52 protein-coding genes, 1 tRNA gene, 1 pseudogene, 1 riboswitch and 1 other annotated feature (1 of these 56 only partly in view) are annotated in these 57671 nt (G+C 32.5%); of the genes and pseudogenes, 20 read left to right on the top strand and 34 right to left on the bottom strand.

The window, feature by feature from the left end; translation table 11 throughout:
* The 4 genes from treP to gltB form a co-directional block, all read right to left on the bottom strand.
* Nucleotides 1–161: the beginning of a PTS system trehalose-specific EIIBC component gene (gene treP, locus HMPREF2881_RS00500; RefSeq protein ID WP_002488110.1), read on the bottom strand. Its footprint begins 1282 nt before the window's first position; the window shows 161 of its 1443 coding nt (coding positions 1–161); the start codon lies at nt 159–161; the stop codon falls past the left edge of the window.
* Between the two features lie 176 nt (nt 162–337).
* Nucleotides 338–430: transfer RNA gene (locus HMPREF2881_RS00495), tRNA-Ser, on the bottom strand.
* A 58-nt stretch (nt 431–488) separates the two neighbouring features.
* Nucleotides 489–1952, bottom strand: a complete 1464-nt coding sequence (locus HMPREF2881_RS00490) for a glutamate synthase subunit beta (protein WP_002488119.1) — start codon at nt 1950–1952, stop codon at nt 489–491.
* An 18-nt stretch (nt 1953–1970) separates the two neighbouring features.
* Nucleotides 1971–6479: a glutamate synthase large subunit gene (gltB, locus tag HMPREF2881_RS00485; protein WP_002488101.1), complete on the bottom strand. Its 4509-nt coding sequence runs from the start codon at nt 6477–6479 to the stop codon at nt 1971–1973.
* 151 nt (nt 6480–6630) lie between these two features.
* Between gltB and gltC the strand changes: the two genes are divergently transcribed.
* The 3 genes from gltC (at nt 6631) to HMPREF2881_RS00470 (ending at nt 9569) form a co-directional block, all read left to right on the top strand.
* Nucleotides 6631–7527: a glutamate biosynthesis transcriptional regulator GltC gene (gene gltC / locus HMPREF2881_RS00480; RefSeq protein ID WP_002454511.1), complete on the top strand. Its 897-nt coding sequence runs from the start codon at nt 6631–6633 to the stop codon at nt 7525–7527.
* Nucleotides 7528–7644: 117 nt separating this feature from the next.
* The gene (locus tag HMPREF2881_RS00475; RefSeq protein ID WP_002454512.1) at nt 7645–8766 is read left to right on the top strand and encodes a YibE/F family protein; all 1122 of its coding nucleotides are present in this window, start codon (nt 7645–7647) and stop codon (nt 8764–8766) included.
* On the top strand, nt 8763–9569 hold the full coding sequence (locus tag HMPREF2881_RS00470; RefSeq protein WP_002488096.1) for a YibE/F family protein: 807 nt from the start codon (nt 8763–8765) through the stop codon (nt 9567–9569). The genes HMPREF2881_RS00475 and HMPREF2881_RS00470 overlap by 4 nt, the downstream gene beginning before the upstream one ends.
* Before the next feature lie 66 nt (nt 9570–9635).
* Here HMPREF2881_RS00470 and HMPREF2881_RS00465 read toward each other — a convergent pair whose 3' ends face one another.
* Nucleotides 9636–10019 carry an NUDIX hydrolase gene (locus HMPREF2881_RS00465; RefSeq protein WP_002448000.1) on the bottom strand — a complete coding sequence of 128 codons (384 nt, stop codon included), beginning with the start codon at nt 10017–10019 and terminating at the stop codon, nt 9636–9638.
* A 150-nt stretch (nt 10020–10169) separates the two neighbouring features.
* Here HMPREF2881_RS00465 and HMPREF2881_RS00460 point away from each other — a divergent pair, with 150 nt between their 5' ends.
* Nucleotides 10170–10448 carry a hypothetical protein gene (locus tag HMPREF2881_RS00460; RefSeq protein WP_002454515.1) on the top strand — a complete coding sequence of 93 codons (279 nt, stop codon included), beginning with the start codon at nt 10170–10172 and terminating at the stop codon, nt 10446–10448.
* 229 nt (nt 10449–10677) lie between these two features.
* On the opposite strand, the gene HMPREF2881_RS00455 is transcribed toward HMPREF2881_RS00460, so the two are convergent.
* The 6 genes from HMPREF2881_RS00455 to HMPREF2881_RS00430 form a co-directional block, all read right to left on the bottom strand.
* On the bottom strand, nt 10678–11667 hold the full coding sequence (locus HMPREF2881_RS00455; RefSeq protein WP_002488100.1) for a LysM peptidoglycan-binding domain-containing protein: 990 nt from the start codon (nt 11665–11667) through the stop codon (nt 10678–10680).
* Nucleotides 11668–12144: 477 nt separating this feature from the next.
* Nucleotides 12145–12987 carry a dipeptide ABC transporter glycylmethionine-binding lipoprotein gene (gene gmpC / locus HMPREF2881_RS00450; protein WP_002448016.1) on the bottom strand — a complete coding sequence of 281 codons (843 nt, stop codon included), beginning with the start codon at nt 12985–12987 and terminating at the stop codon, nt 12145–12147.
* A gap of 41 nt (nt 12988–13028) precedes the next feature.
* Nucleotides 13029–13688 (bottom strand): methionine ABC transporter permease, encoded by a 660-nt coding sequence (locus tag HMPREF2881_RS00445; protein WP_002488095.1) that lies wholly within the window; start codon nt 13686–13688, stop codon nt 13029–13031.
* Nucleotides 13689–14711, bottom strand: coding sequence for a methionine ABC transporter ATP-binding protein (locus HMPREF2881_RS00440; RefSeq protein ID WP_002447973.1), 1023 nt, complete (start codon nt 14709–14711; stop codon nt 13689–13691).
* Nucleotides 14712–14930: 219 nt separating this feature from the next.
* The gene (locus HMPREF2881_RS00435) at nt 14931–16079 is read right to left on the bottom strand and encodes a bifunctional cystathionine gamma-lyase/homocysteine desulfhydrase (protein WP_002454517.1); all 1149 of its coding nucleotides are present in this window, start codon (nt 16077–16079) and stop codon (nt 14931–14933) included.
* 2 nt (nt 16080–16081) lie between these two features.
* Nucleotides 16082–16978 carry a PLP-dependent cysteine synthase family protein gene (locus tag HMPREF2881_RS00430; protein ID WP_002447971.1) on the bottom strand — a complete coding sequence of 299 codons (897 nt, stop codon included), beginning with the start codon at nt 16976–16978 and terminating at the stop codon, nt 16082–16084.
* Nucleotides 16979–17233: 255 nt separating this feature from the next.
* Here HMPREF2881_RS00430 and HMPREF2881_RS00425 point away from each other — a divergent pair, with 255 nt between their 5' ends.
* A complete protein-coding gene (locus HMPREF2881_RS00425; RefSeq protein ID WP_002454518.1) occupies nt 17234–17764 on the top strand; it encodes a pentapeptide repeat-containing protein in 531 nt (176 codons plus the stop codon).
* Nucleotides 17765–17837: 73 nt separating this feature from the next.
* On the opposite strand, the gene HMPREF2881_RS00420 is transcribed toward HMPREF2881_RS00425, so the two are convergent.
* The 7 genes from HMPREF2881_RS00420 to HMPREF2881_RS00390 all read right to left on the bottom strand — a co-directional run bounded on the left by HMPREF2881_RS00420 (nt 17838) and on the right by HMPREF2881_RS00390 (nt 26033).
* A complete protein-coding gene (locus HMPREF2881_RS00420; RefSeq protein ID WP_002454519.1) occupies nt 17838–19166 on the bottom strand; it encodes a sodium-dependent transporter in 1329 nt (442 codons plus the stop codon).
* 164 nt (nt 19167–19330) lie between these two features.
* Entirely contained in the window at nt 19331–19579 is a 249-nt protein-coding gene (locus HMPREF2881_RS00415; protein ID WP_002447988.1) for a hypothetical protein, read from the bottom strand.
* A gap of 12 nt (nt 19580–19591) precedes the next feature.
* The gene (locus tag HMPREF2881_RS00410) at nt 19592–20323 is read right to left on the bottom strand and encodes an alpha/beta hydrolase (RefSeq protein WP_002454520.1); all 732 of its coding nucleotides are present in this window, start codon (nt 20321–20323) and stop codon (nt 19592–19594) included.
* Nucleotides 20324–20368: 45 nt separating this feature from the next.
* The gene (locus HMPREF2881_RS00405) at nt 20369–21040 is read right to left on the bottom strand and encodes a phosphatase PAP2 family protein (RefSeq protein WP_002454521.1); all 672 of its coding nucleotides are present in this window, start codon (nt 21038–21040) and stop codon (nt 20369–20371) included.
* A 485-nt stretch (nt 21041–21525) separates the two neighbouring features.
* A complete protein-coding gene (locus HMPREF2881_RS00400) occupies nt 21526–21888 on the bottom strand; it encodes a Na-translocating system protein MpsC family protein (RefSeq protein ID WP_002447992.1) in 363 nt (120 codons plus the stop codon).
* A gap of 68 nt (nt 21889–21956) precedes the next feature.
* Nucleotides 21957–24518 (bottom strand): DUF2309 domain-containing protein, encoded by a 2562-nt coding sequence (locus HMPREF2881_RS00395; RefSeq protein WP_002488118.1) that lies wholly within the window; start codon nt 24516–24518, stop codon nt 21957–21959.
* 15 nt (nt 24519–24533) lie between these two features.
* The gene (locus HMPREF2881_RS00390) at nt 24534–26033 is read right to left on the bottom strand and encodes an NADH dehydrogenase subunit 5 (RefSeq protein WP_002454523.1); all 1500 of its coding nucleotides are present in this window, start codon (nt 26031–26033) and stop codon (nt 24534–24536) included.
* Between the two features lie 890 nt (nt 26034–26923).
* On the opposite strand from HMPREF2881_RS00390, the gene HMPREF2881_RS00385 reads away from it, so the two are divergent.
* Nucleotides 26924–27475: a phosphatase PAP2 family protein gene (locus tag HMPREF2881_RS00385; protein ID WP_227945056.1), complete on the top strand. Its 552-nt coding sequence runs from the start codon at nt 26924–26926 to the stop codon at nt 27473–27475.
* A gap of 76 nt (nt 27476–27551) precedes the next feature.
* On the opposite strand, the gene guaA is transcribed toward HMPREF2881_RS00385, so the two are convergent.
* From guaA to xpt, 4 genes are all read right to left on the bottom strand, one after another.
* On the bottom strand, nt 27552–29093 hold the full coding sequence (gene guaA, locus HMPREF2881_RS00380) for a glutamine-hydrolyzing GMP synthase (RefSeq protein ID WP_002447954.1): 1542 nt from the start codon (nt 29091–29093) through the stop codon (nt 27552–27554).
* Between the two features lie 147 nt (nt 29094–29240).
* A complete protein-coding gene (guaB, locus tag HMPREF2881_RS00375; RefSeq protein ID WP_002488108.1) occupies nt 29241–30707 on the bottom strand; it encodes an IMP dehydrogenase in 1467 nt (488 codons plus the stop codon).
* A 38-nt stretch (nt 30708–30745) separates the two neighbouring features.
* The gene (gene pbuX, locus HMPREF2881_RS00370) at nt 30746–32014 is read right to left on the bottom strand and encodes a xanthine permease PbuX (protein ID WP_002447962.1); all 1269 of its coding nucleotides are present in this window, start codon (nt 32012–32014) and stop codon (nt 30746–30748) included.
* The gene (xpt, locus tag HMPREF2881_RS00365) at nt 32011–32592 is read right to left on the bottom strand and encodes a xanthine phosphoribosyltransferase (protein WP_002454526.1); all 582 of its coding nucleotides are present in this window, start codon (nt 32590–32592) and stop codon (nt 32011–32013) included. The genes pbuX and xpt overlap by 4 nt, the downstream gene beginning before the upstream one ends.
* Nucleotides 32593–32799: 207 nt before the next feature.
* A riboswitch (purine riboswitch) is annotated at nt 32800–32902 on the bottom strand.
* A gap of 214 nt (nt 32903–33116) precedes the next feature.
* Between xpt and HMPREF2881_RS00360 the strand changes: the two genes are divergently transcribed.
* From HMPREF2881_RS00360 to HMPREF2881_RS00345, 4 genes and pseudogenes are all read left to right on the top strand, one after another.
* Complete coding sequence (locus HMPREF2881_RS00360) at nt 33117–33524, top strand: general stress protein (RefSeq protein ID WP_002447977.1); 408 nt, start codon at nt 33117–33119, stop codon at nt 33522–33524.
* Nucleotides 33525–33739: 215 nt separating this feature from the next.
* Complete coding sequence (locus HMPREF2881_RS00355; protein WP_002447990.1) at nt 33740–34402, top strand: hypothetical protein; 663 nt, start codon at nt 33740–33742, stop codon at nt 34400–34402.
* A gap of 126 nt (nt 34403–34528) precedes the next feature.
* Nucleotides 34529–34999: pseudogene (locus tag HMPREF2881_RS00350) on the top strand (DNA-binding protein); the annotation flags it as partial.
* A gap of 362 nt (nt 35000–35361) precedes the next feature.
* Entirely contained in the window at nt 35362–36753 is a 1392-nt protein-coding gene (locus HMPREF2881_RS00345) for an L-cystine transporter (protein WP_002488104.1), read from the top strand.
* A 57-nt stretch (nt 36754–36810) separates the two neighbouring features.
* On the opposite strand, the gene HMPREF2881_RS00340 is transcribed toward HMPREF2881_RS00345, so the two are convergent.
* Nucleotides 36811–37566: an NADPH-dependent oxidoreductase gene (locus tag HMPREF2881_RS00340; RefSeq protein WP_002454528.1), complete on the bottom strand. Its 756-nt coding sequence runs from the start codon at nt 37564–37566 to the stop codon at nt 36811–36813.
* Nucleotides 37567–37721: 155 nt separating this feature from the next.
* On the opposite strand from HMPREF2881_RS00340, the gene HMPREF2881_RS00335 reads away from it, so the two are divergent.
* The 4 genes from HMPREF2881_RS00335 (at nt 37722) to HMPREF2881_RS00320 (ending at nt 41890) form a co-directional block, all read left to right on the top strand.
* A complete protein-coding gene (locus tag HMPREF2881_RS00335; RefSeq protein ID WP_002448003.1) occupies nt 37722–38501 on the top strand; it encodes a 2-keto-4-pentenoate hydratase in 780 nt (259 codons plus the stop codon).
* A 403-nt stretch (nt 38502–38904) separates the two neighbouring features.
* Nucleotides 38905–39474: an alkyl hydroperoxide reductase subunit C gene (gene ahpC, locus HMPREF2881_RS00330; RefSeq protein WP_002447989.1), complete on the top strand. Its 570-nt coding sequence runs from the start codon at nt 38905–38907 to the stop codon at nt 39472–39474.
* A gap of 14 nt (nt 39475–39488) precedes the next feature.
* Nucleotides 39489–41012 (top strand): alkyl hydroperoxide reductase subunit F, encoded by a 1524-nt coding sequence (gene ahpF / locus HMPREF2881_RS00325; protein WP_002488111.1) that lies wholly within the window; start codon nt 39489–39491, stop codon nt 41010–41012.
* A 248-nt stretch (nt 41013–41260) separates the two neighbouring features.
* Nucleotides 41261–41890 carry an NDxxF motif lipoprotein gene (locus HMPREF2881_RS00320; protein ID WP_002488102.1) on the top strand — a complete coding sequence of 210 codons (630 nt, stop codon included), beginning with the start codon at nt 41261–41263 and terminating at the stop codon, nt 41888–41890.
* A 97-nt stretch (nt 41891–41987) separates the two neighbouring features.
* Here HMPREF2881_RS00320 and HMPREF2881_RS00315 read toward each other — a convergent pair whose 3' ends face one another.
* The 6 genes from HMPREF2881_RS00315 to rpsF form a co-directional block, all read right to left on the bottom strand.
* On the bottom strand, nt 41988–42566 hold the full coding sequence (locus HMPREF2881_RS00315) for a histidine phosphatase family protein (RefSeq protein WP_002488113.1): 579 nt from the start codon (nt 42564–42566) through the stop codon (nt 41988–41990).
* Nucleotides 42567–42844: 278 nt separating this feature from the next.
* Nucleotides 42845–43093: a GlsB/YeaQ/YmgE family stress response membrane protein gene (locus tag HMPREF2881_RS00310; protein WP_002447983.1), complete on the bottom strand. Its 249-nt coding sequence runs from the start codon at nt 43091–43093 to the stop codon at nt 42845–42847.
* Nucleotides 43094–43374: 281 nt separating this feature from the next.
* Nucleotides 43375–44319, bottom strand: coding sequence for a hypothetical protein (locus HMPREF2881_RS00305; RefSeq protein WP_002488109.1), 945 nt, complete (start codon nt 44317–44319; stop codon nt 43375–43377).
* Between the two features lie 183 nt (nt 44320–44502).
* Nucleotides 44503–44745 (bottom strand): 30S ribosomal protein S18, encoded by a 243-nt coding sequence (gene rpsR, locus HMPREF2881_RS00300; protein ID WP_002447994.1) that lies wholly within the window; start codon nt 44743–44745, stop codon nt 44503–44505.
* 41 nt (nt 44746–44786) lie between these two features.
* Nucleotides 44787–45302: a single-stranded DNA-binding protein gene (ssb, locus tag HMPREF2881_RS00295; protein ID WP_002447969.1), complete on the bottom strand. Its 516-nt coding sequence runs from the start codon at nt 45300–45302 to the stop codon at nt 44787–44789.
* Nucleotides 45303–45323: 21 nt separating this feature from the next.
* Nucleotides 45324–45620 (bottom strand): 30S ribosomal protein S6, encoded by a 297-nt coding sequence (gene rpsF / locus HMPREF2881_RS00290; protein ID WP_002447961.1) that lies wholly within the window; start codon nt 45618–45620, stop codon nt 45324–45326.
* A gap of 248 nt (nt 45621–45868) precedes the next feature.
* Between rpsF and HMPREF2881_RS00285 the strand changes: the two genes are divergently transcribed.
* Complete coding sequence (locus HMPREF2881_RS00285) at nt 45869–46060, top strand: hypothetical protein (RefSeq protein ID WP_002447995.1); 192 nt, start codon at nt 45869–45871, stop codon at nt 46058–46060.
* Between the two features lie 68 nt (nt 46061–46128).
* On the opposite strand, the gene ychF is transcribed toward HMPREF2881_RS00285, so the two are convergent.
* The 4 genes from ychF to HMPREF2881_RS00265 form a co-directional block, all read right to left on the bottom strand.
* Nucleotides 46129–47226, bottom strand: coding sequence for a redox-regulated ATPase YchF (gene ychF, locus HMPREF2881_RS00280; protein ID WP_002447976.1), 1098 nt, complete (start codon nt 47224–47226; stop codon nt 46129–46131).
* Nucleotides 47227–47237: 11 nt separating this feature from the next.
* Nucleotides 47238–47441: a DUF951 domain-containing protein gene (locus HMPREF2881_RS00275; RefSeq protein WP_070653586.1), complete on the bottom strand. Its 204-nt coding sequence runs from the start codon at nt 47439–47441 to the stop codon at nt 47238–47240.
* Nucleotides 47442–47461: 20 nt separating this feature from the next.
* Nucleotides 47462–48340, bottom strand: a complete 879-nt coding sequence (locus tag HMPREF2881_RS00270) for a mechanosensitive ion channel family protein (protein WP_002448012.1) — start codon at nt 48338–48340, stop codon at nt 47462–47464.
* Between the two features lie 130 nt (nt 48341–48470).
* Nucleotides 48471–49295, bottom strand: coding sequence for a ParB/RepB/Spo0J family partition protein (locus tag HMPREF2881_RS00265; protein WP_002488097.1), 825 nt, complete (start codon nt 49293–49295; stop codon nt 48471–48473).
* A gap of 226 nt (nt 49296–49521) precedes the next feature.
* Nucleotides 49522–49911, top strand: a binding site (T-box leader).
* Between the two features lie 67 nt (nt 49912–49978).
* On the opposite strand from HMPREF2881_RS00265, the gene HMPREF2881_RS00260 reads away from it, so the two are divergent.
* The 5 genes from HMPREF2881_RS00260 to HMPREF2881_RS00240 all read left to right on the top strand — a co-directional run bounded on the left by HMPREF2881_RS00260 (nt 49979) and on the right by HMPREF2881_RS00240 (nt 57114).
* On the top strand, nt 49979–51082 hold the full coding sequence (locus HMPREF2881_RS00260) for a PLP-dependent transferase (RefSeq protein WP_002488121.1): 1104 nt from the start codon (nt 49979–49981) through the stop codon (nt 51080–51082).
* Nucleotides 51079–52254: a cystathionine beta-lyase MetC gene (gene metC / locus HMPREF2881_RS00255; RefSeq protein ID WP_002488123.1), complete on the top strand. Its 1176-nt coding sequence runs from the start codon at nt 51079–51081 to the stop codon at nt 52252–52254. Before HMPREF2881_RS00260 ends, metC begins: the two co-directional genes overlap by 4 nt.
* Nucleotides 52208–54046, top strand: a complete 1839-nt coding sequence (locus HMPREF2881_RS00250) for a bifunctional homocysteine S-methyltransferase/methylenetetrahydrofolate reductase (protein ID WP_002488116.1) — start codon at nt 52208–52210, stop codon at nt 54044–54046. The genes metC and HMPREF2881_RS00250 overlap by 47 nt, the downstream gene beginning before the upstream one ends.
* Nucleotides 54043–56289, top strand: a complete 2247-nt coding sequence (gene metE, locus HMPREF2881_RS00245; protein ID WP_002454539.1) for a 5-methyltetrahydropteroyltriglutamate--homocysteine S-methyltransferase — start codon at nt 54043–54045, stop codon at nt 56287–56289. Before HMPREF2881_RS00250 ends, metE begins: the two co-directional genes overlap by 4 nt.
* 78 nt (nt 56290–56367) lie before the next feature.
* On the top strand, nt 56368–57114 hold the full coding sequence (locus HMPREF2881_RS00240) for a cyclase family protein (protein WP_070653585.1): 747 nt from the start codon (nt 56368–56370) through the stop codon (nt 57112–57114).
* 109 nt (nt 57115–57223) lie between these two features.
* Here the strand turns inward: HMPREF2881_RS00240 and HMPREF2881_RS00235 are convergent.
* Nucleotides 57224–57671: GNAT family N-acetyltransferase (locus HMPREF2881_RS00235; RefSeq protein ID WP_070653588.1), on the bottom strand; the 448-nt coding region annotated here is incomplete at its 5' end.

Genomic DNA, 57671 nt, shown 5'->3' with positions numbered 1-57671 from the left:
CCTTTAACAAGCGTATTATTAGATAAAGCTTCCTTATCTACTTTATTATCATCTTTCAAAACTAATCGTAATCGCGTTACACAATGAGTAGCAGTATCTACGTTTTCTTTTCCACCTATTGCTTGAACAATATCTTGTACATCTTTTCTTTTTACACTCACGATGTCCACTCCTTTGTTTCTAACTTAAACAAAGTATAACTTGTCTAGACAAGTTGTGTAAAGGCTTTCATTAAATAATTTAATTTTTTAAAAATTTAGTACATAAAAATAAGCACTCAGTAAGTTACTGAGTGCTTATCTTCTTTATATTGATTAGTCTTGGATTTTAATGATAATGGCGGAGGAAGAGGGATTCGAACCCCCGCGGCCCGTTAAGGCCCTGTCGGTTTTCAAGACCGATCCCTTCAGCCGGACTTGGGTATTCCTCCAATGAACACAATAATCATCATATAATATTATTCATTGGAAGTCAATCTTTTTATATTATTATGCTAAAACTTTTTGTTTGAGATATTGATCTACTGATTTAGCTACAGCTCGGCCTTCTTTAATTGCCCACACAACTAAACTTTGTCCACGACGTGCATCTCCTGCAGCAAATACCTTTTCTTGATTTGTACGGTAATCCTGCTCATTTGCTACAATTTTATTTTGTTTGGTTTTAATATCAAATGATCGTGGTACTGTTGTTTCAGTTCCTTCAAATCCAATTGATAATAATACTAAATCTGCTGGCCAGTGTCTTTCTGTACCATCAACCACTACCATACCTTCAGGTGTTTCTTCTAAAATTTGGGTATAAACGCCGCGAATATTACCCATTGTATCTACATCATATCGCATAGTTTGAACACCATATGCACGAGGTTCTCTTCCAAATCGTGCTTCATATTCTTTATGAGCATAATCCATTTTAAATACAGGTAACGCTAAAGGCCAAGACGTGTTACTTTCAAATGTAATCTCTTCTGGTGCTTTTGTATACTTGTTAAACTGTACAATAGATTTACAATTTTCGCGTAAAGCAGTTGCTACGCAGTCTGCTCCAGTATCCCCTGCTCCTATAACAATTACATTTTTATCTTTAGCCGTAATTGAAGCTTCTTCAATCTCACCATTTAAAACTTGCATTTGCTCAGTAAGGTAATCCATAGCAAAATGAATACCTTGTCCCATTCTACCTTCTAAAGGTAAGTCGCGTGCTTTTTGAGCACCAGTACATAATATAATCGCATCAAATTGTTCTTCTAATTCATCACGTGTTATATCTACACCGATATTAGTATTTGTCTTAAAAGTAATACCTGCCTCACGCATGATTTCAATTCTACGTCGAACCACAGTTTTGTCTAACTTCATATTTGGAATACCATACATTAATAAACCACCTGGTTCAGCTGCTCTTTCAAAGACAGTAACTTGATAGCCTACATGATTTAATTCTTCCGCCGCTGCTAATCCTGCAGGACCGCTTCCAACAATTGCCACGCTCTGGTCTTTGTGTTCTTTTGGATATTTTGGTTTTACCCATCCATTGTCATAAGCTTCATCAATAATCGTGCGTTCGATGCCTTTAATTGCTACAGAATCACGATTAATTTTCATAACACATGATTGCTCGCATGGTGCAGGACAAATACGTCCTGTAAATTCAGGAAAATTATTTGTCTCACTTAGACGTTCGTATGCTTCTTTAAAGTCTTGATGATAAACTAAATCATTCCATTCAGGTATATAATTTCCTATTGGACAACCAATTGTTTCTCGTCCGAAAGGAAGTCCAGTTTGACAAAATGGCGTTCCACAATCCATACATCTTGCCCCTTGAACAGAGGCTTCTTCTCTAGAAAATCGTTGTTGGAATGCTTCGTGTCCTTCTAAACGTTCAATGAGTGACAATTCTGCTAATGATTGTTTCTCATATTTCATAAACCCTTTAAACTCACCCATAACTTTTCCTTCCTTTCTTTAATAAATCACAGCTGGTTGCAAGTCTTTTTCAATCGATGTGCGATGATCATAAAATGCAGCTAATTTTGCTTCGTTATCTTCTGATAAATGACGACGTTGTAACTCAATTTTTTGCATCATTAATTCATAATCTTTTGGAATTACTTTTATGACATGTTCAGTGACATTTTCAAATTGATTTAAGATATCTTTAGCTTTTGTACTTTCTGTATAACGATAATGTTCTTCTAACATTGATTTAAGTAAGTGCTTTTCTTCATCATGTTGCACACGTTTAAATGCTAATGTTGAAAGTTGATTCGCTTTTTTAAATGCTTCGATATCACTTGGGAAGATGTAACTTACTCCACCACTCATACCTTGGCCAAAGTTTTTGCCAACATCACCAAGTATAACCACGTGTCCACCTGTCATATATTCCAAACCATGATCTCCAATTCCTTCAACAACTACATCAACACCACTATTACGAATACAGAAACGTTCTCCAGCACTGCCATTAATATAGGCTTTACCACTAGAGGCTCCATAGAAGCATACATTACCTGCAATAATTTCATTTTCACGAGCATGCTTTGGTGCTTTCACAACGACTGTTCCACCAGATAATCCTTTCCCTACATAGTCATTGGCATCTCCAGTATGATGTATTAATAGTCCTTTAGGAGCAAATGCACCTAAACTTTGCCCAGCATGGCCCATCGTTTCCGCAATAATCGTTTCTTCAGGTAAACCTTTACTACCATGTTGCTTCGTAATATAACTACCCGTAATTACACCAACATTTCGTTGAGTGTTATTAATTGTATATTGTCCTTTAAATGTTTCCCCATTTTCAATACTTTGTTTTGCCTCTTTATATAAATAATTTAAATCGAATCCAATATCTAAATGATGATTTTGAGCTATTTCTTTTGTGTTCGGTCCATCAACTGCATGAAGTAATTTCTCAATATCAAGTGATGCAGCTTTAGATTTAGGATTAATATGACGAGAACGTTGTAATAAGTCCGTACGTCCTACTAGTTCTTCGACTGTTTTCAAGCCAAGTTCTGCGAGAACTTCTCTTAATTCTTCAGCGATGAAATGCATAAAATTGACAACGTGATCCGCTTTACCTCTATAAAGCGCACGTAAATCTTTATTTTGTGTTGCTATTCCTACTGGACAAGTATCATTATGACACACTCTCATCATAATACACCCGAGAACAACAAGAGGTGCAGTTGCAAAACCAAATTCTTCTGCTCCTAATGCACACGCTAATGCTACATCTCTACCTGTTAATAACTTACCGTCTGTTTCTAAACGTACACGACTACGTAAATCATTTAACTTTAATGTTTGATGTGTTTCTGCTAAACCAAGTTCCCATGGTAATCCGGCATGTTGAATACTTGTTTTAGGAGATGCACCCGTACCACCGTCATAACCACTGACTACAATTTTATCTGCAAATGCTTTAGCTACCCCTGAAGCAATCGTTCCTATACCTGTTTTAGATACGAGTTTAACAGCAATATCAGCATCCTTATTTGCATTTTTCAAATCGTGAATCAATTGCGCTAAATCTTCAATTGAATAAATATCATGGTGTGGTGGTGGAGAAATAAGCCCAATACCTGGTGTAGATCCACGTGTTTCAGCAATCCAAGGATATACTTTAGTGCCAGGAAGTTGTCCACCTTCACCAGGTTTTGCACCTTGAGCTACTTTAATTTGTAATTCTTTAGCGTGTTGTAAATACTCACTAGTTACACCAAATCGTCCTGATGCAACTTGTTTAATCGCACTTGATAAATAACTGCCATCTTCTTGAATGACATATCGTTTAGGATTTTCTCCTCCTTCACCGCTATTACTTTTTCCTCCTAATTTATTCATCGCTTTTGCTAAAGTTTGATGTGCTTCCTCAGAAATAGAACCATAACTCATAGCACCTGTGTTAAAGCGTCTTACAATTGATTCTACAGATTCTACTTGCTCAATAGGAATTGATGATTGAGATTTAAATTCTAGTAAATCACGTAAATGGTCGTGTCTATTGTCATGCACAGCATTAGTAAATGTTTTAAATTGCTCGTAATCATTTTCACGACAGGCATGTTGTAATAAATGAATCGTTGTTGGATTAAATACATGATGTTGCCCTTGTTGACGCCATTGGAAATTACTACCAGAAGCTAGATATTCTTCTTCATTACTTTGACGTTTTCTATTTTCTTCATCAATTTGTTCAATACTTAATCCTGATAATTTAGATTGCGTCCCTGTAAAGTAAGTATCAATAACATTTTGAGATAAGCCTACTGCTTCAAATATTTGTGCGCCTTGATAACTTTGAACGGTAGAAATACCCATTTTAGCCATAACTTTAATAACGCCTTCTGATAAAACATTTGTATATGTTTCAACATTTTCAGAAATTGAACCTTCAAGATGGTGACTATCAGTTAAATGAGCAATCGTTTGTTGTGCTAAGTATGGAATGACTGCATTAGCACCATATCCAAGTAAACAAGCAACATGATGCACTTCACGTGTTTCACCTGATAAAGCAACAATACTTGTACTCATACGTAAGTCTTCTTTAATAAGTAATTGATGAATATGACTTACAGCTAATAACATTGGCATAGCATAATGTAACGACTGAGTTGTATTGATTAGTGCACTATCATCTAACACTAAAATTGTATAACCTTCTTTTGTAGCTTGAACCGCTTCTTCTCCTATATGATTTAGAGCTTCTTCGAGTGAAATATCTTGATACAGGGTCGATAAATGTTTCACGTTAAACTTACTTTGTTCAATTTTATCTAATTGATTTAATGTAAGAACTGGTTTAGTAAGTTGTATACGATCTAAGACATTCGGTGCTGGATGAAGTAAATTTCCTTCACTACCTAGATAAGATAACTCACTTGTTACAATCTTTTCACGATAAGCATCGATAGGTGGATTCGTTACTTGAGCAAACAGTTGTTTAAAATAGTTAAATAATGATTCTGGTCTTTCATTGAGTACTGCGAGCGGTGCATCATACCCCATTGCACCAATAGGATCTTTTTTTCCTACCACCAAATCTGTCATATATTTATGAATATCTTCCTTAGTGTAGCCAAACTGCTTTTGTACTTTAAACAGTGTTGCTTCATCTAATAATTGACGTTGATATTGAACTTCGTCTAATTCTAAATCAATCTTGTATTGATCAATCCAATCTTTATAAGGATATTTATGTGCAATATGAGTTTTAAGTTCGTTATTTTCGATGACTTTATTAGAGTTAAAATCAACGAGCAATAATTTCCCAGGATTCAATTGTCCTTTAAACGCAACGTTTTCTTCTGGTACATCAATCACACCTACTTCAGATGAGAAAACAATAAAATTATCTTTAGTGATTGTATAGCGTCCTGGTCGTAATCCATTTCGATCAGTTAATGCGCCAATTTTATCGCCATTACAGAATGAAATCATTGTTGGGCCATCCCAAGGTTCCATTAAATAGCTATAAAATTCATAAAATGCACGTACATGTTCATCATTGGATTTATTATATAACCATGGTTCTGGTATAAGTAACATCGCCGCTTCTTCAGGCTCCATTGCTAAACTTAAAAACTCCAACGCGTTATCTACAATAGCTGAGTCGCTTCCATCTTCATCAACAATATTTTGAATTTTTTCACTTTCATGACCAAATAAAGTATTAATCAGTTGACGTTGACGGGCACGCATCCAATTAACATTACCTTTAATCGTATTAATTTCTCCGTTATGCATAAGAAGTCGGTTAGGATGTGCACGTTTCCAACTAGGGAACGTATTCGTACTAAATCTAGAATGAACAAGTCCTAATTTTGATTGATAATCCTCATTATTTAAGTCTAGGTATAACGTCTTGATTTGATCTGAACGTAACCACCCTTTATAGACAATCGTTTTATGAGACAAACTTGTAAAATATAATTCTAAATGTTCGCGTTCTGCATATTGTTCAATTTGTTTACGTGCTAAATAAAGCTGTTTAACAGGCGTTTCGTGTTGGTTTAAATCTACAAATACTTGTTGTACATAAGGCATTGTAGAAGCAACATGTTCTGCTAATGCTTGTGTGTCTACAGGTACATCTCTATAACCAATTACTTTCAATCCTTCATCGTTAAAGTATTGATTAAATACAATTTCATGCTGTGTATCTAAAACTTTTTGATTAGAGAAAAAAAGACCTACCGCATATTCGCCTTCATTAGGTAAGTCGAAATGAGTATGTTTTTTAAAAAATTCGAAGGGAATTTCTGTCATAATTCCTGCGCCATCACCAGTAATACCATCAGCTCCAATACCGCCTCGATGGTCTAATCTACGCAACATTTCTAATGACTTTTCAATAATATCGTGAGATCTTAAATTATCCATATTGGCATAAAAACCGATTCCACATGCATCATGTTCCTCACGGTAATCATATAATCCTCTTTTTAGTTTATCTTTAAACACGATGCCCACTCCTTTTGAGAATTTTCAGAAAATTTACTGTTAATAACAATTAATATAATGTAAAATATTTATCTGAACAATATATTAAATAGATGATATCATTCTAATAATTAGAACGTTTTACGATATACTTATATTAAGGAGGTAAAATATGGAAATTAAACAATTACGATACTTTGTTGAAGTCGCTCGCCGTGAACATATTTCTGAAGCTGCATTGGAACTTAATATTGCTCAATCTGCAATTAGTCGCCAAATCAATTTACTTGAAAAAGAATTACAAGTTCCATTATTTGATAGACAAGGTCGCAATATATATCTTACTTCGCACGGTAAAGCGTTACTCACACAAGCAACTCACATACTAGAACAACTTGATGAAACAGTGGCTCTTTTTCAACAAGAACAACTTAAAAACGCTCATCATATCAATTTAGGTTTTGAAGAAAGCTATGCTTCTCATATGATTACGCCTATTATTCAAACGTTTGAAAGAGAATACGATAGTCACATTATACCTAGTTTAATGAATCATACTCAGATAGTAGACTATTTAAATTCAGGAAAAATTGATATAGCTATTGTTGAGAATACACCTGAACTACAAGCAAACTCAACTTTTTCAATTACATCTTTATATGAAGAAACATATCACTTATATGTACCTAAAGACGATGCTATTGCCTTAACATTTAATCCACCCTTAACACAGCTTAAACAATTTGAAAAAAATCCTTTATATACACTTCACGTTTTGCCTGATTCTATTAAAAAACGATTAGAATCTGTAATTAAAGTACCTATATACACACTAGGTACAACGTCTCTTGGTCAGTATCTATTAAAACAACGTCGTGGCCATCTACTCTTACCTGATTATATATCGTTGGATCATTCATCTGAACAAGTAGAGGATATCTCTTTAGCACATACAGAATTAAAACGTTCATTTTGTGTGGTATTTAAAAAAGACAATAAAAAAGTAGATATCTTTAATCTATTTCATCTCATTCAAACATTGCTAAGTAAGGTTTCAACATATCACTAGGTCTTGTAACGAACACTAACCCATAACATATGAATTGAATATCATTTTGAACACGCGTATAATCACTTTATTGCGATAAAGGGGTAAATTATATAATTAAAAAGAGGATTATATTTAATGAATATAAAGAGACTTCACATACCTAAAATTAAAAACACTCATCGTCTAATTATTATTGTTACTTTAATAATGATTGGATTATTTATTTTTACATTTTTTAATGCTTCATTTTATCAAATACCTATTGGTAAAATCACGAATGTCGAAACAAGTCATGGTCAAAAAGTCACAGACGAGCATCATAATACTGACACAACATATAATCAACGATTAACTATACGCATTCTAAACGGTAAATATAAAAACGATATCACAACTGTTAATAATCATTTTGTAACATCTCAAGCAGATTCAGAGCAATTTTCTAAAAATGAAAAAGTATTGTTACATATACAAAAAAGTCCATCTGATGCTACTATTCTAGAAAAAAAACGCGATGGCCTTACTGTGGCGATTGTAGGCGTATTTATCGTGACACTTTTAATTGTAGGCAAAAATGTAGGGTTACAATCAATTCTATCTCTACTATTTAACACCGCGTTTATTATTGTTTCAATAGTCATTCATAATACTTTTTCAGGTACAAATTTATTTTTATTAATGAGTATAGCCATTATTTTATCAACTATTATTACATTAGTATTAGTAACTGGCTGGCAAAAACGAACTTGGGTTACGATAATTGCTACTTTATCTGGAACATTTTTATGTGTAGGGATGACTGAATTATTAATTCAATTTACAGGTGGTAATGGAATCAAATATGAAACAATGAGTTTTTTAACGCTACCTCCAAAAGATGTCTTTATGTCTTCTGTTCTTATAGGAACATTAGGAGCGGTAATGGATGTAGCAATTACAATTTCTAGTGGAATGTACGAAATTCTCCAGCGTACGCCTAACATTTCAATGTCTCGTTGGGCTTTAGCTGGACGTCATATTGGCCAAGATATTATGGGCACCATGACCAATATTTTATTATTTTCATATTTATCAGGTAGTCTAGCCATGGTATTAATTTACTTAAAAAATGCGAATACATTTACTTACACTATATCTATGAACTGGTCTCTAGAAATTACACGTGCACTGACTGGTGGTATCGGTATTGTATTGACCATTCCTATAACAATAGGACTTATGGTCACTATATTTAAGTGGAAAGGAGTAAGCCGATGACTACAATTTTTTTACTCGCACTATTACTTTTTATTTTAATGATTTTGCTTGGCGGTAAAAAAGGACTCATCTCCTATCTCACTTTATTTTTAAATTTTATTATTCTTATTATTAGTATTGTTTTCATTCTGTTTGGCATGCCAATCTATCTTGTAGCCTTTACCTTTTGTCTTGTAATTGCTGCTTGTAACCTCTTTATTTTAAATAGTTACAATATTAAAACACAAGCCGCATTTATCGGAACTATAGTAACAACCGTCCTTCTTATCATAGGTGTCTATTTATCTGTAAAATTTGGACATCTACAAGGTTTTGCTACAGAACAACAAGATGAAACCTATATATTTTCAATGAATATTGATATTAATATGCTACAATTTTCTGTTTTTACTATTATGTTGGCTGTCATCGCTGCTGTAATAGATTTAACGATTACAATAAGTTCACCAATGTATGAGTTGAATGAAACAAACCCTGATCTTTCTCGTAAAGAATTATTTCAATCTGGTATACGTGTTGGCAGAGAAATTCTTGCTACTTCCGCTAATACAATTTATTTAGCTTATTTTGGTGGACAATTAACATTATTCTTTTGGTTTTTTCAACTTCATTATTCATTTGGGCATATTTTAAATTCTAAAATTTTTGCTCAAGAGTTTATCTCCATCTTACTAGGTGGCATTGCAGTCGCGTTAAGTATTCCTATCACGGCTTGGGTTAGTGCTCGGTTAATTAAATATCATCAACTTAAACAAACAGATGACCACACTACTACTTCATCCTTAAACGAAGAAATAGAATAGTAAAGACCAAACAGTGGCATTTAATGATTGAAAGCATCAAATGTCACTATTTTATTTATTCAATATTTATATTGAAAATGTTTCGATCCACTTAATGACAGCTGGTGCGATATATTGTGTATCGGATTTATTGAACCAGCGAATATCAGTAACTTCATTATCAATTTGAACGTCATTCCAATTAATACGTTGATTAACTTTAAATCCATTTAATTCGGTCAAAGTATTTGGTTGAGGATAGGCTTCACCAATCACTTTTCCAATATATGTAAAATCTTCTTGAGAAAAATGAAGTTGTAGTTCTTCTTCAATTTCCCTTTGAATAGCTTCTAAAAGCGTCTCACCTTCATCAATTTTCCCACCAGGAAAATAATATTTTTCTCTGTGACGAACTTGTACCAGTAAAATTTGGTCCTCTGTTTCTTCCACTAAACATACACATTTAATCATTCTATTCATCCTTATTAAAACATTCTCACTTCAAAAAAATAATTTAATTTAGTATGATATTAACATACATTAAAACAAAGTTTAGAACAAATTCTTAATGAGTAATATAACATTCAGATTTGTTTTTTATTTTTATGGAGGTCTTGTATGATGGCAAAACAATCAAAACTTTCACGCTTATCTAGTTTAGTAAGTACAGCAGGATTTATTGTGGATGGATATAATGGAATTAAATATAGTGCCAAAAATAAAAATCTAGTTTATCTATCACTAGCACTTAGCACAGCGGGTACTGTGTTCGATTTTATAGTTTCTATGAGATCCCCACGTAAATTCCGTAAATTCACATCATTTATCTCATTTATTGTTAATGTGACACGCTTAGCTTCAAGCTTTAGAAAAGTTAAAGAAGATTATCACTTCGAATAAAAAAACGAGCCTAAGACATAATGAATTGTCTTAGGCATTTTTAATATATTGACAGTCGATGACTGAAGTAAAAATACGCTAGTATCAAGCTTTTTTCAATTTTAGTTCCAGATTCCCAACATAAAGACTTTCAAGAAGAAAGTTTATGTCCAACGCAAATTGGGTATGCGTTGCCAAGATAGGACGACGGATTCAAAATGAATGCTGTCCGACTTTCTTTGTTTTTTTACTAATGAATAAATTTATATTGTCTAACTTGATAAGCTGGAATTGTACGATATGTTAAAACCCCTGGACCTGCACTAAAGTTCATTTCAGATACTAAAAGACTTCCATTACTATTGACGCGTTCTACAAAAGCAACATGTCCATAGTAGCCAGCATCTGATTGGGCAATTGATCCTACAGTAGGATGATAATCAATTCTATAGCCATCTCTTGCAGCTGCATTGTCCCAGTTATTTGCATTCCACCAATATGTACTAATACCTTTACCGATTTGAGCACGACGATTAAAGACATGCCATGTACATTGACCCCAATCATATAAATTTCTATGATTAAAAATCGGTGTGTGATAATAATAATTTGATGATGAACTTGTACGATTTGTATTACTACTTGATGATGCTGTGCCGCTTACACGTAATTTTTGACCTGGGTAAATAAAGAAATTATTTAATCCATTTAAACGCATAATATTTTGATATGTCGTATTATATTTCCAAGCGATGCCCGATAATGAATCACCGTAACGAACAGTATAGTAGCTTGAAGAACTAGATGAATTTGAGCTATTTTGTGTGTGGCTACTTGAACGTGCTGTTCCTGAAACTGTTAATGTTTGACCTGGAAAAATTAAAAAGCTATGAAGTCCATTTAAATCCATAATATGGCGGTACGTTGTACCATATCGACTAGCAATTGATGATAAACTGTCTCCACTTTTTACTGTATATGTACTGCTTGAGTTATTACTATAAGAATGAGATGAACTAGAGCCTGAAACTGTTAATACTTGATTTGGAAAAATAAGATTTGATGTCAAACCATTTAATGATTTTAATTTAGCTATTGTAATACCATAGCGATTTGAAATAGACCATAATGATTCCCCACTTTTTACTGTGTGAGTTGTTGCTGCTTCTGCTTGATGTGCAAATATTGTACTAAATGCCCCAGTTCCAATAATTGCTGTTGCAAGAACTTTTTTATTCATAAATAAGCGCCTCCTTAATCTTATGCTTATCTTTGACATGTCCCCATGACAATTGTTGTATTAACGCTTAGTTTTATTACGTTAATTCTAGTGCTTTAACTTTAATTTTTTCTACTCAAGTAGTCTACTTATATAAATTAATATATTTCATTATAATATTCCATTTCAATTTGATTACATAATGATGAAATTTTAGTACGATACTTATAAAATTAAAACTTTATAAAAATCGATTTCTTTAGTCTAATTATTGCATAACGTAAGTAAGAATTTTTTTAAATGTGATTATATTTAATCAAAAATTTATTATACTATTGAAAATGATATAAAAAAAGAGCGGGACAGCATTCATTTTTGAATTAGTTGTCCCACTCCAAGAGTCGAAAAAAGCTTGATCTATGTGTATTTTTAATTCATTAATCTACGACATATGCTAAATGACTAAACAACGATTGATATTCTACAATGTTTAACTTACTATTTTAAGCTATCTTCAATGTCTTTAATTTCTTTTTGAGATAAATCGACTGCTTTTTCACCATCTTTAGTGTCTTTTTTCAATGCTTCTTGTGCTTCTTTACTATGATATAGATCTACAATTTTTTTGTATGTTTTATTATCTTTATCTTTTGAGTTAACGGCAATTAAATTAATGTATGGTTTAACTGCATCTGAAGTAGAACTTTCTAAATAAATTGGATCTTTCTTAGCATCTAAGCCTGCTTTCGTTGCTACACCATTATTGATAACTGAAATATCAACATCATCTAATGCACGTGCAGTTTGTTGAGCATCTACTTCTTTAATTTTTAAATGTTTAGGGTTATCTTTAATATCTTTTGTTGTACCACTTAAACCAAAGTTATCTTTTAATTTAATAAGTCCTGCTGATTCTAATAATTTTAAAGCACGCGCTTGGTTAGAAACATCATTGGGAATCATCACTTGCGCGCCATCTTTAACATCTTTAATATCTTTTACTTTTTTAGAATAGATGCCTAAAGGTGCTAATACGGTTGTACTAATTGCTTCAATTTTTGCATCTTTATGTGCTTTTTTATATTCATTTAAGAAAGCAAAGTGTTGGAATGCATTCATATCGATATCTCCATCACTTAATGCTTTATTAGGTACGTTATAATCTGAAAAGTGCTTAATTTCTAAATCAATATCATCTTTTTTTGCTAATTCTTTCACTTTTTCCCAAGCAGCAGTATCATTTGATGCTACGCCAACTGTTACTTTCTTACTATTTCCTCCGCCTGAACATGCCGCAAGGACAATAATAGATGCTAATAATAAACCGATTATTCTCTTCATTAAAAACTGCCTCCCAATATTAAAATAATTTATTTAAACAACTAATTTCTACGAATTATTCTAGAAATAAAGTTACCTAATGACTGAATAATTTGTACGATAATAACTAGAACTACAACTGTAATAATAATGACCAATGTATCAAAGCATTGGTAACCATAAACAAGCGCTAAATCTCCAATACCACCGCCACCTACAGCACCGGCCATAGCTGTACTACCAATTAAACCAATAATCGCTGTAGTAATAGCTAGTACAAGTGAACCTAATGCTTCAGGCAATAAAAAATGACGAATAATTTGAAGTGGTGATGCTCCCATAGCTTTTGCTGCTTCAATAATACCATCATCTACTTCTAAAAGTGAATTTTCTACTAAACGCGCAATATATGGTGCTACATATACTGTAAGTGGAACAATTGCAGCTGTTGTACCGATTGACGTACCTGCAACTAATTTAGTAAAAGGTACAATTGCAATTAATAAAATGATGAATGGAATAGATCTTAAAATATTAATAATTGGATTAAGAATTTGGTGAATAACGACATTAGGCCAGATTCCATGTTTTCGAGTGACTACAAGTAAAATACCTAATGGGATACCAATCAATGCACCAATAATTAATGATACTGTCACCATATAAAGTGTTTCATACAATGCTTGCATTAATTGAGATGAATCTATGCTTGAACCAAACATTTAACGCACCTCCTCATAATGAATATGTCGCTCATTAAAATATGATTCTACCGTGTCACGACTAAATTGTGCATCGTGTTCAAAGCGTAACCATAAATAACAAATCGTTTCATCTTGAATATCTGACATAGACGAGAATAGAATATTTACATTAAAACCATATTGGTTTATTAACTCGTTCATTAATGGATAATCAATTTGCTTTTTATCTAAGAAAAGTCTGTAATCTGTATAATGATTATCTGCTCTTTCAAATGAGGCACGTAATGCTTTAGAAGGTTCTGTACTAATAACTGTTGATACAAAATTTTGTGCTGTTTTCGTTTTCGGATGACTAAACACATCTTTTACTGTACCAATTTCTACAACTTCCCCGTGTTCCATTACAGCTACACGATTACAGATTTTTTGAATCACGCTCATTTCGTGAGTAATCATCATAATCGTAACCCCAAATGTTTCATTCACATTTTTAAGTAATTGAAGAATAGAACTTGTTGTCGCAGGGTCTAATGCACTTGTCGCTTCATCGCACAATAATATTTTAGGATTTGTTACAAGTGCTCTTGCAATTGCAACACGTTGTTTTTGTCCTCCGGAAAGCTCATCTGGAAATTGATTTTTCTTATCTGCAAGTCCCACAAACTCTAGCATTTCTTCAACTTTCTCTTTAATCTCAGAATTACTTTTGTGACTAAGTATCAATGGCATTGCTACATTTTTAAAAACTGTTTTAGAATTTAAAAGATTAAAATGTTGGAAAATCATTCCTATATCTTTTTTTACGTTGCGAAGTTCTTTTTCACTATATGTATTAATATCATGTCCATCTACAATAACATGGCCCTCTGTAGCTTGTTCTAATTGGTTAACTAAACGTACTAGTGTACTTTTACCAGCACCACTATAACCAATCACACCAAACACATCACGCGCATCAATTTTAAAAGAAACATCTTTTAAAGCGTGGATGGTTTCTCGTTTCTTTCGAAATACTTTATTTACACCCTGAAATTCAATCACTATGTTCACCCTTATCTAATTCTGATTAAATTCGTATGATATGAAGTATAGGCAAAAGTTGAGGATGCGTCAATATAGTTTTTTAAAAAATTGAAAATTTCAGATATTTTTAGTATTGAATTACTCTTTTAGTTCCAAATATCACAATAAAAATACAAGAGTACAATAAACATCGTTTCAATTTCTATTGCACTCTTGCATTAATACTTTCACTATATTCTATTTATTTAGCGTATCTATCGCTTGTTTTAAATCTTGTACTAAATCTTCAGTGTCTTCAATACCGATTGATAATCGAACTAAACCATCTGTAATTCCTTCTTTAGCACGAACATCTGCTGGAATAGATGCATGTGTCATCAAAGCAGGTACAGAAATCAAGCTTTCCACTGCACCTAAGCTTTCAGCAAGCGTGAAATATTGCGTTTCACGAATTAATTGTTTAGCTGCTTCTGTATCTTTCACTTCAAATGCAACAACGCCAGTATGACCACTTGCTTGAGCGATATGAATATCATGATTAAGGTGACTTTCAATACTAGGATGGAACACTTGTTGTACTGATGGATGCTCTTGTAACATCTTCACAATACCTTCTACGTTACGATTAATTTGTTCCATACGTAACCCTAGTGTTTTAATTCCTCGAATTAATAAATAACTATCTTGTGGTCCTAGTACACCACCTGTAGAGTTAGAAATAAATGCTAAGCGTTCACCTAATTCATCATTAGATGTAGCGACTAAACCTGCAACAACATCACTGTGTCCACCAATATATTTTGTTGCTGAATGTAATACAATATCGATTCCAAAATCTAACGGATTTTGATAGTACGGTGTCATAAATGTGTTATCGACTACAGAAATGAGATGATTTTCTGTCGCAATTTCTGCTGCACGTCGAATATCTGTCACACGTAATAAAGGATTAGACGGCGTTTCGATATATAACATTTTTGTTTCTGGTTTAATATAATCTTTTACGTTTTCAATATTTGTAGTATCAACGAAATCAACATCAATACCAAATCGTGTAAAGACTTTTGTTAAAGCACGATAAGTTCCACCATACACATCAGAATTTAAAATTAAATGATCACCTTTATCTAATAACATTATAACAGCGCTAATCGCAGCCATACCTGAACCAAATGCAAATCCATGTTTACCATTTTCTAAATTCGCAATGACGCTTTCAATAGAAGTACGTGTTGGGTTTGCAGTACGTGAATATTCATAGCCCTGTCTTAAATCACCAATATCATCTTGCAAATAAGTACTTGTTTGATAAATTGGTGTCGTTACTGCTCCAGTAAAATCATCCGTCGTATGTCCACCATGAATCATTTGTGTTTTTTTCTTCATTATTATTCTCCTTTGTATTCAAATATTTTTTTTGACATATAACGATCACTGCCATCTGGAAAAATTGTTACAATAATACCTTTATCAATACGATTTTTAATATCTAAAGCACCTTGTAATGCTGCACCAGATGAGCTACCAACAAGTAGTCCTTCTTGTTTAGCTAATCGTTTTACATTTTCAAATCCTTGATTATCACTGACTGTAATAATATCATCAACGATAGATTTTTCTAAAAATACTGGCCATTTTTCAGAGCCAATACCTTCAATATCATGAGCATGTGCTTTACCACCATTCAATACTGAGCCTTCAGGTTCAACAATAATATTTTTAACATTAAATTGTTGTAAATGTTTAGCTACACCAGTAAATGTTCCTCCAGATCCAGCACCAGCTACAAAATAATCAATGTGTGGTAATGCCTCTGTAATTTCTTTTCCAAGCGTATGCGTATAGGCTTTTGGATTATGTTCAGTTTCAAACTGGTTCATATATACTGCATTATATTTGTCAGCATAATGACGCGCTTCTTTTTGTGCACCCATCATTCCCTTGTTTTTAGGTGTTCGTTTTATTTCAGCACCCAATACTCGCATAATTGAAATTTTTTCTTCTGAAAATCCTTCTGGGGCAAAAATCACACACTTTAAATGATAACGATTAGCGGCCATTGCTAATCCAATTCCTGTATTACCAGCTGTAGCTTCAACGATGGTATCTCCTTTTACAATACGTTTTTCTTTTAGCGCAGTTTCTACAAGATATTTCCCTAGTCGATCTTTAATACTTCCACCAGGATTAAATTGTTCTAACTTCGCATAAATTTGTACATGTTCATCACTAAAACTTTCTAATAATACTAGTGGCGTTTGTCCTATTAAATCATAAGTAATCATATCTTTCGTTCAATACACTCAAGTAATGTCTGAACATACCTACTTTCTATCATCATATTCATTTCCAATATTTAATTTTAATTCTTACTCAACCGCTATGAATTATACGCTAACTTATATCTTATTGCAAAAAGCTAGATTCTTTATGTAAAATGTAATTAGTTATTGCTTTTAAATACTCATGTTATGATAAAAGTGAACCACTGGAAATGAATTAAATTTTACGATGAATCAACGTACAAAGGAGACTCGATGATGACATCTAAAGCAGACTTATCTTTATCCGTCTTTACTAAGGATGACTATAAAAATTTAAATTATAAAAATAGTACTTTTAGAAACTCAATGTACGACGAAATTGAAGTAAATAAAAGTCACTTTAAACATTGTGATTTTAGTGAAGGTATTTTTAAGAATGTAAGCACTATTTCAAATTCAAAAATTATCAATTGTAATTTTGATAAAAGTATCTTTGAAAATGTAAATTTTTTCAAGACGCTTATTAGTAAATCAAATTTAACTGTTACCTCATTTGATGAAAATCATTTTAATACATTAACGATTGAACATTCTATTTTTAAAAATAGCAATATACGTAATGTAAAATTTGATAACGTCACGTTTAAAAAAGTGATTTTTGAAAACGTCACTATGGATTTGTGTCATTTTGAAAATGTAAAAATAAAAGATTGTATATTTAAACATGTCACTATTAATAATTCTTCAATTCCTGAAAAATTATTAAAAGAATTACATAAACAAGATGTTACGTTTGAAAATATGTAATTCAATTATCATTATGCTAAACAGAGTCTAGAACAACAATTTGTATCCTAGACTCTGTTTATTCTTGTTAATATTAAAATAATTGAACAATAAAAACTAATATAATAATAACTGGCATAATATATTTAATTAAAATATACCATGGAACAAAAAGTTTAAATTTATCTTTTCCAAAGCTCTCTTTTAATGCTTGTTTATCTAGTAATTGACCTACAACTAATGTCGTTCCTAATGCTCCTAATGGCATCAAGATATTCGATACGATAAAATCCATATTATCAAAAATTGTACCCGCTCCAAACTTAATTCCACTTAAACTGCTAAATGATAGTGTTGCTGGGATACTAATAACAAATACTAATATACTTGCAATAACTGATATAGCTTTTCGTTTAGTATTATCATTTTTAGTGAAATTTGAGACATTTAATTCCAATAAAGAAATAGAAGACGTTAATGCTGCAAATAAAAATAGAATTACGAAAATTAAATAAAATACAATACCAAAGCCCATTTGATTAAATACTAACGGTAACACTTTAAATAAGAGTCCTGGTCCTTCTTGAGGTGCATAACCAAATGTTTTTAAGGCTGGAAATATTGCAAGTCCTGCTAATACAGAAACTAAAATATTCATAATAACAATTGACATGGCGGAAGATTTAATCGTCATTTCTTTAGGCGCATAACTCGCATACGTAATCATCCCTGTCGTTCCTAATGATAGTGTAAAGAACGATTGACCTAACGCAAATAAGACACCTTTAACTGAAATATCTTCTATTCTCGGTTGTAATATATAGCGAACGCCCTCTAATGCTCCGTCTAATGTCAATGATTTAGCAACAACAATAATTAGAAAAACAAATAATAAGGGCATCATCATTTTAGAAGCTTTCTCTAAACCTTTTTCTACACCTAGCATAACGATGACCATGGTTAAAAGAATAAAAATGCCCTGTCCCAACACAGTTAACCACGGGTTACTAATTATTTTTTCAAATTTAATTTGAGTTAATGACGTATGTTCAACAGATAATAATTGTAAAAATACATTTCCAATATATATAACAATCCAGCCACCGATAACACTATAAAAGCCGAATAAAATAAAAACAGCTAAATTTCCATTCCACCCAATAATATTTAACCATTTTTTTCCTGTTAATTTACTATAGATTCGAGTCGTATAAGTGCGCCCCATTATTCCTACCGTAAACTCCATAATCAGTAACGGTAATCCTACAAAAATAGTAAAGATTAAAAATAAAAATAAAAATGCGCCGCCACCATAAATGCCAGCCATATATGGAAACTTCCACATTGCGCCTAATCCTATAGCAGAACCAGCACTTGCTAGAATAAATCCAGTTGAGGTTTTCCATTGTGATTGATTACTCATTTTCTATCTCCCTTTAACGCGTTAAAGCATGTGTGCGATTAAGTTCTACTCTAACACGTCTGACCAAATAGTGCAATATACATATAAATGAGTATTAAAAAAGATAAGAATAGAGGTAAATGACATATCTCAACTATTCTTATCGTTTAAACTTACTGATATATTTATTTTTCAAAATCATATATTATGGATTGACCTTCATTTACTTCTTGAATATTTAAACTTTCGATATGATCAACGTTAATGTAATGAACTTGTGAGTCATCTTTTAAAAATAAATAGACCAATTCATCAAACTCATCAATAATACGCTGTACGCATGTGTCATAGTCTGGACCATCTTGGAACGTTTTAAATTCTTTATAAGTAGTTCCAGAAACTGTTGTATATATAAGTAAGAATGTACGTTTCATCTTATTACTCCTTTATTTAGATTTAAAAAAAGTTACGACTTGAGTGATAACGTCTTCATGTCCATCTCCATAAGTCATTAAATGACGACTTAACGGATGACATGTTAAATCTTTGTTATTACTATCAATATGATTAAAAATATAATGTGCACTATTTTGATAAAAGGCATCATCATTACCGCCATACAAAATACGAGCGGGAACTTGTATACGTTCTAATTCATTAGAAATTATCTCAATAAATGCTTTAAATTCTGCGATATGTGGTTGATAATCTTGAATTGTCCCAAGTTGTTGTTTTGAAGTAGTTTCATCAAATTTCAATAATTGATTCATGCGCTGACCATAACGTTTCATACGCCACGCAATACTTTTTTCTTCTTTTTCACTTGGTGCAGACATCACTGCTATTTTAGAAACATCAAATAACTCAGCTAACTTTAATGTAAATAGTCCTCCTAGTGAGATACCCGTTACAAAAATAGTGTCAAACCCTTTATTTTTTAAAAATTGATACCCTTCTAATACATCATTCCACCAATCCTGAATCGTAAATTGAGTAAATTGGTATAAAGGTAAGCCATGTCCTTGATAATTTGGTGCAAAGCATGTGAAGTTTTCTTCATTAAGCGCCTTAGCTAATGGTTTTACATCACGAACAGTTCCTGTAAATGAGTGAAGTAATAAGATCGCTTCTTTTCTTGAACCTTCTAAATAAATTGGATGTGGTGATTTGATTTTCATAGTATTCTCCCCTTCTTAAAATACTTATGTTATGAAACTTAAGCTTTACTTCTTTTTTAATTTAATATTAAAGAGTGGTAACGTCATTGAAAATAAAGCAATCCAAATCATTCCTAACGAAAAACCACCAATGACATCAGTTAGATAGTGGGCGTGGAAATATAACCGACAACTTAATACACCTATCCAAAATATAACGACAACTATAGCAATACTATATCGTATCGCTTTATTTTTAATAAGTGGAATAACAACTAAGAGTATAGCTAAAGCAAATAATGTACTGGCATTTGAATGACCACTTGGAAATGAATATCCATGGTCTACTAAAAGATGGTTATACGGACGAGGACGAGCTATTATTTGTTTAATTAAGAAATTAATATAAGTTCCTGTGTAAATCGTAACTAATAACCACAATGAAAGTTTATAATTTTTAAAAATTAAGATAAGTGCTAAAAATAACGTTATGTAGAGAATGGATTTTACTTCTCCAAAATTAGCACAAAACGTCATCATTTTATGCCAAATTGGACCGTTATAGTGTCTTCTAGGTTTACCAAAATAGTTGGTCAACGCATGTAATGAATTTAAATCTAATTTTTGCACTAGTGTGGTATGATAAATGACATTCGTTGCCGTTATTATAAAAATAATTAATCCAACAACAAACATAGAAATAGTTTTGGTTGGCGATACTTCTAATTTATCTTTCATACTTGTTTTTCCTTTACTACATTTGATCCTAATATTTTATAAAAAGCTTTCAAATGATGTATCTGTTCTTCATATTTATTAAAGTTTGAAGAGGATAACCACTTATTCAACCTTTCTTTATTATCAATAAGTTGTTTCACATACGTCATAAAGCTTTCTTTATCATAAAAAGGTTCGTCATAAAGATACGTCCAGTTAGCCTCTGAAGATGTATCACACCGTTCATTATATCAATCATCAATATGTTGACTACTTAACTCATTGATTGTATTACCCTTTTATACCTCTAGGATCAGGATAGTCGGGCAAATGATAATGAGTAAGAGATTTTCCAATTAGCTGATTGAATTGATCGCATCTCTATCCCTCTTTTAATGTTAGTTAGATTTTACAATAAATGATGAAAATTTGCTTGTAAAAAAAGAGATTAGGAAGTATTTTATATAAAGTTTCCTAATCTCTTCTCGTATTTATAACATTTTATTTTAAAGTGATTTTTCAAGGTTTTTATCTAACTTAAAAACAATAATACGTTCACCAGTAATTGTACTTAAATCACTATGAAAGCTTTTAACTTCAGTACCTGTGATTTTGAAAACAAGTTGCATTAAATCATCTTGTCCTGATTCCACCAATTCTGACCGTGTACGTTTAATGTTAAGTAATCCTTCTTGTGTTTCACATACGCGATACTCCGCAGGCGTCAAAATACCTTGTAAGTTGACGATAATCATATCTCGTAAAATATCTGTCTTTACTGACAACGAACCACGTCCAAGAAAATCTTTTTCCCATTGCGTAATTGCTTTACTAATTTCTGCTTCATACATGCCTTTCGATTTCGTCATTGTTATAACAAATCTCCTAATGTTTAATTAACACTAGTGTATCATTTTTTAAATTAAAATCGAATATCTTACCAATCTTTAAAACTACCGTTTTCATCAATACTTGCAAGACGTACCCATTGATGATCGACTTTTTGTTTAAACTTAATATTATCATTAAGTAAACGTTGTATATAACGATCTGGTGCTTGAATCACGACTAATAATCGAATTGGAGCGTGATAAATTTTATTGTCTCCTGCCATCACAGACTGCCATGGCAATCCAGCTAATAAATCACTTGAGTTCCCTTGCATAACGCCAACACCAGAAGTGACAGATTGTGTTGTTTTATTACCACTACCATAAAAATGCGGTGCCACTGTAGAGGCATAATACTGTAGGTTAATCCACTGTGCAACGAGTGCTGGCCCAGAAATAATTGTATTTAGTAATTGACCATCAGGATCTTTCGCATAATCATAATTATGTAAAAATGCACGTCCTTCTAAATTACTACCTTCTGTAATACTTCGTTGCCCAATAATAAATTCTGCATTACGTGCTAAACCCCATTCTGGACGGATTTCGCTCCAATCATTTGCAAAGCGATGTGCTTCCGCCATTGGATGTTTCAATTCCCCATCGCTTAAACGAGGTAATTGAGCAAGACGTTCTAAATTTGCATGATAACTTACACGTGGCATGGCTTCTTCTAAAATATCAAATGCTTTCTTTGCTTCTGATGTTAATGAGGGAACGTAAATCCATTCTAATTCATCAATTGATGTTTTATGTTCTGCAGCAACAAATACTGTCTCATCCGGAATAAGAATGCCTTCAGCGGCTAACCCTTGACGTACTAAAGGTAAATTGCACATCATGGCAAGTAATTTCGCATTAAATCCACTTGAAGCTCCTCCACAAGCACCACATTCTAATGATGCATGGTAGGGATTATTGTTTGTTTCGCTTCCATGCCCTCCAAGTACTACTAATGGTGCAAAATTTGTAGTTAAATCCATTAATTGTAACGCTTGTTTCGTAAAAGCAATTTGTTCTTCTTCAGTAAATCCAACAGGTAAATCACTATGTACATGATGATCTCTATCAATCGTTAGCTTAGCATTCGGTTTTTTTAACCAATTTTTAGTAAATTTACGAATAAATGCACCTGTTTTCTTTGGCATTAATGTACTTGCAAGTGTATTTAAACTTAAAAATGGCCCACTTAATTCTGGTAATAATAAACTAGGTAGCACATTATTCTTCATTAATTTAAACGTATAAAACATGGATGTAATAGAATGTTGCTGTTGATTATACGTATTTAATGCATGTCGCTCTGCATATTCTTTAATAGTATATGCAGGAGGCACCATCACTGGTAAAGAATCATGACTAAACTGTTCATCTAATGCTTTTTTTCGTATAGGTAAACCAAAGAAACCTGCAATTCCTATCGTTTCAAATGGCCCTTGATTTTCTAAATGACGACGAAATGGTTCAGAACGTACATCGATACAAAATGCAAGTTGCACTTTTGTAGGTTGTTTGTCACGCTTGACCGATTTATCGTAAATCATCTCAACGAGTTTGCGTTCGTGAGTTTCTTCCCAAGCCTCTAACCATAATTTCTTGAAGTATAATGGATTAAAATCATGGGCAAACTTCAAGTGTTCAATTTGATTCTCAATGGACATCTCAGCCCATTCATCAATCGTCATTTCACCATAATATAACCATTTACTCACAAGTTCTTTTATTCTTTTTTCAACATTTAAGACTGCCGGACGGCTCATTTTTTCAGTATCTAATAGAATACATTCCATTGTAAGGCGTATTGCAAGGTATTGAGTTAATAAGTCTTTTTCATGTTCATGTTTTTCAGCACGATAATACATCATGCCTGCCCAACCTGGTAACGATAAAAGATGTCCAGTTAAATAAAATTCATATTCATCTTCAGCAATATCTAGATGATTGAGTGCCATGATTAATGCGTCTTCATAGTTGTGTGGTAACATCTTAATCATTTTACGTTGCGTTTTAGTCAACATTGGATCATATTTTGCTAAATGTAACCAGGCTACATAGAACCCTTCTTCGCGTTTAGGCATTGTCCAACTGGATTGGAAAGTATCTAAATATAATTTTGACCATTTAATAATATGAGTATTTAACTCATCCATTAAAGATTCGCCTTTAGCATTAAATGCATTTGCACTTTTTGACCGTGCATAAGCAAATGACTCATTTTCGAATACTTTTTTGAGTTTTGAGACTTCTAATTTCAGATAGGCTTCTTTAGTAATTAAATCTCTCGGAATATCTTTAATATTCATAGCATTTTTGCAGTACGTATCAACGTGAGTCTTAGGAATATCCGTCTTATAAGATTGAATCGCGTGTTGTACTTCTTCTTCAACGATATGTTTATCAATCTCACCATTTTCAAGCGCCGTCATTACAGAAGCATGGCTTGGATATAAATCAATATCACGCACATGTTTAAACCATTGCGCAACTTGATCAAAGGTTTGATACTCAAGTTCTTCCCATGGATTACGTGCTGCAAAGATTGAAATTGGTGAAAGTGGCGTAATCACACGACGTGCAGATTGAACAACGTCTTCTATATTAATTGTCATGTAAATGTTCACCTCTTATAAATATTTCTTTAAATAGTTTGGATGGCTTTCTACAGATTTAAATTTAGCTTCTCCAATTTTAATTAACCATAAGTAAACTTTAGCAAAGGCTGTAGATGTACGATGGCGAGCGACCCAAATACTAAAAATACTACCTAACACTAAAATCGCAATACTAATTATAATACTAATTAACGGTGGATGGGCAGGAGCCATATATACATGATGAAGTATATTAACAAATACTTGATGAGTCACAATATAAACCATTGCAACAACTACAATCATTGTAATACCTATAAAGCGTCCCATTACTCCTTTATTTAATGCCACAAGTTGATTCCATGATACAGAGATAGACCATGCTAAGATAAATGCACTAATCAAAATATATGGACTATGGTCACTTGTCATAAAAAACACAATTGCAATAATCAATGCAAGAGCCCTTCCAAGTATTATCCATCCATATGATTTCTTAATATTAGGCGAAGTTGGTATATTAAATCGTCTGACAACTGAGCCTGATTGTAAGAATAACGTGGCTTTAAATATACCGTGCAATATTAAATGGATAATCGCAGCTGAATAAACACCCATCGCACATTGAACGAGCATAAAACCCATTTGACTCATCGTTGATCCAACAAGTTGTCGTTTATAATCAACATGTACTAAACTAATGCCCGAACCAATCAATACTGACATACTAGAAATAATTAATAATATTGTAAGAGCAATAGAATTATCAAATATCGGTGAAAAACGCGTTAAAATAATGCCCCCCGCATTAACTATACCGGCATGCATAATAGCTGATACAGGTGTAGGCGCAACAACTGATTCAATTAACCAACTCTGAAATGGATATTGCGCAGCTGGAATAATAACAGCAACAACAAGCAATAAATCAATAACTAATTTTAGACCATGATTTAGAGCATAGTCATAATTTTGAGAAGGATCGATTGTCCATTCTCCTGTTCCTATGTATAGCAAAATAACCGCAATTAATAGCGCTAACCATCCAATAATAAAGGAACGTGCAGAAACTTTTGCTGCCTCTGCTGGAACTTTCCAAGTTTTATTCAATCTAATTAGTTGTGTTAAACAACATAACGTTAATCCCCAACATAAAGTCATTAAACGTAAGTCATTGCTTAACCAACCTAGTGAAGCAAAAACAGTTGTAAATGTATATAAAGGAAAATACTTACGATAATTGTGATCTCCTAATAAATAACGCGTTGAAAACTTTTGAATAATAAAACCTAACGCTAAAACAAACGCACCTACTAACCAAGCAAATTTATCTAATGCAAATATGCCAATAACTTCTCTTTCGTTTATAGTCACTAACCCTACAATACCTACAATAACTGGTAATAGAAGTAAAGCTAAGTGAAATCTTATGTATTTAACTGGAACTGAGGGAATTAATACAATCAATCCACTTAACGCTGCCATAATAAGCGTTATAAAAAATAATATAAGTAAACTACTCATACTTAACATTATCATTCCTCCACTTTTAAACTGTAACCTATATATAACTATTGCTTATAATATAATAAAACACCTACAATAGTTTAGTTTTATCCCATTAAAAAAGGACGACTATCTATTGTAGGCTTCTTTTATGCTCATTCAATATATTTATTAATGCTCTTTAAGCAACCTATAATTTAGATTTAAGTACATCAGTTTTACCCTTCAATTAAACAATAAAGTGCATGATACTTTTTGTCTCATTGCTTGATATAAACCTATGTATAATTTGATGCATATTAAATACAATATATGAAAATATCAACTAAAAGTCAAATTTCTAATATAAAAGATAACAGTCATATCATTTCAACTTTCCTTTTTATATCAATTTTGTTTAAATAATACCCCCAAAAATATTATAAACTCAATCTTTAATTACTAATATATAAAAAGAGTTTGAGACGATAAAGTATGTCCCAAACCCTCATGGATAAAATGAATTTACTTCATTACTTATAAAATAACATACTTTGTTCAATATTCATGTAACAATTCTGTGAAAACGCTTAATTTTTTTGTAAAGTTTTTTTATATTTTATTTGCTTTTTTTGAATAATGAAGGATGACTATCATATTTTTGTGATTGCCTTAGCTATTTTGACTTTAAATTTATTTTAATATTAAATCAGTCTTTGTACCGATAACTTTAATGCTTTAACAAGTTAAACTATATTAAAATAAAGAAAGGTATAATACTTATGCAAAATAAACAATTTACATTAACCATTTCATTCATAATAAGTAGTCTCATTTTTTTAATAACTATTTTTTCGGTTTTTACTAAGTCGTTATGGGCACATATATTAGATTTACAATCATTCTATTGGTTCTTAAATACATTTGGCGAACCAAAAATGAATTTCAAAGGTAATTGGTTCAATGATTTTATGACGTTTCTAGCATCATACGGTGATATTGCGACCTTTATTACCCTTACCCTTATCATCGCAACTATCGTTTTAATTAAGCGACGCTTCTTATTAGCAATATGGTTACCGACAACAGTAGCTTCAGCAGGTATCATAGGTATTGCGTTAAAAGACATCATTCATCGTTCAAGACCTTATGATCACTTAACAATTGATGCAGGATTTTCATTCCCAAGCGGACATGCTTTAACAAGTACGATTGTTATTTTTGCTCTTATTTTTGTACTTATCTCTAAATTAGGAAATATGTGGATAAAATGCATAATAAATACGGTGTTAATTGTAGTATGGTTAGGTATTTTATTTTCAAGATTATACTTCCATGCTCACTATCTCACTGACGTAGTTGGCGGTATCTTTTTTAGTCTTTCATGGTTATTCATGTCATTGATGATGTATCAATATATGCTTCAAAAAGTAAACCGTAGAGCGTCACTACAACAGAGACGACAATCATTTCAATCAAAAAGAAATTAGCATAAACGTCCAAATTATTGAATTTAATATAAAAAAAGCGAGCATTTCTCACGAAAATGCTCGTTTTTTTAATGGGCTACTCCCATTCTATAGTACTTGGTGGCTTAGAAGTAATGTCATAGACGACGCGGTTTACATGGTCTACTTCATTAACTATGCGACTAGAAATTTTTTGTAACACTTCCCAATCGATACGTGCAAAATCACTTGTCATACCATCAATTGATGTTACAGCACGAATACCTACTGTATGATCATACGTACGATAATCACCCATAACACCTACAGATTGAATACCTGGTAATACTGTGAAGTATTGCCAAATCTCTCTTTCAAGACCTTCTTCTCGAATCACTTCACGTAAAATCGCATCAGATTCACGAACGATTTCTAATTTATCTTCAGTAATTTCACCTAACACACGAATACCTAAACCAGGACCTGGGAATGGTTGTCTCCATACTAAATGTTCAGGGATACCTAATTCAATACCTAAGGCACGAACTTCATCTTTAAATAATGTATTAATAGGTTCAATCAATTCAAATTCCATGTCTTCAGGTAATCCACCTACATTATGATGAGATTTAATTGTTTGCGCTGTCTTTGTACCTGATTCAATCACATCTGTGTAAAGTGTACCTTGTGCTAAGAAATCAACATCTGTTAATTTAGCCGCTTCATCATCAAACACATATACAAATTCATTACCAATGATTTTACGTTTTTTTTCTGGATCAGAGACGCCTTTTAGTTTTTCCATAAAACGTTCTTTGGCATTTACACGAATAATATTCATATCAAAGCCTTCACCGAATTGTTCCATTACCATATCGCCTTCGCCTTTACGAAGTAAACCATGGTCTACAAAAATACATGTTAATTGATCACCAATGGCCTTATGCAATAATACTGCAACAACTGATGAATCTACACCACCACTCATTGCACATAATACTTTACGATGACCTACACGTTCACGAATTTTTTCGATTTCAATTTCAATAAAGTTTTCCATTGTCCATTCACCTGTACAATTACATACACGACGGACAAAATTTCTTAGTAAATCATTACCGTATTCTGTGTGGCGTACTTCTGGATGGAATTGTACACCATAAATACGACGTTTTTTATCTTCGATGGCAGCATAATTTGTACTTGGGCTATCAGCAATAACTTCAAAACCTTCAGGAATTTCAATGACTTTATCTGAATGACTCATCCACACTGTTTGTTCTTCTGGTAAACCAAAGAATAACTCATCAGATTTTGCTTTAATAATTGCTTTACCATATTCACGTTCATTTGCACGTTCGACTTTACCGCCTAATAGTTTGGTTGTAAGTTGCATACCGTAACAAATACCTAACACTGGAATACCTAAATTATAAATCTCAGGATCAATTGTAAATGAACCTTCTTCATAAACAGAGTTTGGACCTCCTGAAAGAATAATGCCTTTAGGATTCATACGTTTAATTTCATCTATAGAAATTTCATGATCGTGTAATTCACTGTAAACGCCCATTTCACGAATACGACGTGTAATTAACTGGTTATATTGACTACCGAAATCTAGGACAAGAATTAATTCTTGTTCTTTAGCCATTTCCATAATAGTAAATCTCCTTTAAGTTTAATTTATGTAAACAATAGAAAGACGCTTTTCATATTTATAAAGACAATACATCGTTTCAACCTCTATAAATATTTTATAGAAAAGCGTACTTTCTTAATTTAATCGCTTCTTGCTCACCTTACATTAAAATGAATAGTTTGGTGATTCTTTAGTAATTTGTATGTTATGTGGATGACTTTCAGCTAAACCTGCAGGGCCCATACGTGTGAATTGTGCTTCTTCACGTAATGCTTTTAAGTTTGGTGAACCAGTATAACCCATACCAGCTCTTACTCCACCCATAAGTTGATAAATGGTATCTTGTAATGGTCCTTTATAAGCTGTGCGACCTTCAATACCTTCTGGAACAAATTTTCTAGGAGACTTATCTTCTTGGAAGTAACGATCATTTGACCCTTTTTCCATTGCTCCAAGAGAACCCATTCCACGATATACTTTATATTGTCTACCTTGGAAGACTTCAGTAGCGCCTGGGCTTTCTTCAGTACCAGCTAATAAGCTACCTAACATAACAGCATGACCACCAGCCGCTAATGCTTTAATAATATCACCAGAGAATTTAATACCACCGTCAGCAATAATCGCTTTACCATGTTTACGTGCTTCAGTAGCACAGTCATATACTGCAGTGATTTGTGGTACACCTACACCTGCAACGACACGTGTTGTACAGATTGATCCAGGTCCAATACCTACTTTAACCACGTCTGCACCTGCTTCAAATAAAGCGCGTGTGGCTTCAGCAGTTGCAACATTTCCTGCAATAATTGTAAGTGCAGGATATTTATCTTTCATTTTTTTGACTTGCTCAATCACACCTTTAGAATGTCCATGCGCTGTATCAATAATTAACGCATCTACTCCTGCTTCTACAAGTTTTTGTGCACGAATTTCTGTGTCTTTAGATGTACCGATAGCTGCTGCTGCAAGTAAACGACCATGTTCATCTTTCGCTGCATGAGGGAATTCAAGTACTTTTTCTATATCTTTAATTGTGATGAGACCTTCTAAACGACCCTTTTCTACTAATGGTAATTTTTCAATTTTATGCTTTTGAAGGATTGCTTCTGCTTCATCTAATGTTGTACCAACTGGAGCTGTAATTAAATTTTCTTTAGTCATCACATCTGAAATTTTAATTGAGAAATCCTCAATAAAACGTAAGTCACGGTTTGTAATAATACCAACGAGTGTTCTTGATTCTTCATCTTTTACAATAGGCACACCTGAAATACGATATTTACCCATTAATGCTTCTGCTTCATAAACACTTTCATCTGGTGTTAAGAAGAATGGATTCGTGATAACACCATTTTCTGAACGTTTTACTTTTTGTACTTCATCAGCTTGCTCTTCAATGCCCATGTTTTTATGGATGACACCTAAACCACCTTGACGTGCCATAGCAATAGCCATTTTAGATTCAGTTACTGTATCCATACCAGCAGAGATAACTGGAATATTTAATTTAATTTTATCTGATAATTCTACGCTTAAATCAACATCACTTGGTAATACGTCTGATGCAGCTGGAATTAACAAAACATCGTCGAAAGTTAATGATTCTTTAGCAAACTTATTTTCCCACATTTATAACACAGCCTCCATTTTTTATATAGTTAGTCTTATTATTTCACATTTTCGTCGTTTTGTTTATACTTTATACCGTTAAAAAAGAAATTAAGAATAATAGCAGAGATTGCTCCTAAAACAATACCATTTTGAGTTAACCAAGCGAACTGTTCTCCTAAAGCTTTAAATGCTTGAGGTACAGCACTAATTCCTGTACCAAGTCCGACTGATACAGCAATAATTAATAAATTATTTTGATTTTTGAAGTCAATATTTCCTAAAATACTTACCCCATAAGCCATTACCATACCAAACATAGCAATCATTGCACCGCCTAATACAGGTAAAGGAATAATATTAGCCAGAGCACCTAATTTAGGTATACAACCACATATTAAAAGTAAGACTACCATTCCATATATGATTTTATTTTTCTTAGCTCCAGAAAGTGAAACAAGTCCTACGTTTTGCGAATAAGCTGTATAAGGGAAAGCATTAAAGATTGATCCTAAAATGATGGCTAGACCTTCCGCAGTGTAACCTTTACGAAAATCTTTACGTTCAAGCTTACGACCAGTGATTTCACTTAATGCATGATATACACCTGTTGATTCGATCAGACTTACAATTGCTACAATTGTAAACACTAATGTTGCACCGAAATCAAAGCCAAATCCTGAGAAACGGAATGGTCGTGGAATACCGAGCCAATGTGCGTCACCAACTTGGCTAACATTAACTAATCCAAATATACTAGCCAATATCGTGCCTATAACTAAACCAATCAAAATTGCAATAGATTTTAAGAATCCCGTTGTAAATCGTTGTAATAGTAAGATAACAATAAGTGTCACTCCACCTAAAATTAGATTTTTAGGATTACCATAATCTTTAGCACCTTGACCACCAGCAAGATAATTCATAGCAACGGGCATTAAGTTAATTCCGATAATTGTAACGACACTACCTGTGACAACAGGTGGGAAAAATTTAACTAAATAAGAAAAGAATGGAGCAATGATTACAACTAAGATACCTGATAGGAACAATGATCCATATAACACGTCTAAACCTTTAGTCTGTCCAATTAAAATCATAGGTGCTACAGCAGTAAATGTACATCCTAAAACAATAGGTAGTCCTGTACCAGTAATCTTATTTGCTTGTAAAAATGTAGCTACTCCACACATAAAAATATCTACTGTAATTAAATAAGCAATCTCTTCAGGTGAAAATTTTAAACTTGTTCCTACAATGATAGGTACTAAAATAGCACCTGCATACATTGCTAATAAATGTTGTACACTTAAAATTAAATTTTTCATTCATCTTCACCTAGTAAAGTCACTTTATTCCCTGCTAAGGAAGCAACTTTACATAATGAAGAAACAGTTAAACCAGCCTCTTCCAATCTTTGTCGTCCATCTTGGAAACTTTTTTCTACAACAATTCCTATGCCTACTGTTTCTGCTTTAGCTTGTTGTGCAATGTCGTACAATCCAAGTGAAGCATCACCATTTGCTAAGAAATCATCAATAATTAATACTTTATCTTCAGGCCCTAAAAATTCTTCTGATACAATCACTGTACTTGTTTTATTTTTAGTAAATGAATGGATATCAGTACTGTAAAACCCATCTTTTAAAGTACTTGGCTTTGCTTTTTTTGCAAATAAGCATGGCACATCGAAATGTAATGCAGCCATGATTGCAGGAGCAATACCGGAAGCCTCAATAGTTAAAATTTTCGTAATCCCTTTATCCTTAAATTGTTTATAAAATGTTTGACCCACTTCATACATTAATTTGGCATCAATTTGATGATTTAAAAATCCATCAACTTTTAATATTTTTTCATCAATGACTACGCCATCTTCCTTGACTTTTTGTTCGAGCGCTTCCACTTCAAAACCTCCTAAACTTTATATAAAAAAACCCGAAACTTTTATCTAGTTTCAGGACCTATAAGTGAACAAGTACGATACACATTCATTTGTAACTTAGAAGTAAATAATTTAGATTTATAGATGATAAACAATACTTTACATTATACAAATGATAATATAATACAAGACATCTTAGCCAATCCTCAAACTTCTCATTAACTTCCTTACCATTGTACTTGAACTCATAGTCGCGTTGTTTATGGCAACACGGTAGAAACTTCTAAAGCCATATTCTTCAGATTATATGAGCAATATAAATTATTTAATGATAATAGCAAATTTTAAGCTTATTTTCAATAACTGCTGGAGAGTTTATCCTTGTAATCACGCTACTTATAAATGTAAGCGCTTAATATCTTATTAAAAAAACCGTATTTGTAAATTACATATTTTTAATTATATAATTATATCGAAACGTTTTATATCTATTCATTAGGGTATAAATATTTAAAAGTAGCATGAAATGATGGAGGACGATGAATATGCCAGATATTACAGTTCTAGATAATGAAAATCAAATTTACAATGTGATTGAAAAGAAAAAAGCAGAAGGATATTCAGAAAATGAGATATTTGTTATCAGTGAATCTAAATTACATTTAGATGATTTACATAATTCTCAAGTAACACTTATAGCAACAAGTGGTTCATTCAGTGATCGCATGTCACGCTTATTAACCGGTGAAGATGGTGAAGAAGCTGTATTGAATAATTTCAAACTATCTGATAACCAAGCAGAACAATATAAAAAAGATGTGCTTGATGGCAAATTTTTAGTAATCACTAGAAAAGACGCTTCTTCACATAATGAAGTTGAAAAAAACAACGCAGCTTATGAAGAAGTTGATATCACTCATTACGCTAATGAGTCTGATGGTCCAAAATCTTAAAAATAAGTTTAACCATTCATTGTATTTAATCATGTCGATTGTTAAATGAACATACGTTTTTACAAAGTAACAGTCAAAAATTAATATATGCTTCTTTCAAAGTAAAGTGTGAATCGTTTATAACTTTGAAAGAAGTTTTTTATTATATTTTGTATTATGATGTGCTACTTTACACATGTGCTATACTTAAAAAAATATAATGCGGGGAGATCGCTATGAAATTTCACACTATTTATTCTTTAGAAGACGCTTATTATCAAAAAGCTGTCGAGTTTTATAATAAACAATTAGATGTTGATTTTTTTGAAGACAGCACTATCACAAAACGATCCTTACAGAATAATAAAACAGAAAATGATTATGTTTTGATTGTTGGTATTGAGAAAGAAAATATAATCAGTTTGGCCACAGCACACTACGAAGCAACAACAAATTCAGCATTTCTAGTCCACTTATTAGCTGTAGTTGATTCAAATTATAATGAAATCATATCTCAAACTTTAAATGAAGTTGAAACACACCTAAATATATTATCTAATAAAGTACATTCTAGAGATATTAACTTTTTAATGATTGAAGTCCCGAAACATGATAATAGCATATTAGATAATCAATTAATTAAACGACGTCATCATATCTTATTAGAAAATGACTTTGAACAACAATATGACATTGACTACTTGCATCCTAATTATACGTTTGAAGAAACACCTATACATACTGACTTATTTATTAAATCTAACATTGAACTTACAAAAGACATCTATCCTGCTAGTGTGAAATCTAATTATATTCTCAAATATGTATTTGCGAATGGAATTTCTAGAGATATTATATATCCCCTTTTAGAAAAGATGAATTTACGTTCATCCTTATAGAATACTTGAAAAGAGCGATATAAAAGGTTAAACTAATATGCGAGGTTAGACTGACGTTTCACTTACCGAAGACAAACGTCAGCGTAAATGAATGAATATATTATTTAAATACGAAAGGACTTCATTATGTTAACTAAAGAATTTGCTCAACGTGTCGAGCTAAGTGAAAAACAAGTCCGTAAAATCGTCCAACATTTAGAAGAACGAGGATATCATCTTAGCAAGACTGAATATCGTGGTCGTGAGGCTACAGATTTTAAAGAAGAAGATATTGAACTTTTCCAAGATATTGCAGAAAAGGTAAAACAAACGAATAGCTATGATTTAGCTTTCGAAGAATTAGAAAAAGAAAAAGACTTTTTACAAGTTATCGTTAAAGAAGACCAACAACAGTTACCTGCTGATCAAGGCGTTACACAATTAGTAGAAGACTTACGTACCGAAATACAAAAAATGCGTGAAGAACGTCAAATGTTAGGTCAAATGATTACTCAAGTTCATCAACAACAAAATGAACTTAAGGAATTACAAAGTCAAATTACTGAAAAATTGGAGGCAAATAATGAGTCATTAGTTGCCATTCAAACAGCTCAAAAAGAACAATCTGATTATACTAAAAATAATTTGGTTAAAGAAATTAATGATAACAATCAACAAGCGATTGATACTTTAAAAGAGCATCAAACTTATGTTTCATCTTCAAATGAGAAAAAAGGATTCTTAGCTAGACTATTTAATCTTTAAGGTCACAACTGTATATAGTGCTATTTACTAAAGCAGGATTGAAATTAAAAAATTTCGATCCTGCTTTTTTGTTTTAATACTCATTTTGTATCTATTTATCATTAGTTTGTAAAAACATTTAATAATTTATGTTATTTAAAGTATTGAATTATTATATATTTAATACTATTCTTATTAAATGTGTCGGATTTAACTAATAAAAGGAGAATCATTATATGGGAACATTATTTTCAATTATTAACATTGTCATCATGTTGATTTTCATTATCAGCTTATTCATTATGGCTAAAAAACATGTATCATTCCCAAAACGAGTCTTTACCGCTCTAGGATTAGGAATTGTATATGGAATTATTTTACACCTTATTTATGGTGTTAATTCTAAAGTGCTTGAAACCACAACTGATTGGTTTAGCATCGTTGGAGATGGCTATGTGACATTATTACAAATGATTGTTATGCCACTTATTTTTATTTCTATTGTTTCAGCATTTAGTAAGATACAAATTGGCGATAAATTTGCTAAGATAGGTTCTTATATTTTTATGTTTTTAATTGGTACTGTCGCTATTGCAGCCGTTGTAGGTATTTTTTATGCCATTGTATTTGGCCTTGATGCTTCAAGTATCGATTTAGGTAGTGCAGAACATGCACGAGGAAATGAAATTAGTAGTGAAGCGAAGCAGCTTACAGCGAATACACTACCACAACAAATTCTTGAATTATTACCAAGCAATCCTTTCTTAGATTTTACTGGTCAGAGAACAACTTCAACTATTGCAGTAGTAATATTTGCTATTTTTGTAGGATTTGCATACTTACGTGTTGCACGTAAACAACCTGATAATGGTAGCTTATTAAAACGTGGTATTGATGCTGTTTATGCTCTCATCATGTCAATTGTTACCTTTGTTTTAAGATTAACTCCTTATGGAATTATCGCAATTATGGCTTCTACAATTGCAACAAGTGATTTTTCAGCAATTTGGACATTAGGTAAATTCATGATTGCATCTTATGCAGCTTTACTTACAATGTATGTTATTCATTTAATTATTTTAGCGATTATGGGAATCAATCCTATTCGTTATGTTAAAAAAACACTTGAAGTACTGATTTTTGCATTTACATCACGTTCAAGTGCAGGAGCGCTTCCTTTAAATGTGCAAACTCAAACGCAACGTTTAGGAGTATCTGAAGGTATTGCAAACTTCTCAGCTTCATTCGGTTTGTCTATTGGTCAAAATGGATGTGCTGGTATTTATCCAGCAATGCTTGCTATTATGGTTGCTCCTGTTGCTCATGTTGACATCGATATACCATTCATTCTTACACTAATTGGCGTTGTAGTGATTAGTTCATTTGGTGTAGCTGGCGTTGGTGGCGGTGCAACTTTCGCTTCAATTCTTGTATTATCAACTTTAAACTTACCAGTTGCATTAGCTGGTGTATTAATTTCTATCGAACCAATTATTGATATGGGTCGTACCGCTCTAAATGTCAATGATTCCATGTTAGCAGGTACTGGTACAGCACGTTTAACAGGTAACTTAGATAAAGAAAAATTTAATTCTAACCATTATGGAGAATTATCCACAGAATCATAAAATAACAAGAGAGACAGAATTTCAAACAAATTCTGCCTCTCTTTTTTCGGTTTTATTTTATCTTTTCATTAGTCCAGCTTTATTTAATTGCTCTAACATATCTAATCGTGCTTTCCCACTTAAAAATCCAGCAACTTGTTGAGACCAGGTTTCATTTCTTACACCATTTGTACGGTCTTGATAGTATTTACTCACCATTTGATCATAAGCGTTTAATGTTTCTTTTTGGTGTGCTTTATTGCTATTATAGACATTTTTATGGAAGATATGTTCAAAAGGTAAACGTGGTTTTGGTGATCCATTTTCATCCTCAGCTGGCTCTCCTACAGCCATACCAAATAAAGGGAAGGCATATTCAGGTAAGTCTAAAATCTCACGTACACGCCCGACATCATTGCGAAGCGAACCTAAGTATACAATGCCATAGCCCATATCTTCAGCTGCTAAAGCAATATTTTCTGATACTAATGCAACATCGATGGCACCAACTAATAAGCCCTCAGCCGACTCAAATGACGTCTCCATATGTTGTTCTACATCTTCATTAATAAGATTGTGACGATAATAATCTAAAACAAATACAAATAAATAGCCATTGTCTACCACATATTGTTGCCCTGATACTTCTTTGAGTTGTGCTTTAATTTCTGGATCTTCTACTCCAATAATAGAATACGTTTGTAAATAACTAGATGTTGAAGCACTTTGTCCAGCTTCAACTAACTTTCTAACAACACCTTCACTTAAAGGTTGATCTTTAAATCTTCGAACTGAATGATGTTTTTTAGCTAATTCGTAAACATAATCTGACATTAAGTCCACTCCTTTTTTAATTACTGAATATATATTAACAATTTATATGTTATTTTTCTTCAAAATTGCCCTTTATTTTAAATTAAGATTTGCATGCTAAACCAATTAAAGTTATCATAATAATGACAATTTTCAGATATCAAAGGAGAGATACTATGACTCACGCTAACAAAGAAGTTTCAACAGCCTTATATCAAGCTTTTACATCAAAAAAACCGATTAATTTTATCAGTTCCTCTTTTGAACTAAATGAGTTAGAAGCCTATCACACACAAGATGATCTCATTAATCAATTAAAAAATAAGCAAAAATCAGAAATTAAAGGTTACAAAGTAAGTATGACAAGTGCCGCCACTCAAGCCATTGCCAATACAAATGAGCCTGCGTACGGTACTATTTTATCTACTCAAGTAGTCGAGGGGGATAACTCTATCTCATTATCAACATTATTTGATCCATTACTTGAACCTGAACTTATTTTTGAATTAACTGCAGACTTACCAGAGAATGCCGATGTTCAAACCATCTTAGAAAGTGTAAAAGTAGCTCCAGGTATTGAAATTCCTGACGCACGTTATAAAGATTGGTTCCCTAACTTTGCTTTATCAGATTTAATTTCAGATAATACTGCAACAGGTTTAATTGTGGTTGGAAAAAGAGTAACACCTCTTGATTACAAATCATTTGCTGATATTAACTTAAAGTTATTTAAAAATGATCAAGAAATTGAAACAGGACACTCTAGTGACGTACTAGGAAATCCTATTGAATCTATAAAATGGTTAAATAAAAAATTACATTCACATGGAAAACGTTTAGAAAAAGGGCAATTTATTTCTTCAGGTACATTTATTTCACCCCTACAGTTAGAAAAAGGTATTTATATTGCTGAATACGAGAAAGTAGGAAGCGTAAAAGTAGAAGTCAAAGACTGATTTTAATAAAATAATATTGAAAATACTTGATACTCTCTTCAGATTTATATGTTTCAAAGCGTAACTTGGAGAGAGTTTTAATCTATTATGTTTGATTCCCATTATCAAATACTATCCTTTAGTTGAGAATATATTTAAGCGAAAAGATGTGTTTTTATTTACAATTTACATTTTTTAATTAGAAAAAATAATCCTCACAATATCTTAAAAAAGTTAATATATTTTATATGAACCTTGTTATATCAGTGCTTCATATTGTTTTTCTTACTTTTAAGTGTATTATGTTGACGAAATAAAATCTACATGTAATAATATGAATCAAGAGATTAGAATTATTATAAATAAGCAATGATTATTATGTAGTTCTAATTTAATATTCGATAAATCAGGAGGAATTTAAGTTATGTCTTTAATCAATAAAGAAATCTTACCTTTCACAGCACAAGCATATGATCCTAAAAATGATGAATTCAAAGAAGTAAGCCAAGATGATTTAAAAGGTTCTTGGAGTGTTGTTTGCTTCTATCCAGCTGACTTCTCTTTCGTATGTCCAACTGAATTAGAGGATTTACAAAACCAATATAGCCAATTACAAGATTTAGGTGTTAATGTATTTTCAGTTTCAACTGATACTCATTTCGTACACAAAGCTTGGCACGATCATTCAGACGCAATCAGCAAAATCCAATACACTATGATTGGTGACCCTTCTCAAATCATCACTCGTAACTTCGATGTATTAGATGAAGAAGCAGGTTTGGCACAACGTGGTACATTTATCGTTGACCCTGATGGTGTAGTTCAAGCAGCAGAAATTAATGCAGATGGTATTGGCCGTGATGCAAGTACATTAGTAAATAAAATCAAAGCCGCACAATACGTACGTCAACATCCAGGTGAAGTTTGCCCAGCAAAATGGGAAGAAGGTTCTGAATCATTACAACCAGGATTAGACTTAGTAGGTAAAATTTAAGGAGGCATTTAAGTATGCTGAATGCTGATTTAAAACAACAATTACAACAATTATTACAACTTATGGAAGGCGATGTAGAATTTAGAGCAAGTATTGGCTCTGATGATAAATCTAAAGAATTAAAAGATTTATTAGATGAAATCGCTGAGATGACAGATCATATTACAATCGTTGAAAAAGAATTAAAACGCACACCAAGTTTCCAAGTAAGTAAACCTGAAGAAGATACTGGTATCACATTTGCTGGTATTCCCTTAGGTCATGAGTTCAATTCACTTGTGCTTGCTATTTTACAAGTAAGTGGTCGTGCGCCTAAAGAAAAACAAGCAATCATTGATCAAATTAAAGGTCTTGAAGGCAACTACAATTTTGAAACTTATGTAAGTTTAACTTGTCAAAAATGTCCAGATGTAGTTCAAGCATTAAACTTAATGAGTGTAATTAATCCAAATATCACTCATACAATGATTGATGGTGCTGTATTCCGTGAAGAGTCTAAGGATATCATGGCAGTCCCTGCTGTATTTTTAGATGGTGAAGAATTCGGTAATGGTCGTATGACAATTTCTGATATTTTATCTAAACTTGGCAGTACACAAGATGCTTCAGAGTATGAAAATAAAGATCCATACGATGTATTAATCATCGGTGGTGGGCCAGCAAGTGGTAGTGCTGCAATTTATACTGCGCGTAAAGGTTTACGCACTGGTATTGTTGCAGATAGAATCGGTGGTCAAGTTAACGATACAGCTGGTATTGAAAACTTTATTACTGTTAAACAAACCACTGGATCAGAATTCTCTTCTAATTTAGCTGCACATATCGAAGAATATGATATTGATGCTATGACTGGTATTCGTGCAACTAAAATTGAAAAAACTGATAAAGCTATCCGAGTAACTTTAGAAAATGATGCAGTTCTTGAAAGTAAAACTGCTATTATTTCAACGGGTGCAAGCTGGCGTAAATTAAATATTCCTGGTGAAGATCGCTTAATCAATAAAGGTGTGGCTTTCTGTCCTCACTGTGACGGACCTTTATTTGAAAATAAAAACGTTGCAGTTATCGGCGGTGGTAACTCTGGTGTTGAAGCAGCTATCGATTTAGCAGGAATAGTTAAACACGTGACACTATTTGAATTCGCTCCAGAACTAAAAGCAGATACAGTGTTACAAGAACGTTTACGTTCTTTCCCTAATGTTGATATTCACACAAATGCTAGAACTGCTGAAGTTCTAGGTGAAGATCATGTTACTGGTTTAAGCTATGAAGATATGTCATCTGGTGAAATGAAAGAATTAAGCTTAGATGGTATCTTTGTACAAATTGGTCTTGTGCCAAATACAAAATGGATTGGTGACGCAGTAGAATTAAATAACCGTGGAGAAGTCGTTGTGGATCATGAAAATAACACAAACGTCCCTGGTATTTTTGCTGCTGGTGACGTTACTGACCAAAAATATAAACAAATCATTATATCAATGGGTTCAGGTGCTAACGCAGCATTGAGTGCATTTGATTATATTATTAGAAATTAATTTACAGTTTAACTTTCTATATGAAAGTAAGACTTAGAACTTAACCTATCAAATATCTTCATTTTAAGCAGAGTCATTTTATTAACGACTCTGCTTTTTTAATTTACTTTTTTAATGCTATTGCCACAATTTGTTCATAGATTCATATTAATTTTATGTCTTAAACATTCAATTCTGTTTCTATAAATGATACTCTATTATTATTCTTAAATAGAAATGTTTACTAATAAAGGAGATTATTGAAGTCTATGAAAAAGAGTATGATTATTAGTAGTTTTTTAGCTTTGTTATTAATGTTAAGTGCGTGTGCACCTAATAATGATAATAATGAAGACAATCATAATCAAAGTAACGGTGTTAATGCACCGAAACATGCTAAAAACTTAACTGAAAATGATATTTTTACATCGAATAAATCTCATCAAAAGCTTACTGAAGATGAAATGAACAAAGCAATCAAAAAATATCTAGATGTTAATAGTGATATTTTAGACAATAAATATATAATGCAAAGTAAAATCGATCATCAAAGTTCAGGACAAACAAAAATCACTGATAAACAAGCTAAAAAACTTAGTCATTTATCTAATATTGCTGTTAAAAATGACTTACACTTTAAAAAATATGTTGAAAATAACACATTGCCAGACGGCTATAAAGATAATGTAAATCGTATTATTAAGTACTTTCATGCTTTGAATAGTACAATTGCAAATGTTGATGAAAGTATCGAACAACTGAATTATCAACCTCAAAATACAATTAACATTGTAGATGTTCCTACTCATTATGCTGGAGATGTAAATGGCAACCAACAAAATAAAATCAAATCTTTCTTAAATAAGAAAGATATCAAAACAAACGTTTTTGATAAATAGAATAGGGAGTATCCATTTGAATATGTTTTCCCAGTCCATTAATGGTGATGTCCCATATATAAAAAATCTGAGACGATAAATGATGTCTCAGATTTTTTTATAATTCAATGAGATATGGCTTACAATTTTCAATTACTTTAATTAATGCTTCTTCTTTATTTATATAGCCAAAGTAAACCATAATACAACGAATCACAACTTGATGTGCAATAATGACTATCGTGTAATCGTCTTGAATATGAATCGTTTCGAAAAACTGTTTCACTCTATAATAAACATCATTATAATTTTCCCCTTCAGGTGCTTTTTGAATAAAGCTATGTCGAAAATCTTTATAATTTGGATCATGAAAATAACGATGATACATATTGTTTTTCATAAGTTTATCCTTAAATTGACCTTCAAATAGACCCAATGAACGTTCACGTAATAATGATGTGACTGTAGTTGGGGTATCGTAAGGGAAGATATATTGATATGTTTCTTTCGTTCTTGTTAAATCAGATACATACACATCATTGATTTTTATATTATAAAAATATGGCTTTAATTGTTTTGCGCTTTCAACGCCCTTTTCAGTTAAAGGAACGTCTAACTGACCACAATAATATGCTCGATTGTACTTATTATCGTAATTAGACTGTGATTCACCATGTCGAATAAGATATAAATTCATGTTTTACCTCCTATTTCAATTTATTATATTAAATAATAAATGAATGAAGTCTACTAATCATATAAATGATATATTTTTAAATAATATACATTTTTATGATTGTTATTATTTATATTGCATGATACTATTAATATGTAGTTATTTAATAACTACAAGTCTTTTATATTCATGAACATAATACTCCTGGATGACGCCTTAACCCGACGTCATCCTCTTTTTTTAGTTTAATAAATAAAAAAAGAGCACTACATAACGTAGTCCCCTTTAAAATGCTATACCTATTTTTTGATTGCTTTTAAAATTAAAGAAACAATAAAAATAAGAATAATTGCACCGATTAATGCTGGGAAGATTGGTACTCCGCCCCAAACAGGACCCCAAGTACCTAACAATTTACTTCCGATGAATGAACCGATTAAACCAGCAATAATATTACCTAAGATACCACCAGGGATATCTTTACCCATAATCATGCCAGCAATCCAACCGATTAATCCACCAACTATTATCATAATAATAAAGCCCATAGTTAGATTACTCCTTATAGTTTTATTTTGTTTACTTCTTATTCATACCACCTATTTAAATTTTATAAACATAATTATTAAAATAAGTTATTTTTTATAACAAAAATAACTAAATAATAATACCTATATATTTGATTAGTATTTATTCAATTGATGATTAAAAATATAAGACTATTAAAAAATAGAAACTATTTTTATATAAAATACTTGCTAAACATTATAAACAACTTTAAAGGAACAAGATATATTCATGTTGAATATAATATCTTGTTCCCTTGTTTTTATTCTTCGATATTTGTGCTTTGATTATGTAGTTGTGCTTGTTCATTACGATTTGTTTGAGAAGTTGTGGGTTTTTCTTTAGTTTGTGTAGAAGTGTCTGTTGAAGTTGAATCATTGTTCTCGGATTGGTTCGATGTCTGGACATCATTTTGAGTTTCAGATTGCGCACTATTTTGATTTTCTTCATTAGACGATGTATGTTGTGTTTCATTATCATTCTTTGTTTCATTATTTTGTACATCATTGTTTCGTTGTCGGTTACTTTGTTCTAATTTACTTTCATTCATTTGTTTTCTTTTAGCTTTTTCTTCATCTGTCATATTATTATAATTATCAACAATACTACCTGTATGTTTATCTACAATGGCTACATAAGGTGTTCCAGTACCATATGCGTCACTTGCTGCATAATCTATATAATACATCTCGTCAGTACTTTTACTAGGATTGTAATTAAATTCATTTCTTAAACGATGTCCAAATCCTTGATTTTTATACCAATCATAGACAACATCCTCTGCTTGCTTCGGTGTAAGTTCTTTATTCGAAGAATCATTTGATTGATTGTCACTAGTTGAATGACTTTCATTCGTAGTCGTTTCATTATTTCCATTGATTCCATTTTCAGATTGGTTTTGAGTATTCTGTTCGGATGACTGAATACTCTTATTATCATTGGGTTGAATATTTTCAGTTTGATTATAATTAGTATTTTCATCATTATTATTTTGCTGTGTGTCTGATGAATCTATATTTTTATCATTATTAGTATCATTATTTTTATTTGAATTATTAGGCGTTTTATTTTTATGATCATTCTTCTCAGTTTTTTGCTTATCCTCTGAACTATCATTATTTCCACCTGGTAAATGAATATTTAAATCACAAGCACCCAAAAATAAAGTAGATGCAACAATACCTGCTAATAAATATTTTCCTCTCATTATCATCATAACTCCTTATGTATGTCTCTTTTAATGATAACATTTTATATTGCATACATTAAAGATATTACGCAATATATTTTAAAATCAACTTAATGTGTATAATCTATCCCTTTTTTATTACTACGACATAAAAATAACCCCGCAAGCCTTGAGCTTACGGGGTTCAACACTAATTATATATTAGTTTTCATCTTTAACATATGGTAATAAAGCCATATGACGAGCACGTTTAATAGCTGTAGTCAACATACGTTGATATTTAGCTGAAGTACCAGTTACACGACGTGGTAAAATTTTACCGCGTTCTGAGATAAAACGTTTTAATAATTCAGTGTCTTTATAGTCAATATGTGTAATACCATTTGCTGTGAAATAGCATACTTTTTTACGACGACGTCCGCCTCTTCTTGGTCCACCTGCCATAGTTAATTACCTCCTTTTATATTTTTAATCTCATTCTTTCGTTAGAATGGTAAGTCATCATCACTAATATCAATTGGGCCATTTGCATTTGCAAATGGGTTATCTGATTGATTATTGTTTGATGCACGATTGTTATTATTATTATAAGATGTATTTTGTCCTGATTGTGAACCACCAAATCCTTGGCCATAATCTTGGAAATCATTATTTCCTTGATGACGTTGTCCACCTTGTGCATTTTTAGGTTCAAGGAATTGAACACTATCCGCTACGACTTCAGTGACAAATATACGACGACCTTCTTGATTTTCATAACTGCGTGATTGTATGCGACCATCAACGCCAGCTAAACTACCTTTTGAAAGATAGTTATTTACGTTTTCTGCTTGTCTTCTAAATACAACAACGTTAATAAAGTCAGCTTCGCGTTCCCCTTGAGCATTCGTGAAAGTACGGTTAACTGCTAGAGTAAATGTCGCTACACTTACGCCTGAGGGAGTACTTCTGTATTCTGGATCCTTAGTTAAACGACCTACTAATACAACTCGATTTATCATTTCAACGCCCCCATTTAATTATTACTTATCTTGGTCTTCACGGATAACGATATAACGGATAATATCGTCATTGATTTTAGCTAAACGTTGGAATTCGTCTGTAGCTCTGTTATTATCTGTTTTAATGCGTACGATGAAGTAGAAGCCTTCTTTGAAATCTTCAATTTCGTAAGCAAGACGGCGTTTACCCCAATCTTTCTCTTCTAAAACTTCTGATCCTTCTGAAGCTAAGATACCGTTAAAGCGTTCAACAACTGCTTTTTTAGCATCTTCTTCAATGTTAGGACGTACGACATACATAATTTCATATGTTCTCATTTTATAATTGCACCTCCTTGTGGTCTATGCGGCCTATCGAATCCTATCCATAGGCAAGGAATAATTTTCATTACTCACAATCAAGAATTATAGCATAGGTGATTACTTTTTACAATAAATATTATTTGAAATATTTTGTCTGAAAGTGGATAAGATCTATCGTATTGGCCCTATAAATTTATATTCAAACTTTAAACATATCTTTTCAAAAGAGAACTGATATCCTATAATATCCTTGAGGTGTAACTATGCAATTAGATTTAGATTGGAATAAAGATTTTCAAGAGTTTCAAGAAATCTTAAATTGCGGTATCAATCCAGAGTGGCTATACTGTGCAAAAGCTAATATGATTCTTGAGCCAGCATATACTGGAGAAGGTAAACAGTTTTTTAGCACCAAAGATATTATTAAAGCAAGTAAAGTTATACCGTTTTTTTAAGATATAACCATAATGATATAACTAAAGCGCGACGTCTATAATAAACAGATGTCGCGCTTTTTATATTCCTATACATTAAATCGGAAGTGAACAATATCTCCATCTTTCATAATATAATCTTTACCTTCTAAACGTTGTTTACCTGCTTCTTTCGCACCTTGCTCGCCACCATGCTCAACATAGTCGTCATAACTTGTTACTTCGGCACGAATAAAACCACGTTCGAAGTCTGTATGAATGATACCTGCACATTGTGGTGCCGTCATCCCTTGTCTAAATGTCCAAGCACGTACTTCTTGAACACCTGCTGTAAAGTAAGTAGATAATCCTAACAAATCATATGTTGTTCTGATAAGACGATCGAGGCCTGGTTCTTCAATACCTAAGTCTTCTAAAAACATTTCCTTGTCTTCATCATCAAGTGTTGCAATTTCTTCCTCAATTTTTGCACTAATGACGATAACTTCAGAATCTTCTTTAGCTGCGTACTCACGAATGGTTTTCACTTTATCATTTTCATCGTCACCAATTTCATCTTCGCCAACGTTTGCAATATATAACATTTTTTTAGATGTTAATAATTGAGCTTGATTTACATATTTTTGATCTTCTTCATTAAAATCTAAACTACGAACTGGATTTCCTTCTTCTAACGCTTCTTTTATTCTAGATAAAATGCGGAACTCCATTTCTGCTGTTTTATCTTTTTGACGTGCCATTTTTTCAATTCGAGGCAAACGTTTCTCTACTGATTCTAAATCAGCTAAAACAAGTTCCATATTAATGACTTCAATATCATCTAATGGATTTACCCGACCAGCGACGTGTGTCACATTTTCATCATCGAAAGCACGTACTACCTGACAAATAGCGTCTACTTCACGAATATGTGATAAGAATTTGTTGCCTAAACCTTCACCTTTTGAAGCACCTTTAACAATACCTGCAATATCTGTGAATTCGAAAGTGGTAGGAATCGTTTTCTTAGGTTCTACCATTTCTGTTAATTTATTTAAACGTGTATCTGGTACTTCTACAATCCCAACATTCGGATCGATCGTAGCGAAAGGATAGTTCGCAGCGAGCGCACCTGCTTTTGTAATTGCATTAAATAGAGTAGATTTACCAACATTAGGCAAACCTACGATACCTGCTGTTAAAGCCATGAATCATTCTCCTAACTTTCTGTATCTTGATGAGATACTAATATTTTTTTTATTTTTTTAACAAACACTTGTCGTGGAATCATAATACTTCTTTGACAATTTTCACATTTAATTCGTATATCCGCACCCATGCGAATAATTTTAAATCGATTTGTTCCACAAGCATGTTGTTTTTTCATTTCTACTATATCATTTATATCATATTTTGGTGTCACAACATTACCCCCAACATTTATTAAGCATCTTGTTTATCAGTATTTCTTACGTACATGGGTTGTGGCAATTTAATACCTTCTTGTACAAACATTTTTTGAATTTCTTTGCGTAAAATTCTAGAACCTGAAGCACCTTCTCCAGGAATAGTTTCTGCTGATATTCTTATGATCACTTTTGTTTCATCTAACCCATCAATTCCTAAAACGACTGGATCAGTAATGAATAAGTAGTATTTACTACGCATTGCTGTAAATAATTTATTTAATTTCTTTTCAACTTTATCTAAATTTTCATCAACTGAGACTGGAATTTCTACAATTGACGTACCATTAGTAATAGAATAGTTAGTAATCTCACCCATACTACCATTTGGTAAAATAGTTAACTCCCCAGTGATGGTATTAATACGCGTTGATCTCAATCCTATAGATTTTACTGTTCCTTCAGCAACTGTAGTACCACCGCTATTAATTTTAACATAATCACCTACATCAAACTGATTTTCAAAAATAATGAAAAATCCAGTAATAATATCCTTGACTATAGTCTGGGCTCCAAAACCAACAGCGATACCTACAACACCGGCACTGGCGATAATCCCATTTACGCTAATTCCGAATTTACTTAATACTGTTGTGAGTACGATAAACCACACAATGTATCTTACAACATTTTTGATAAGGGACACGAGCGTTTTAGAGCGTTTTTTATTTCCTCTATTACTTTTATTTTGAAATTTAAATGCTTCTTCTATCGCTTTATTAATAATTCCAATTACAATTAAGCCTACTAAAATATAAATAATAACCATTGCTAATTTAGTTGCTAAATTTGTGTATACTTCGGGTTCTGTTAATGGTTTAAATAGCGATGTTAACACGTTCTTCAATTGATTCATAATAGCCCCCTCCTTTTCTATTTAGTCCACCTTAAATTTATATTCCAATTTATTTATTATACAAAATTTCTTCTAAAATTGTATCAGTCTTTTGATTTATCATTTTCTTTTTTATTTTATTAATAGGATACTATTCATTAAGTTTATCTATAATACGTCTAAACTCAGCCTCGGATTTAAACTCAAACACAATTTTCCCAACATTTTTAGATACAGATATATCTATATGAGTTCCAAATTTTTCCTTAAGCGCACGTTCTTGTTTCTGTATGAATTTGGGTTTACTTGGAGTATTTAATTTTTCTTTTTTAGACTGCCCACCGTCTTGGATTTCAGAAACAACTTTTTCTAAATAACGTACACTCCACCCCTCTTTGATTGCTTGTTTACCTATACGTTTCATCGTATTTACATCTTTTAATGCAAGTAAAGTACGTCCATGGGCCCCTGACATGCGATTCTCTCTTACAAGCTTAGCAATATCAGAGGGTAAATTTAATAATCTTAGCATATTAGCAATGTAAGGCCGTGATTTTCCTAACCTTTCAGCAACTTTTTGTTGTGTCAGACCAAGATCATTCATTAATCGTTGATAACTTTCAGCTTCTTCAATTGCATTTAAATCTTCTCTTTGTAAATTTTCTATAATGGCTAATTCCATCATGTCAGAATCAGAAAGGAATTTTACAATTGCAGGAACTTCCTCTAACCCAGCTAATTTAGAAGCTCGAAAACGTCGTTCTCCTACAACGATATAATATCCATTGATCGTTTTTCTTAAAACAATAGGTTGAAGTATACCATGAGTTGTTATAGACTCTGCTAAATCTTGAAGTTTCTCCTCATCAAATGTTTTTCTAGGTTGATAGGGATTAGCTTTAATACTTGAAATTTTAATATGTTGTACGTGTTCATCATTATTTAATTGAACACGTTGATCTTCAATGTTGTTCATGCATAGTCCTCCCTTGTCTTTAAAGTCATTACTTAATTTTAAAAAAAGCGTGTTATATCTACAAGTCTTATAAACTTTTTTAAGAAAAAAATTTACTAGATAGAAAGTATATATATCAATCATTCAGGCGCTTTCTGAATTTATTATTTAATCATAATTTTCAGAAAAGTTGTTGACAAATGTAATTTATGTCTGTAAGCTATGAATTAACTTAAAAAAACACAAATTACACACGGTAATAAGGAAAGTAAAACTTACACTGCAGATACAGAGAGTCTTGTAAGCTGAGAAGAGACATTGAAAGAAAGTTTGAAAATGGCCTTTGAGTGTTGATGCCAATATGAGGTATCAACGGGTTCGCCCGTTATAGCGATACAGTATTAACATTTATTGTTTAATGGCGTACTGGAATCATCGACGTCACTAAATTATCGTTAATACTCATTTATCTTCAAAAGTTAAATGAGTTTTTTATTACAGATATATCTGATCATTTACGATAATGTGTGCCACTTTTTCAAGTACTCCTAAAACATAATGGCGTACTGTTTGAGGTTACTTTAGCAATAAAGTAGTAAACAAAGGTGGTACCACGAAACGAGCTTTCGTCCTTTACATCCGATACATATCGGGTTTAAAGGACGGAAGCTTTTTTTATTTAGAAAATGATAGGAGGATTTGAAATGAAAGATACTCAATTAGCACAAATTTCATTAACAAAGGATTTGACTGGCGCAATTGCTAATCCCATTTACTTATCGACGGCATATCAACATCCTCACCTAGGTCAGTCTACAGGATATGATTACACACGAACGAAAAACCCAACCCGCTCTTCATTTGAAGAAGCATTTGCCAAATTAGAAGGGGGTACAGCTTCATTTGCAACTTCAAGTGGTATGGCAGCAGTTCAACTTATTTGTAACTTATTTAAACCTGGTGATGAAATTTTAGTAGCGTTTGATTTATATGGAGGAACATTTAGATTATTTGATTATTATGAACAACAATACGGTATTCATTTTAAATACGTTGATTTTTTAAATTATGAAGAAGTCGAAAACAGTATAAATAAACATACAAAAGCACTCTTTATCGAACCAATTTCGAATCCTCAAATGATTCAAATTGATGTAGAACCCTATTATGTTCTAAGTAAAAAACATCATCTATTAATAATCATTGATAACACGTTTTTAACTCCATACTTATCAACACCTTTAGAACAAGGTGCTGACATTGTTTTACACTCAGCTACAAAATATATAGGTGGTCATAATGATGTACTTGCAGGCGTAGTGACAGTTAAAGATGACACGCTTGCTGAACAATTAGGTCAATTTCACAATATGATTGGCGCCACATTGTCTCCACTTGATTGTTACTTGCTCCAAAGAGGTTTGAAAACACTACATCTCAGAATAGAACGATCTCAAGACAATGCACGTCGTCTCGCAAGACGTTGTGAAACATCCGATTCTATTGATGAAGTACTCTATAGTGGAAAAACAGGTATGTTAAGTTTACGTCTTAATAAGGCTTATAGCGTAGCTAAATTTTTAGAAAATTTAGAAATTTGTATTTTTGCAGAAAGTTTAGGAGGAACTGAAACCTTTATTACTTTCCCATATACACAAACACACGTCGACATGCCAGATGATGAAAAAGACAAACGAGGTATTGATGAACATTTAATTCGCTTATCCATTGGTATTGAAGATTATAAGGATATTGAAGCAGATATTATTCAAGCATTAGAAAATTCTAAAGTAGGAGTGATTTCATGAGCTTATCTAAAGAAACAGAAGTGATATTTGATGAACATAGAGGTGTAGATTACGATTCAGCAAACCCACCATTATATGATTCTTCAACTTTCCATCAAAAAGTACTTGGTGGTAACGCAAAATTTGATTATGCCAGAAGTGGTAATCCTAATCGTCAATTATTAGAAGAAAAATTAGCTAAACTTGAAGGCGGTCAATATGGATTTGCTTATGCTTCAGGTATTGCAGCAATATCAGCCGTATTACTCACATTACAAGCTGAAGATCATGTCATTTTACCAGATGATGTGTATGGTGGAACATTTAGACTAACTGAACGTATTTTAAATCGTTTTAATATTAAATTTACGACGGTAAATGCGACTCATCCTGAAGAAATTGAACAGGCCATTCAACCTAATACAAAATTAATTTATATAGAAACACCATCAAATCCATGCTTTAAAATCACTGATATTAAAGCAGTTGCTTATATCGCTAAAAAACATGATTTACTTTTAGCAGTAGATAATACATTTATGACTCCATTAGGTCAATCTCCACTTGCACTTGGTGCTGATATAGTGGTTCATTCTGCAACAAAATTCTTAGGTGGACATAGTGATATTATTGCTGGCGCTGCTATTACAAATCGCAAAGACGTCGCTGAAGCACTTTACCTACTCCAAAATGGAACAGGAACTGCCCTATCTGCACATGATAGTTGGACTTTAGCCAAACATTTAAAAACATTACCTGTTCGTTTTAGACAATCTACATCGAATGCTAAAAAACTTGTAGACTTTTTAAGTCAAAGAGATGAAGTTGCTGAAGTATATTATCCGGGAAATAGTGATTTACATTTATCACAAGCTAAAAGTGGCGGTGCAGTCATTGGCTTTCGTCTAAAAGATGAAACAAAAGCTCAAGCCTTTGTAGATGCGCTAACTTTACCACTTGTATCGGTAAGTTTAGGAGGAGTAGAAACGATTCTCTCACATCCAGCCACAATGTCTCATGCAGCTGTTCCAGAAGAAGTGAGAAACGAACGTGGCATTACATTTGGTCTATTCCGTCTAAGCGTAGGTCTTGAACAACCTGAAGAACTCATAGCTGATATTGACTACGCATTGAAGGAGGCATTTAATGAGTCGATTATTGAATCATTTGAAGAACAACGTTTTAGTAGCTGATGGCGCAATGGGAACAATCCTCTATTCCGAGGGCCTAGATACTTGTCCTGAAGCATACAATCTTACACATCCCAATAAAGTTGAACGTATTCATCGTTCATATATAGAAGCAGGAGCTGATGTCATTCAGACAAATACGTATGGCGCTAACTTTGAAAAATTAAAAGTATTTGGCTTAGAGCATAAAGTAAAAGAAATTCATAAAGCTGCTGTACAAATTGCAAAACGCGCAGCCAATAAAGAGACATTTATCTTAGGAACGGTGGGTGGCTTCAGGGGAATAAAACAAGAAGACTTATCGCTTTCTACTATTCAATATCATACAGACAATCAAATTGATACTTTAATTGAAGAAGGTGTAGATGGTTTACTATTTGAAACCTACTACGATTTAGATGAATTAACGAGTGTGATAACAGCGACACGTCAAAAGTACGATATTCCAATTATCGCACAACTGACCGCTTCCAATACGAATTATCTCGTTGACGGTACAGAAATTAACGAGGCGTTAAAACATCTCATTGAATGTGGCGCAAATGTGGTGGGCTTAAATTGTCACCATGGCCCACATCACATGCAACGCTCATTTTCACATATCGAACTACCAGAACATGCCTATCTCTCATGTTATCCTAATGCGAGTCTACTCGATATTGAAAATAGTGAATTTAAATATAGTGACAATGCTAAATATTTTGGTGATGTTGCACAAGAATTAATTAACGAAGGCGTTCGTTTAATTGGTGGTTGTTGTGGTACTACACCGGAACATATCTCTTACATTAAAGAATCTGTAAAACATTTAAAACCAATTAAAACTAAAAAAGTTATTCCAATTCATCGAACAATTAATACAAATGCAAAACGTACATTAAAACAAAATTTAACATCAAAAGTAAAACAAAGACCTACTGTGATTGTTGAATTAGACACTCCAAAACATCTCGATACAGAATTGTTCTTTGAGAATATAGGTAAGCTAGATGAAGCAAATATTGATGCAGTAACACTCGCAGATAACTCTCTCGCTACTGTAAGAGTCAGCAACATTGCTGCTGCAAGTTTAATCAAACAACGATATGAGATTGAACCTCTTGTTCATATCACATGTCGAGATCGTAATCTAATTGGTTTACAATCTCATCTACTTGGCCTTTCACTCATCGGTGTGAGTGAAATTTTAGCTATTACAGGAGACCCTTCAAAAGTAGGTCATCTACCAGGCGCAACAAATGTGTATGATGTTAACTCAAAAGGCCTAACAGAACTTGCACTACGATTTAATCAAGGTATTAATGTTGATGGTGATGCGCTGAAGAAACATACCAACTTTAACATCGCCGGAGCGTTCGATCCAAACGTTCGTAAATTAGACGGAGCAGTTAAACGTCTTGAGAAAAAAGTAGCGGCAGGTATGAGTTACTTTATTACCCAACCTGTATATAGTAAAGAAAAAATCAAAGAGGTATATGAAGCAACTAAACATCTTGATACCCCACTTTTTATCGGTATCATGCCTATTGCAAGCTACAATAACGCACTTTTCTTACATAACGAAGTGCCTGGAATTAAAATGTCTGAAGATGTATTAAATCAATTTAAAGCAGTAAAAGATGATAAAGAAAAAACAAAAGAATTAAGTTTGAGACTGTCTAAAGAATTAATCGATACGGTACATGAATACTTTAATGGTTTATATCTCATTACACCTTTCCAACGTATTGATTATTCATTAGAGCTCGCAGCATATTCTAAAGCAATTACCCAAAACAAGGAGGCAATATCATGACAACAATTAAAACTTCAAACTTAGGATTCCCAAGATTAGGTAGAAAAAGAGAATGGAAAAAAGCAATCGAAAGCTATTGGGCTAAAAAAATCGATAAAACTGAATTAGATCAAACATTAACAGACTTACATAAAGAAAATTTATTACTTCAAAAGAATTATAATTTAGACAGTGTACCTGTTGGTGATTTCTCATTATATGACCATATTCTTGATACATCATTACTTTTCAACATTATTCCTGAACGTTTCCAAGGACGTACAGTAGATGATGATTTATTGTTTGATATTGCACGTGGTAATAAAGAACATGTTGCAAGTGCATTAATTAAATGGTTTAACACAAACTATCACTATATTGTTCCTGAATGGGATAATGTTGAACCTAAGGTGAATCGCAATATATTACTAGACCGTTTTAACTATGCTAAATCAATTAATGTAAATGCACATCCTGTCATTGTTGGCCCAATCACTTTTGTGAAACTTTCTAAAGGCGGTAGTCAGTCTTTTGAAGAGAAAGTTCAAACATTACTTCCATTATATAAAGAAGTATTACAATCTTTAGTAGATGCAGGTGCTGAATACATTCAAGTCGATGAACCTGTTCTTGTAACAGATGAAAGTGAAAATTATGAAAATATTACTAAAGAGGCTTATGACTACTTTGCTGATGCTGGTCTAGGAGAAAAATTAGTCATACAAACCTATTTTGAACGCGTGAATGTCAAATTCTTAAGCCGTTTACCAGTGGCTGGTCTTGGTTTAGATTTTGTTCATGATCATGGTTATAACTTAGAACAAATTAAAGCAGGAGATTTCGATAAATCTAAAACATTATATGCTGGTATTATTGACGGTCGTAATGTTTGGGCTGCAGATATTGAAGCGAAAAAAGAATTAATCGAAACTTTACAACCTTATGCTAAAGCAATTGTAATTCAACCATCATCTTCATTATTACACGTTCCGGTATCATTAGATGATGAAACATTAGATACATCAATTGAAGAAGGCTTAAGCTTTGCTACTGAAAAATTAGATGAGTTAGATGCATTACGTCGATTATTTAATAATAATGATAGTAAAAAATATGATGAGTTAAAAGCACGCTATGAACGATTCCAAAGTCAATCATTCAAAAACCTTGAATATGATTTTGATAGCGTACCAACCAGTCGTAAATCTGCTTTTAAAGACCGTAAAAAAGCACAAGACGCTCGTTTACATTTACCAGATTTACCAACAACAACGATCGGCTCATTCCCTCAAACAAGAGAAGTACGTAAATACCGTGCAGACTGGAAAAATAATCGAATTTCAGACGAAGAATATAACAATTTCTTAGAAAATGAAATCGCACGTTGGATTAAAATCCAAGAAGAGATTGGCTTAGATGTACTTGTACACGGTGAATTCGAACGTAATGACATGGTTGAATTCTTCGGTGAAAAACTTCAAGGTTTCTTAGTCACAAAATTTGGATGGGTTCAATCTTATGGTTCACGTGCTGTAAAACCACCAGTTATTTATGGAGATGTAAAATGGACTGCACCTTTAACAGTTAAAGAAACTGTTTATGCACAAAGCTTAACTGATAAACCTGTGAAAGGTATGTTAACTGGTCCAGTCACTATCTTAAACTGGTCATTCGAACGTGTAGACGTTCCTCGTAAAGTCGTTCAAGATCAAATTGCCTTAGCTATTGACGAAGAAGTATTAGCACTTGAAGAAGCAGGTATTAGAGTCATTCAAGTAGATGAACCAGCATTACGTGAAGGCTTACCATTACGTTCTGAATACCATGAACAATACCTTGCTGATGCGGTAAATTCATTTAAACTTGCAACCTCTTCAGTCCAAGATGAAACACAAATTCATACGCATATGTGTTATTCTCAATTTGGTCAAATCATCCATGCAATTCATGACTTAGATGCAGATGTTATTTCAATTGAAACATCACGTAGCCATGGTGATTTAATCAAAGACTTTGAAGATATTAACTATGATTTAGGTATTGGATTAGGTGTATATGATATTCATAGTCCACGTATTCCTACTGAAGAAGAAATTGCAACAGCAATTGATCGTTCTTTACAACAAATCGACCGTTCTTTATTCTGGGTTAACCCTGACTGTGGTCTAAAAACACGTAAAGAAGACGAAGTGAAAGATGCCTTAACAGTACTTGTAAATACTGTTCGTAAAAAACGTGAAGAAAAAAATAAACCTGTCGCATAAGATACAGATAAACATGTGAGGGAGAAATTGAGTTTTCTCCCTCTTTTATTCTTATATTAGACTTTCGAGGTGAAATATATGACAAATTATCCATTGTGGGACCAATTACAACAATTAAAAACAGCAGAGTGGGTAGATTTAACCCATACTTTCGATCCAGACATTCCACGATTTAGTGAATTTGAAAAAGGCCAAGTATCCACATTATTTACAGTCAAAGAACATGGTTTTTATGTACAACGTTGGAATATCGTTACACAATACGGCACACACATTGACGCACCGATACATTTTGTAGAGAATAAACGTTATCTTGAGGATCTTGATTTAAAAGAATTAGTCTTACCACTTATCGTGTTAGATTATTCAAAAGAAGTAAAAAATAATGATGACTTTATCGTGACACGCCAACATTTAGAACAGTGGGAAGCGGAGAATGGGCGCATTGAAGAAGGTACCTTTGTTGCTTTACGTACAGATTGGTCAAAACGTTGGCCAGATATTGAACAATTCGAAAATAGAGATACTGATGGTAACCAACATTTACCAGGTTGGGGACTAGATGCTTTAAAATTCTTAATTGAAGAACGCGGTGTACAATCGATTGGTCATGAAACATTCGATACAGATGCGTCAGTAGATACAGCTAAAAATGGCGATATTGTTGGAGAACGTTATATACTTGGACAAGATACCTTCCAACTTGAACTCTTAACAAACCTAGACCAATTGCCTACGCGCGGCGCAGTCATTTATGCAATTAGTCCCAAACCAAAAGATGCACCAGGTTTCCCAGTCCGTGCATTTGCTATCAAACCATCTTAAATATAAGTGATATGTTGATAATGAGCGATCAAATTTATCACTTTCCTATATAATATGTATCATCCTGATACTAAAGTACTTGAGCAAGACGAAGTATCAGGATGTGTTGTTATTTATATTCATTTTCATATTCTTCTCTCAACAAACTATACACATAACTATCTGAGAATTTCCCTTGTACACGTTCATCACTTCTCAATATACCTTCTTGTGTGAATCCACGTCTTATTGGTATAGCTCGGCTTTTCTTATTTTTAGTAGACATTTGTATTTCGATTCGATTAATATCATATTCTTCATATATATATTGAATAAGTGCTTTAGTGCATCTAGTCATGATACCTTTCTTTTGAAAATCTTCAGCTAAATAATAACCAATCGAGGTACGTTTATTAACTAAGTCTAAATAATGTAATCCAATAACACCAATCAGTTCTTTATCACTCCATATTCCACAATGAAATCCATTACCATCGATAAACTGTTGTAACGCTGAATGGATAAAGTGTTTACTATCTTCCGCCTTCTTCGTATATTCAACGAATGGTAGAAATTCT

This window comes from Staphylococcus sp. HMSC057A08 (assembly GCF_001812925.1).
GTDB lineage: Bacteria > Bacillota > Bacilli > Staphylococcales > Staphylococcaceae > Staphylococcus > Staphylococcus hominis.
Note: the sequence above shows the minus strand (reverse complement) of the source record. Positions and strands in the feature narration are given on the sequence as shown.

What these genes read in the sequence shown, in the direction of transcription:
- HMPREF2881_RS00490 (WP_002488119.1), bottom strand. Translation starts at nt 1,952, where the DNA reads ATGGGTGAGTTTAAAGGGTTTATGAAATATGAGAAACAATCATTAGCA.
- gltC (WP_002454511.1), top strand. Translation starts at nt 6,631, where the DNA reads ATGGAAATTAAACAATTACGATACTTTGTTGAAGTCGCTCGCCGTGAA.
- HMPREF2881_RS00475 (WP_002454512.1), top strand. Translation starts at nt 7,645, where the DNA reads ATGAATATAAAGAGACTTCACATACCTAAAATTAAAAACACTCATCGT.
- HMPREF2881_RS00470 (WP_002488096.1), top strand. Translation starts at nt 8,763, where the DNA reads ATGACTACAATTTTTTTACTCGCACTATTACTTTTTATTTTAATGATT.
- HMPREF2881_RS00465 (WP_002448000.1), bottom strand. Translation starts at nt 10,019, where the DNA reads ATGATTAAATGTGTATGTTTAGTGGAAGAAACAGAGGACCAAATTTTA.
- HMPREF2881_RS00460 (WP_002454515.1), top strand. Translation starts at nt 10,170, where the DNA reads ATGGCAAAACAATCAAAACTTTCACGCTTATCTAGTTTAGTAAGTACA.
- HMPREF2881_RS00455 (WP_002488100.1), bottom strand. Translation starts at nt 11,667, where the DNA reads ATGAATAAAAAAGTTCTTGCAACAGCAATTATTGGAACTGGGGCATTT.
- gmpC (WP_002448016.1), bottom strand. Translation starts at nt 12,987, where the DNA reads ATGAAGAGAATAATCGGTTTATTATTAGCATCTATTATTGTCCTTGCG.
- HMPREF2881_RS00445 (WP_002488095.1), bottom strand. Translation starts at nt 13,688, where the DNA reads ATGTTTGGTTCAAGCATAGATTCATCTCAATTAATGCAAGCATTGTAT.
- HMPREF2881_RS00435 (WP_002454517.1), bottom strand. Translation starts at nt 16,079, where the DNA reads ATGAAGAAAAAAACACAAATGATTCATGGTGGACATACGACGGATGAT.
- HMPREF2881_RS00430 (WP_002447971.1), bottom strand. Translation starts at nt 16,978, where the DNA reads ATGATTACTTATGATTTAATAGGACAAACGCCACTAGTATTATTAGAA.
- HMPREF2881_RS00425 (WP_002454518.1), top strand. Translation starts at nt 17,234, where the DNA reads ATGACATCTAAAGCAGACTTATCTTTATCCGTCTTTACTAAGGATGAC.
- HMPREF2881_RS00420 (WP_002454519.1), bottom strand. Translation starts at nt 19,166, where the DNA reads ATGAGTAATCAATCACAATGGAAAACCTCAACTGGATTTATTCTAGCA.
- HMPREF2881_RS00415 (WP_002447988.1), bottom strand. Translation starts at nt 19,579, where the DNA reads ATGAAACGTACATTCTTACTTATATATACAACAGTTTCTGGAACTACT.
- HMPREF2881_RS00410 (WP_002454520.1), bottom strand. Translation starts at nt 20,323, where the DNA reads ATGAAAATCAAATCACCACATCCAATTTATTTAGAAGGTTCAAGAAAA.
- HMPREF2881_RS00405 (WP_002454521.1), bottom strand. Translation starts at nt 21,040, where the DNA reads ATGAAAGATAAATTAGAAGTATCGCCAACCAAAACTATTTCTATGTTT.
- HMPREF2881_RS00400 (WP_002447992.1), bottom strand. Translation starts at nt 21,888, where the DNA reads ATGACGAAATCGAAAGGCATGTATGAAGCAGAAATTAGTAAAGCAATT.
- HMPREF2881_RS00395 (WP_002488118.1), bottom strand. Translation starts at nt 24,518, where the DNA reads ATGACAATTAATATAGAAGACGTTGTTCAATCTGCACGTCGTGTGATT.
- HMPREF2881_RS00390 (WP_002454523.1), bottom strand. Translation starts at nt 26,033, where the DNA reads ATGTTAAGTATGAGTAGTTTACTTATATTATTTTTTATAACGCTTATT.
- HMPREF2881_RS00385 (WP_227945056.1), top strand. Translation starts at nt 26,924, where the DNA reads ATGAATTTCAAAGGTAATTGGTTCAATGATTTTATGACGTTTCTAGCA.
- guaA (WP_002447954.1), bottom strand. Translation starts at nt 29,093, where the DNA reads ATGGAAATGGCTAAAGAACAAGAATTAATTCTTGTCCTAGATTTCGGT.
- guaB (WP_002488108.1), bottom strand. Translation starts at nt 30,707, where the DNA reads ATGTGGGAAAATAAGTTTGCTAAAGAATCATTAACTTTCGACGATGTT.
- pbuX (WP_002447962.1), bottom strand. Translation starts at nt 32,014, where the DNA reads ATGAAAAATTTAATTTTAAGTGTACAACATTTATTAGCAATGTATGCA.
- HMPREF2881_RS00360 (WP_002447977.1), top strand. Translation starts at nt 33,117, where the DNA reads ATGCCAGATATTACAGTTCTAGATAATGAAAATCAAATTTACAATGTG.
- HMPREF2881_RS00355 (WP_002447990.1), top strand. Translation starts at nt 33,740, where the DNA reads ATGAAATTTCACACTATTTATTCTTTAGAAGACGCTTATTATCAAAAA.
- HMPREF2881_RS00345 (WP_002488104.1), top strand. Translation starts at nt 35,362, where the DNA reads ATGGGAACATTATTTTCAATTATTAACATTGTCATCATGTTGATTTTC.
- HMPREF2881_RS00340 (WP_002454528.1), bottom strand. Translation starts at nt 37,566, where the DNA reads ATGTCAGATTATGTTTACGAATTAGCTAAAAAACATCATTCAGTTCGA.
- HMPREF2881_RS00335 (WP_002448003.1), top strand. Translation starts at nt 37,722, where the DNA reads ATGACTCACGCTAACAAAGAAGTTTCAACAGCCTTATATCAAGCTTTT.
- ahpC (WP_002447989.1), top strand. Translation starts at nt 38,905, where the DNA reads ATGTCTTTAATCAATAAAGAAATCTTACCTTTCACAGCACAAGCATAT.
- ahpF (WP_002488111.1), top strand. Translation starts at nt 39,489, where the DNA reads ATGCTGAATGCTGATTTAAAACAACAATTACAACAATTATTACAACTT.
- HMPREF2881_RS00320 (WP_002488102.1), top strand. Translation starts at nt 41,261, where the DNA reads ATGAAAAAGAGTATGATTATTAGTAGTTTTTTAGCTTTGTTATTAATG.
- HMPREF2881_RS00315 (WP_002488113.1), bottom strand. Translation starts at nt 42,566, where the DNA reads ATGAATTTATATCTTATTCGACATGGTGAATCACAGTCTAATTACGAT.
- HMPREF2881_RS00310 (WP_002447983.1), bottom strand. Translation starts at nt 43,093, where the DNA reads ATGGGCTTTATTATTATGATAATAGTTGGTGGATTAATCGGTTGGATT.
- HMPREF2881_RS00305 (WP_002488109.1), bottom strand. Translation starts at nt 44,319, where the DNA reads ATGAGAGGAAAATATTTATTAGCAGGTATTGTTGCATCTACTTTATTT.
- rpsR (WP_002447994.1), bottom strand. Translation starts at nt 44,745, where the DNA reads ATGGCAGGTGGACCAAGAAGAGGCGGACGTCGTCGTAAAAAAGTATGC.
- ssb (WP_002447969.1), bottom strand. Translation starts at nt 45,302, where the DNA reads ATGATAAATCGAGTTGTATTAGTAGGTCGTTTAACTAAGGATCCAGAA.
- rpsF (WP_002447961.1), bottom strand. Translation starts at nt 45,620, where the DNA reads ATGAGAACATATGAAATTATGTATGTCGTACGTCCTAACATTGAAGAA.
- HMPREF2881_RS00285 (WP_002447995.1), top strand. Translation starts at nt 45,869, where the DNA reads ATGCAATTAGATTTAGATTGGAATAAAGATTTTCAAGAGTTTCAAGAA.
- ychF (WP_002447976.1), bottom strand. Translation starts at nt 47,226, where the DNA reads ATGGCTTTAACAGCAGGTATCGTAGGTTTGCCTAATGTTGGTAAATCT.
- HMPREF2881_RS00270 (WP_002448012.1), bottom strand. Translation starts at nt 48,340, where the DNA reads ATGAATCAATTGAAGAACGTGTTAACATCGCTATTTAAACCATTAACA.
- HMPREF2881_RS00265 (WP_002488097.1), bottom strand. Translation starts at nt 49,295, where the DNA reads ATGAACAACATTGAAGATCAACGTGTTCAATTAAATAATGATGAACAC.
- HMPREF2881_RS00260 (WP_002488121.1), top strand. Translation starts at nt 49,979, where the DNA reads ATGAAAGATACTCAATTAGCACAAATTTCATTAACAAAGGATTTGACT.
- metC (WP_002488123.1), top strand. Translation starts at nt 51,079, where the DNA reads ATGAGCTTATCTAAAGAAACAGAAGTGATATTTGATGAACATAGAGGT.
- HMPREF2881_RS00250 (WP_002488116.1), top strand. Translation starts at nt 52,208, where the DNA reads ATGAGTCGATTATTGAATCATTTGAAGAACAACGTTTTAGTAGCTGAT.
- metE (WP_002454539.1), top strand. Translation starts at nt 54,043, where the DNA reads ATGACAACAATTAAAACTTCAAACTTAGGATTCCCAAGATTAGGTAGA.
- HMPREF2881_RS00240 (WP_070653585.1), top strand. Translation starts at nt 56,368, where the DNA reads ATGACAAATTATCCATTGTGGGACCAATTACAACAATTAAAAACAGCA.